Here is a 57,671-nt window from a genome sequence, read left to right as displayed (position 1 = left end):
AAAAACGTATTCAAGGGAATGAATGAAGCAGTGGGCATCGCCCTTTATTTTTCCCTTTACTACGGCGTCCAGTTATCGGCGTTCATCTTCCTGCTCATCCGACCAGACTGGATATCGCTCGGAGCGAGCCTGTTCGTCTTGTTCGCACGGCTAGCCATCGACTTGAAGTCGGGCGGGCGCCATTTTTGGCTCCATCCGTTCAGTCTGGTCGCCTACCTCGTCCTACTCACAAACGCGGTCGTCCGAAAATGGAGACGAAAACCGATCACTTGGAAAGGCCGGATGTATCATTAGAAAATTGTTAGGAGGCGCATTGCAATGAAACAAATCGCTATTATCGGGGCCGGTCTCGGAGGCCTGAGCGCCGCCGTCACACTAGCGGCTCGCGGGTACGATGTGACCGTCATCGAAAAAAATGAGCACGTCGGTGGTAAGCTCATGCCGATCATCACGGACGGTCACCGCTTCGACTTCGGGCCAAACACGATCACGATGCCGGACGTGTTCCGTTCCGTCATCCGGAACAGCGGGGCCAACCCAGAGGATTATTTTGAACTCGTCAAACTCGACTCGCATACGGTCAATCACTTCTCCGACGGGTCGACGTTCACATTCCACTCCGAACGGGAACAAATGGAAGCTGAAGTCCGGCGCTTGACCGGTGACAAAGCCGACAAAAATCAATTGGCGGCGTACTTGGACGAGGCTGAAAAGCTATTTGAGATTGCCAACAATCGTTTCTTCACTCGAATGGACACAAAAATCGACACCGGTCTTTGGGCCGATATGATGAAGGTCCATCCGCTTAAGAGTTTGCACGCGCTCCATAAAAAATATTTTAAAGACCCGCGCATCATCCAAGCACTCGACCGTTACGCGACGTATATCGGCAGCAGCCCTTACGTCACGCCCGGCACGTTCGCCTTGATCTCACATCTTGAGTTGAACGATGGCGTCTATTTCGCCAAAGGCGGGAACTGGACGATCGCCAAAGGTTTCGCCAAACGTGCGAGCGAGCTCGGTGTCGAGTTCCGACTCGGTCATGAAGTCACAAAGATTGAAGTCATGAACGGTAAGGCGCATGCTGTCGTCATCGACCATGAAGAAGTCATGTCTTGCGATGCCGTCCTTTTGAACGGGGAGCTATTGACCCAATATCCCCGGCTCGTCGATGCGGTCCATCGTCCATCGTTCCCGGTACCGACCCGGGATACGGTCGAGCCATCCGTCTCTGCTTTCGTCATGATGGTCGGACTGAACAAACGTCTAAATCTCGCCCATCATAACGTCTACTTCTCGGACGATTACGAGGCTGAGTTCCGTGCCTTGTTCGACGAAGAACGCTACGCCGATGAGCCGACGATCTACATCTCGAACTCGGCCTACACCGACCCGTCCATGGGTGAGGCCGGGGACAATCTGTTCATCCTCGTCAACGCTCCGGCCCACTTGACCGACATCGATGCCGAGACGTACGAACATTTGATCCGTCGACGGCTGCGCACATTCGGCGTCGATTGGGACGATGCTGACGTCTTGTTCCACCGCCGCGTGACCCCGCTTGACTTGACGCGTGATTTTTATGCGTATTATGGCTCGTTATACGGAACGTCAGCAAACTCGAAAAAAGGTGCGTTTTTCCGTCCGGCCTCGCGCTCGGAAGACGTCTCGAACATCTGGTTTGCGGGTGGATCGACCCATCCTGGCGGCGGCAGTCCAATGGTGACGCTTTCAGGACAGTTTGCTGCTCGTTCGATGTTGGAGGACATACCTCTGACAATTTGAACATTTTGTGAACAGAAGATTCGACACTTGTCGACAAGTCACAGACGTGATAACATCATATCGAGTTCAAGCAGTATTGTAACGTTTGTTACACCTGTAGCGATCGAATGGCTTCCCCGAGCCAATCGCGTTTTGAACTTGTCACACCCGAGAAAAAAGTGATGAGCGAGTTTCCCCACTCGTTTCCCGCTGCTGGAATAGCATGCGTCTGATGTTCCCCCTTAGTCCATCAAGCATCCTACTTCAGCGAAGATGCCCCATCGTTTCATTCCCCATGAAACGAGGCACATCTTTAGGGTTCATCACGTCCGATTCGTTCGTTTCCCCGATGAACGGATCACATAACGCTTACGCCACTTTTGGTCCCCCGCCAAAAGTGGTTTTTTGTATCCTAAAAGCCTGCAGACGGTGTCTACAGGCTCGAGTCTGTTCAGCAAAAGACCCGATTGCTCTGATATGCTCCCCAATAGGTAGACAGATGAAATAACAAATCTGTTTATCTATTGGGGAGTGTTTTTTTATGGCGAGAAGTCGGCATTCGATTGAACAAAAACTGAGTGCACTACGTATGCTGGAAGAAGGAACATGCACCTGGAAGGAAATCGAGGAGGCTCATGACGTCTCTATGGATACCCTTCAGTTGTGGAAAGTGAAATTCGATACCGGTGGGATCGATGCGTTGAAGGAGTCGAAGACATGGAAACATTACACCAAGGAACAGAAGATCGCGGCCGTACGTGACTATCTCGATGGGTTCACCAAAATGGAGGTTCTCTCCAAATATCATATTAGTAGTTGGTCGGTTCTATATCGGTGGATCAAGAAGTATACTGGTCATAGCGAGTTAACAGATTCGAGAAAAGGGATGGATCGAGCTATGGCCAAAGGGAGAAAGACAACATTCGAGGAACGCATGGAGATCGTCAGGTATTGCCTGGACAACGGACGGAACTATCAACGGACGGCCGAGATATTCGCCGTGTCGTACCAGCAGGTCTATGGCTGGACGAAAAAATATGACGCCGACGGCGTGCACGGGCTCGAGGACCGGCGCGGACGGACAAAGCAAGAAGAGGAACTGACCAACGAGGAGAAGCTTGAACGTCGCATCCAACAGATCGAGCGGGAGAACGAGCGCCTTCGGGCCGAGAACCTGTTCCTAAAAAAGTTAGAGGAGATCGAGAGGAGAGGTTGATCAGCCAGATCCGGCTACAATTGCGTTACACGGCCATCAAGGAAATGTCGATAAGCGACACGTTCCCGGTCGTGCTCTTATGCGAGATCGCGCAGGTCTCACGGGCCGCCTATTATAAATGGTTAAAACGTACCGTCTCGGTACGCGAGGAAGAGAACTTGAGTCTACTGGAGGACATCCGTCTCCTCTACGACCAGGTGAACGGGACCTACGGGTATCGACGGATCACCATGACGGTCAATCGGAGACGACGCCAGCATGGCCTACCGGCATACAACGAGAAGCGGGTCTATCGTCTCATGCGCATCCACGAGATCCGTTCGGTCATCCGCCAGAAGCGAAAACGGTACAAAAAGTCTTCACCGCAGCATGTGGCCGAGAACCTGATGAACCGAGAATTCAGCGCGTCCCGACCGGACGAGAAATGGTGCACCGACGTCACCGAGTTCAAATATGGCGCCGGGAGGAGGGCGTATCTGAGCGCGATCATCGACCTCTATGACGGCTCGATCGTCGCCTATCGCATCGGGAAATCCAACAACAATGGGCTCGTCTTCCAGACGATGATCCCAGCGATCGCGGGGCTCCGTACAGGAGCGGGTCCGATGATCCATAGCGACCGAGGGTTTCAATATACATCGAGAGGGTTCAAACGCATGGTGGAAGACGCAAAACTGACCCACAGCATGTCTCGCGTCGGACGTTGTCTCGACAACGCCCCGATCGAGGGTTTTTGGGGTACCCTGAAAGTCGAGATGTACTACCTGCGTGAGTTCCAGGCCTATAGCGAACTCACGTCGGCCATCGAGGCCTACATATCGTTCTACAACCATGATCGTCTCCAGAAACGACTAAACGGCTTGAGCCCTGTCGAATACAGGGCTCAAGCCGCCTAGGCTGGTTTTCATTATTTACCCTGTCTACTTGACGGGGAGCAGTTCACTCTCGCAATCGGGTCTTTTTCAAAGTCTCGCTAACAGCTTTCCTTTTTGAAGTGTCGATACGTAAGCGCGCTTCGTAAAGACATCATGGTCGTTACTTCGGGCCGCATCTAATATACCTTCGTAGAGGAGCGCCGCGGCTTGGACCGGCTTTCGACTCGTCGCCGGATACAAGTGATGCGTCTCACGGGCACTGCGGTATAGCATTTCCGCCCGGTTGGCCATCGTCTCCCACACTTCAACGAACTGAGGTGTCACTTTCCGTTCAAACAGATCGGTCTCTGACATCGCGTGCTGCGCTAAGAGCGTACGCGGTACATAAATCCGGTCCCGGTCCAAGTCCTCACCGACGTCGCGAAGGATGTTCGTCAACTGCATAGCGATGCCGAGGTCGATCGCGCCTTGCTTCAGTTGTTGCCGCGCTTCCATGTTCGCGTCCGGGACAAGGATTGGTAACAACATCAAACCGACCGTGCTGGCCGCATAATAGCCGTACTGCTCCGTCTCTTCAAGTGTCGTGTAACGTGTCTTATGTAAATCCCACTTCATGCCTTCCGCTAACTCGAAGAACGGTTCGACGTCCATGTCATAGCGCTGCCAAACGTCGCGTAAAGCAATCCAAAGAGCGCCGTCTGGGTCGTTGCCGGCTAAAAAGCGGTCGAACTCCGCCAGAAATGCGGTCAAACTTTCCTCAGGATACGCTGACTCGTCGACCGCATCGTCTAACGTCCGGCAAAACGTATAGACCGCGGCGACAGCCTGGCGGTCCGGTTTTGAAAGCAGGGAGAAGGCCCGATAAAACGTGAGTGAGCCTTTCTTCATCACTTCTTCACATTGACGATACGCTTCTTGCCTCGTCATGGTACAATGCCCCCATTTCTTCTTCCATTCTTTTCACTAACAACTGTGAGCCGATCATCACGATCGGGACACCACCGCATGGATGTACGGAGGCACCGACGGCATAGAGCCGCTCGATTTGGGCGTATGGACGGGCTTGCGGCTTGAATGCTGCCGACTGTGAAAGTTTCGGGGCAATCCCAAAACTCCCGCCTTCGAACAACCCGAACCGTTCCGCGTCCATCGGTGTCCGGACTTTCATCTCGATGACACGGTCTCTAAATTTAGGGACCATCCCTTCGATCCGGGACACGAGACGTTCAATTGCCCCGCTCTGTTCAAAATCTTGTCGCTCTAACTTGCGCGGTACCGGCACAAGGACATAAAGCACACTCGTCCCAACTGGTGCGAGCGTCGAATCGATGAGCGACGGATTGAACGTATACATCGCAGGATACTTGCTCAGTTTACCATCTTCAAAGATCGTGCGCATCGACCCGGCAAAATCGTTCGGCAAATCGAACTGATGCACCGGGAGTTCGATCTCGCCGTCCACCGTGAAATAGAGGAGCAGCGTGCCGCTCGACGGTTCGTACGCTTTCGGCTTGATTCCATCAATCAGACGTTCCATGAGCGGGAAGTCTCCATTGACGACGACCGCATCATACGGATGAGGGACGCCATCGACGAAGACGGCGTTGGCACGGCCGTCTTGGACGCGGACGCGTTCTACCGGCGTGTTCAGCTTGAACGTGACGCCCCGCTTCTTCAGCTCTTGTTCTAACTTCGTCGCAAGCGAGAAATATCCTCCTCGTACGTACCAGATTCCTTCTTCTTGCTCGCGATATGGGATCAAGCCGTACAGGGACGGCGTCTCATAAGGGTTGCCGCCGATGTAGAGCGTCTGCAGACTATAGGCGACCCGGAGCCGCTCATCTTTAAAGAACCGCTTCATGTTCTCATGAGCCGATTCATACGCTTTCAGGCGCATGAGCAACATGAGCAGTCTCGGCTCGAACAAGTCGGTCTTGCCTTTATAGCCACGGTTTAAAAACGTGTCAAAACCGATTTTGTATTCCTCGCGCTTTTGTCCCATGTAACGACGGAACGATTCACCTTCGCCGAAAAATCGTTCAATCTCTTCGGCTTGACGATCGATGTCGTGATATTTGTGAAACGTCGTCCCATCTTCGTAACGGAGGCGATAGAGCGGATCGACTTCGAGCAGTTCGAGTTCCTGTTCGGGAAACCCAGCTTCTTGCAGTTGGCTCTTCAGCTTGCTCGGCAACAAGACGATTGTCGGTCCTTCATCGATGCGAGCACCGTTCTCGAACTCGACATAGTTGAGCCGCCCACCGACCCGGTCCTCTTTCTCATAAATCGTCACTTGGGTCGATGGATGCTTATGAGTCCATAGCAAGGCGGCGTAAAGCGACCCGATACCGGCACCAACGAAACTGATGTTCATCGTCCGACACCCGCCCGGTCCCGAAGCAAGTTGGCCGTGATTCGTGCCGATTCAAAAATCGTCGGCAGTCCGCTGCCTGGATGCGTCCCACCGCCGACGAGCCAGACATGGTCGAGCTCTTCGAACTGATTGTGCGGACGGAAGTACATCATTTGCGACAAGTTATGTCCAAGGTTGAACGTTGCCCCTTCATAGACCCCAAACGCTTCCCAATCGTTCGGGGTGAGCGCCTGCATCACTTCGATATGGTCGCGGACGTTCCGGTAAGGCGAACGTGTCTCGAGTGCGTCCAAGACGAGTTCGGTCATCTTTTCCTCGAGCGTGTCCCAAGGAAGGTTTGACAGATTGTTCGGCACCGGTACGAGCACGTAGAGCGACGACTTGCCGGCTGGCGCGAGCGTCGGGTCGATCCGTGACGCGTTTTGAACGTAGAACGAGAAATCCTCGCTCAGCTTCAAGTCTTGCGTCATTTCTTTGACGTTGCGCTCATAATCATCCGCAAAGTGAATCGAATGGTGGCCGACCTCATCGTAGACGCGATCAAGTCCGAGGTAGAGCATGAACGTCGAGCAAGAATAGCGCTTCTTCTTCAACTGTTTCGGACTCCAGCGCGTTAGCGTATCGCTCGGTACGAGCGTCGTCATCGCATGGGCAAAATCCGCCCCGACGATGACTTCGTCAAACGCGTAATGGACGTTGTTCGCCACGAGTCCGTTGACACGTTTCCCGTCGAGCAATAGACGGTCGACTGCTTCACCTAACCGGATCGTCCCGCCTTCCTCCTCGATGACACGGGCCATCGCCGAACAGAGTTGGTTCACCCCGCCGATCGGATGATGGACGCCGTAAGCATGTTCCATATACGACAAGATCGAGAACCCACCCGGACAGTCCCAAGCCGACATCCCGAGGTACTTCGCTTGGAACGTGAACGAGTATTTGAGTTCTTCACTCGTAAAGTATTCAGACAGCACGTCGTATAGCGATTTTCCGATCGAGAGGAACGGCAACGCCTTCAAGACGCGTGTCGACACGTAATCCGTCAGCTTATCATGGGCGGTCTGGAGCACCGGCATGAGCTTCGATAGTTTGACCGCCTGGTCTGCCATGAATCGGTCGTATCCTTCGCCGTTGCCGGGGAACATCTCTTCAATCGATTGACGCATCTGGTCGCGGTCGGTCGTCATCGATAGCACGCTTTGTCCGCGATCAAAGTAAAGATCGTACATCGGTTCTAATCGCTTCATATCGACATAATCAGCCAAATCCCGTCCCGTCTCCTCGAACATCTCTTCAAGAATATACGGCATATTCAAAAAAGTCGGGCCACGATCGAACGCGAACTCCCCGACTTGCAGACGTGACGTCCGTCCACCGACAAACGGTTGTTTTTCAAATACAGTTACATCCACACCACGGCTCGACAAGATCATTGCGGCAGCAAGCCCACCTGGCCCGGCACCGATCACTGCGACTCTTTTTTCCGACACGTTGAACAACTCCCTATGTGAAAAGTCTCTTATACTTCTATTCTATTATAGAAATGACTGAACACAAGTTCAAATCTGAATCGGTTCGCTGTACGCTAGACGTTTCAATCTCCACGTTCGGCGATGACGATATACCAAGATCCTTCCGGAATAAACGGGACGAAACGTACTTTCTCGAAGCCGACCTGTTCCAATTGCCGGCGCAACTGACGAGTCGTCGGGAGCGGATGGAGGTTATCGTGGAGCGTCATAAACGCGTTGAACGCCGAAGCGAAGCGGGCGCCTAGCGGTGACTCCGCGAGCGGTGTGACGAGGACGGCGACACCTGCCGTATCAAGATTGCTGAGCATCCGCTCTAACAGTCCAATCCGCTGCTCGGGCGAGAAATAGTAAAGCATATTGTTCATCATGACGACATCGAACCGCTCGTCGTGATCCCATTCCATGAAATCGGCCACTTCGTAACGAATCTCACCCGTCTCATCTTGCTCACGTGCCTCTTCGATCACTTTTTGTTCGAGGTCGATCCCGGTCAACTTCCAATCCGGCTCAAGACCGTGGAGTTTCCGCAAATAGCCCCCGTGGCCGCATCCGATATCAAGCATCGTCTTGACGTCCGCTTGGCGGAGCAGCTGTTGGACGACCGGAAAAGCGACCGTTTCGACGAGCGTCGACGTTTGAGCGACGACTTTCCCGTGTGTCGCACCGTCGAACGTCTTCTGTTTGCCGGACTCTAAAAAGTCTGGGTAGGCGATGAGTGCCGGGATATGAAGTTCCATCATCTCTTGAAGCATGAATCCGATGCTGCGTTCGTCTTTGAGCGAGAGCTGATACCTCAAGCTACGCGTTGGAAAATAGCGCCATCCTTTCTTCTTCAAGTGGCGCACGGCGACCCCGACTTCTAACCAACGCTCGAGTGCGAGTTTCGTGAGCGGCTGCTTCAAGCGCAGCGTCATTTCAGCGAAGCTCGCCCCGCCTTGAAGCGCATCGAACAATCCGTATTTGTAGCCGATGTAGCCGTGCCATAACGGCAAGAACGATTCAGTTTGCTTCATCCATCTACGCGCATGTAATACACGCGACCATTCATTCGTTTGTTGATCCATCGTTTCACCTCATCATCGTTATTCCTGATTTTTTTATTTTCCCCTAATAATTTGCGGACAAACAAAAAAATCCCACTCCGATGTGTGAAGTGGGATGTGACTCAAATAAAGTTGCTGAAGAACGACTGACCGTACGGCAACGCGTAACCGATAAAGATCGTCACGAGTGACAGTGCCACGAAGCCGCCAAACATAGCGCCCGATGGTTTTCTTTTTTTCAAACGAATGAGCGTCATCTCACCGAAGATGAGTGCGAGTAATCCGATTGTGATTTTCACGTGGTAGAACATGCCGCCTCCGTTCAGTTGCAAGTACAAATAAAGTCCTGTACCGAACGCGATGAGCAACATGAGGCGAAACGCCATATGCGCGATCTTGCCGCTCTTATTTCCGTTCTTGTAGCCGATATAGGCGACAGCGAACAAGACGAGTAGTAAAATCCAACTCGTCACGTGCGTGTGTAGAAATGCTGTCAATGGCATTCAAAAATCCCCCTTTTGATTATGTACAACTACTATTGTACACGAACAAGCCACTTTTCGGTCAAGCCCGCATTTACACCACAAAAAAAGACGTGCCGGTCACGATTGAACGGCACGTCTCCTCCTCTTGTTTTGATCAAGCCGTCGTTTGTTCTTCTTCCCGAATAGCGTGTTCGAAGCTCGGAATCACAACGGTGAACGTCGAGCCTTTATGTTGGACGGACTCGACATGGATCTGACCGGCGTGACCGCGCACGATTTCTTGGCAGATCGGGAGACCCAGTCCCGTGCCGCCGATTTCACGACTATCTGAGTTGTCGACCCGATAGAACTTATCGAACAGACGATCGAGGGCGTCGCTCGGAATGCCGATCCCTTGATCCTTCACTTTAATCGAGATCGATTGGTCGTGATGGGCGAGCTCGACCGTGATCTTCCCGCCACGCGGTGAGTACTTCACGGCGTTCGAGAGCAAGTTGCTCATCAGCTGTTTGAACTTCTGACAGTCTGCGAACAGTTCGTACGGTCGGTCGTCGACCGTGACAAGCTCGAACTGGTGTTTCAATGACGACGCTTCGTAGAACGTCATCATGTCATGGATGACCGGCTCGATATCGAGCTGTTCCCGGTCATACATTTGGCTACCTGATTCCATGCGCTGTACGTCGAGGAAGTCGTTGACGAGATGCGTCAACCGCTCCGTCTCAGCGTGGATTGTCTGCAAATATTTCGCCTGTTTCTCGTTCGGCAACTGTTTCTTGACCATGAGCTCGGTGAACCCATAAATCGAAGACAACGGTGTCCGCAACTCATGCGAGATCGTCGAGATGAACTCGCTCTTCAAGCGCTCAGCCTCGGTCTCACTCGTAATATCACGGAAGACGAGCAGCGTCCCTTTCGACAATCCGCCGACGACGATCCGCTCGGCATACATCTGTAAGTTCATCTCCCCTTTACGGATCGAGAAGCTGACACTGTCGTGCGGGAAGTCGTCTGTGAACAGACGGTCTGTATACGTCATGAAGTCATCGTCTTGGTCGACCGTCGTCGCGATCGTCTCCCGCCACTCGTTCCAAGACAGTTCTGCGAGCTGACGCGATGTGATCGCATCGAGCTCTGGGAACATCTCGTAAAGCGGTCGGTTGACGAACACGTCATCGGTCGAATGTTCGACGTAAATGACAGCTTCACGGATTGAATCGAGAATCCGTTCGGTCTTGCCTTTTTCACGGGTCATCTCTTCAAATAGACGCATCCGAAGCAACGACAATGACAGCTGACGTGCGAACGACATGATATCGCCCATTTGCGTCTGCGTGAAGCGGTCTTTGTAACGGACGAGATAGATGAAGGCGATGATTGAATCATCCGTCGGGTCGTGGACCGGTACGGCCGTCTCGTACATGTAGTACGGATACGGCAGCGGATGGTCGCTTGCGACTTGTTTCGACGAATGGACTGTCGTCCGCAACGTCATCGCCCGCGTCAACACGGAGTTCTCGCTATCGAGCAATTTACGCGACAACGTCTCGTTCAGCCCGTGGCTCGTGATAGAGAACGAGCCTGTCGCATCGAGGAAGACGAGCGCCCCGACTTCTGAGTCGGTGATGGCGACAAGTTTCTCGATGATTTCCGGGTAAGCCGTCAACGAATCGCGAGCCGCGAGCGTCTCGGTCAATTCGTTTCGGTACGCCAAGTGCTGTTCGTTCTGTTGCGTCTGTTCCAAGATCTCTTCAAGCTCTTGTTGCTGCGCTTGCAGCTCTTCTTGCTGGGCGATCAATTCTTCTTGTTGTGCCTGCAACTCATGGTTCTTCTCAATCAAGTGACGTTCATTTTCACGGAGCGTCTCCGCCATCTTGTTGAACGAACGGGACATCGTCCCGATCTCGTCTTCGCGCTCCATTTGATCGCTCAAGTCGACGATCTCACCTTTCAGTAAGCGGTCAGATGCGACCGACAGGCGAGAGATCAGACGGGTTTGACGACGCAAGAACGGTTGGACGAATAGTAAAATCAACGCCGCGAACGAGAAGATACTCGCAATCCATAAGAACTGTAAAACATCATTGTTCACTTTCCAGTCGGCGTACACTCTGTTTTTCTCACTGTTCATCAACGCCTTGTAGTCCATGAGTGACGATTCGATCTGTTGGATCGGAGCGAGCGTATCGATACCGCGTTCCGGATCGTACGGTACGACGCCTTGCTCAATCAATCGTTCGGCTGTCGGCAACGTCAATATGGTTTCAGGATCAATCGTGCTCTCGGTGATTTCCCCGGACGCTCGCAGTTGACCATATTCCGCCGTGACCGGCATGATCACATTGAAGTAAAAATCGTGAAAGGCTTGTAAATCGGCTGCGAAAATCTCACCTTGTTTTGATTCGACAGCGGCCTTGAACCAGTTGATTTCTTGTTGGAACTCATTTTCTTTACTTTGGGCTCGCTCGAGCGCTTCCACATCACCAAACAGCAAGTAGCCTCGTGAGTCATACTGCGCGCTCTGCCATTCGTCCCAAAACGTATTCAATCGGTTGATTCGTTCATCGACTTGTTGGAGACGGGCTTCGTTCTCTCTGACCCGGGTTTCCATCTGCACGTACATGATCATCGATCCGACGAGCGCGAGCGCGAGGAACGAATACAGGACGGTCGTGATGTCACGTCCGAGTTTTTGTTTAAACCATTTATTCACTTAACGATGCCTCCTATGATCTTCACAAGTTCAAGCGGACTAAACGGCTTCGAAATGAAATAATCGACCCCAATCTCATTCGCGCAATCACGGTCAGATTGTTGGCTCTTCGCCGTCAACATCATCACTTTCGTATGTTGACGTCCCGGCAACTTCCTCACTTTCTCAATGACTTCAAGACCTGTCATTCCTGGCATCATATGGTCGACAATCACGAGGTCGTACTCGTTCTGTTCGATCAGCCGATAGGCTTCAAGACCGTCTGGCGCTTCATCAATGTCATATCCTTCGTCTTCTAACGTATCTAATACGAGCATGCGCAATACTTCTTCATCTTCTGCTAGTAGAATTTTCACCATGACGTTTCCTCCATTATTATCTCATTTCATTATTTTACCTAATCTATTTTGTAATCACAAAAATAAAAGATGCACGGTTTATAACCGTACACCTTTACAATCATATCGTCTACATTATAGTACAACAGTTTCCTGCAATTCCAAAGAATAAATGACCGTCGTCCCGACTTGGATATTCCAAATCGACTCGATCGCTTCGCGATAGAGCGACAGCTGAACAGTGTAGCGGTCACGAAGCAACTGTCTTGCCTCTTCTCGCGATGCACTCGTGAACAAGACCGAGTCCGATTTATAGTCGAGTAGGACGTACGTCTCACCATCGAAGAACAGGCAATCGATGATCCCTTGAATCAACACGTGCTCGTCCGTGAACGTCGCCGTCGGATTCACTCGCTCCGCGGGCACCGTATACGTGAACGGCAGCTCGCGCCATCCTCGTCCGGCTTGTAGCGCTTCAGACAGCGCCCGACCGATCTCCGAGTTGAAGAACGACTCGATTTCAGGCAGCGCCAGCCGTGCCGTCTCCGCCTCGATCGGACCGAGCATCCCATTATTTTCCCATCGGTCGATTTGTATGTCGAGCGGTTCAGTCGGCTCAAACAATTGGAAAATGAGATGGAGCGTCGTCCCGCGCTCGGCACCTGTCTGCTTCGTCTGCTTCCATTTCGGCTCCCGATACGGGATATCGCTCGGGCGGAACGTGTCTTCGAACGCCGCTTGCTCGAGTTGCATCGCTCGTTTCAATTCCGTCACGGTCTGTTTCGCTGCCGTCTCGGTCGCGGCTTGGGCCGGATAACTGTACGAAAAGGCTCGATTGACGACTTGAATCGTCGCTTCTTCGTCTTTGACCGGAAAATCAATCGCCTCGAACTGTTGCACATGATGAAGCTGGGCCATCATCGCTTGGAGTGTGGCCACTTCCGCCAAATCGTCTTGTCCGATGATGCGATACGTCCAGTTCGTCGCTTCCCGTATCGGCGAAAAGACCGGTAAGCCCATCTCCTCGATGAACGGTACGGCGCCTTCTAGTTTGAGGAGCGCCGGCGCGACCCAGTCCAGATACGTCTTCGCCTCGCGTCGTGCGTCAGCGGATAACGTCTCACCCGTCGCTTCGACCTGCAGCCATTGGTTGATCTGTTTAACCGGTTCTGCGACCGTACCGACTAAGATCAATTTCTCTTTCGCCCGGGTCAGCGCGACGTACAAGACGCGCATCTCTTCGGCTTTCATCGTCGCATCGAGATCCCGACGGATCATCTCTTTCACGAACGTCTCGGTTCTCGTCCGTGTGACGACATCGATCGCATCGAGGGAGATGCCGTATCGTTTATGGAAGATGACACGTTGCATTTGATCACGTTTATTGAACTGTTTGCCGAGTTGGGCGACGATCGTCACCGGAAACTCGAGCCCCTTCGATTTATGGACCGTCATGATGCGGACGACGTTCTCTTCTTCTCCGAGTGAACGTGCTTCCGATAGATCTTCGCCGTTATCTTGGAGACGGTCCATGACCCGCAAGAAGCGATACAACCCACGGTAGCCGCTCCGTTCATAGGAGAGGGCCCGGTCATAGAGCGCCTTCAAGTTCTCTTGACGCCCTTTCCCGCCCGGCAGTCCGCCGGCAAAATCATAAAACCCGGTGTCGTTGAACACTTGCTGAATCAACTCCGACAAGCTGTGGTTGCGGGCGAACGTACGCCATTCCGACAACTGATCGAGCACGTCTCCACATTTCAATCCAAGCTCGTCGTCATCGTCTGCTTTCGCCTTGAGTGCATCGAAAAACGACGCTTCCGACTCTAAGCGAATCTTGGCCAGCTCTTGATCGGTGAAACCAAACATCGGTGACCGGAGCGCCCCGGCGAGCGGGATGTCTTGGAGCGGGTTGTCGATCAACTTCAAGAGCGACAACATCATTCGAATTTCCGTCGCTTGGAAATAGCCGCCGTCCGAATCGGTATAAGCCGGGATATTATACTGTGTCAAAATATCCATCAGCTGCTCGACCCGCTCTTTTTTCGAACGGACCAAGATGACGATGTCCCGGTACTCACAGGAACGAAGCAATCCGGTCGCCTCGTCCGTCACTTTGAACGGCTCATCCCCAGAGACGAGCTCTAATATACGTGTGGCGATGGCACGGCCTTCAAGCTCCTGTTTCGACAAGTCCCGGCTTTCTCCGTTGACGATCAAAAGTTCAGGACTTGCCTCGAGCTCTTCATACGCCCGACCCGGTACGAGACGTGCCGCCTCGTCGTACTCGATCTCACTCACTTCTTCGTCCATCAACTGAATGAATAGGTCATTGATTCCGTGCAGCACTTCGGAGCGACTTCTAAAGTTTTGAGACAAGTCGATCCGTTGCCCCGACCCGGCTTGTTTGAACCGCGTCGCTTTCTCGATGAACAATCTCGGCTCGGCGTGCCGGAACCGGTAGATCGATTGCTTGATGTCCCCGACCATGAACAAGTTGCCGAGCTGTTCACTCTCATTGCTGACGAGGCCGATGATCGTCTCTTGGATCTCGTTCGTATCTTGATACTCATCGACCAACACTTCGGCGAATCGCTGTTTGTAGAGCGACGCGACCGAGGACGGGGCGTCCCCGTCCCGTAGTATGGCGAGCGCGTAATGCTCGAGATCACTGAAGTCGACGAAGGCGCGGTCCCGCTTGGCTTGCTCGTAAGCGGCCCCGAACGTTCGGACGGTGCGTACGAGCGTCTCGACGAGCGGGCGCTGTGACAGCAAGACGTCTAAATGATCAGCTCCGCTGACACTCGCTTGACCGACCGCATCGACAAGCCGTTTTTTCGCTTGGTCATAGGCCGGCTTCAACACCGTGTGATAGATGTGATGCTCGTCTTTTTTCTGGACCGATTTCATCGTCCCGAATTTAACCGCTCGGGACGCCGTCTCGAGTTCGCTCCATTTGAGCGTGTCTTCGTCGATGTTTTGGAACGGGAAAATCGCTTTGGACACATTTTCCGATTGCGCCTCGTAACCGGCAAGCCGGAGTTCGATCGCTACACGCCGGAGTTGACGAAGTGCCTTTTCAATATCGACCCAGAGCAACTGCCCGAACTCGACGAGCAACCGTTCCTCGTCAGGGTCGCCTTCAAACTGATAAAGGGAGACCAGATCATCTAAATACGCTTCCGGATCCGGAAGGGTTCGCGCGTATTGATACAAACCTAGGATCAGCTCTTCGATTTCACTGTCACCACGGTCAGACGTATAGGCATCGACGAGCGCGAAGAAGGCATTGTCTTGTTTGCCATACTCTGCCTCGAGCACGTCTTCGAGCACATCGTCTTGCAAGAGCACCAAGTCCCGCTCCTCGGCGATCTTGAAGGCCGGATCGAGGTCGAGCAAGTAGTAATTCTCACGAATGACTTCTAAACAGAATGAATGAATCGTCGTGATGAGCGCCCGGTTCAGCATTTGCCGTTGTTTTCGTATATAGTCGTTTTCCGGATGTTCCCGCAGCGCCTGATCGAGCGCTTTGGCGATCCGTCGTTTCATCTCGGCCGCTGCGGCGTTCGTGAACGTCACGACGAGCATACGGTCCGCCGTCAACTCGTCCGCTTCATCGAGCAAACGGCTGGCGAGCCGTTCGACGAGCACGGCCGTCTTCCCTGAACCGGCTGCCGCCGAGACGAGTACATGAGACCCCCGTGCGTCGATGGCTGCTTGTTGATCACTCGTCCACTTCATCGGCGTCACCTCCTAATTTAAACAAAACTTCTTCTTTATCTAACTTTTTCAGCTGACGGGGCTCGTTGGCGAGCGCCTCGTCAAAATGACAGACACTTTGATACGGACACGTCTGGCACGGACGCCGCTCTTTATATTCATAAGGCTCGACACCGATTTTCCCATCATACATCGCCTCCACACTCGTCTCGGCAAGGTCGAGCGCATGGTCCATCAACTGCTCGAGCTGAGGAGGTGAGACGACTTTTTTCGTCGTGTTCGCATCGAGCGTCCCGTCTTTCTTATATTTGACCGGAATGACGATCGACTTTTTCTGATCCCCTCTCGCCGTCTTGTCCATCACCTCAAGGATGGCTGGATCGTCGACGAGCAACCCTTGCATCTGATACGACTCGAGCACTTTCCGCTCGGTTTCGGCATCTGTCTCGGCCGGCGTGACGAGCGGTCGGTGGACGTGGAAATAAAGCGCGGCTGCAGGTGCCACGGAACCTTTCGCCCAAGCATCTGCCTGCTCGATCAACACTTTCAAATAGATGAGCATCTGCATCGCCAAACCATAATAAATCTCAGCGAAGTCGATCTCCCGTTTGCTCGACTTGTAATCGACGATGCGGACGTACAGCTGATCATGCACTTGTGCCGTATCGACCCGATCGATCCGGCCGACAAGTTCACACGTCGCCCCGTTGCTGAGCGTGAACGACACCGGCGGGAAGTTGCCGCTCCCGAACGCGAGTTCGAACGCGACGGGATCGAACCCGTCACGTTTCGACTGCTCGATCAATACTTCGGCCGTCTTACTGACGACGTCCGTCAGCTTTTTCTTCAAGTAACCGTAGCGGTTCGAACTCATCAAAATCGCATTTTGAATCTCCGGTGTGACGAGTTCGACAGCCAACTCCGCGAGTGAGGCGCATTGGTCGGGCGACACGTCACGCCATTCTTTCCCGTCCATCTTGACGGTTTGAGACATATGCTCGATCGTCCGATGGTACAAGTTACCGATGTCCGGTGCCTCGAGCCGATAGAGCCGCCGTTCTTTCAGACGCAAGCCGTAGTTCGCAAAATGACGGAACGGGCAGGCTTGGAACGTCTCGAGGCGGGACACACTCGCCCGAATCGAGTTCGTATAAAGGGACTTCGCGACCGAATCCGGTAACGGCTCGGGAACGTTTTGATAAAACAGCGCGCTCGTCAACAGTCGGATTCGCTCGCGTCCTTCCGGGTGCTTCAACAGTTCGTTGTACACCGTGAACCACGTCTCTTGAATCGGGTAGTGACGACTGAGCCGCTGCAACTCGAGCGCCGTCACGGCCGCTGTCTGATTCACGTTCGTGATGAAGGCGAGCTGATCTGTCGGGCGATGCTCTCCCGCTTCTGCGAAGTGGGTCTTGACGGCCTTGCCGTTACCGAGTCTCGCCTTGACGTCAGCGATGAAACTCGCCGGTTGAATCGCTTTCCCGCTCCGGTCGACGAGCGCGTAACTGACGTACAACCGGTCACTTGGCGCCGTCAATGCTTTATACAAGTAGTACGTCTCATCGTCGAACAAGTGCTCGGTCGCTTTCCCCGCCCGGACACCGTTCTCATGCATGAAGTCCATATCGTGGTCCGTCAACAGTTTCGATTGCGTCGCGACGAGTGGGATTTGATCTTCGTTGGCACCGAGTAAAAAGACGATTTTTTTATCAATCAAACGCCCCCGCACGTAATCGGTCACCGTCAATTGATCGAGTGACGGCGGGACGAGTGCATAGCGGAGGCTATCGAGGCCGGTGTCCATCATTTGCAGGAACAGTTCCGTCGAGAGCGTCTCTTCCGGCGCAGCCGCCTCGAGTTGCTCGAGAAGATGGAGGACGGCGTCCCATACTTGTGTATGTTCTCTTGCTTCAATCAGGCGTGATGCCTCAAGCGCTTCTTCGCGCCAATGGGCAAGGCATGACGAGACGTCGATTCGTTCTAGAAAAGCGTAAATAGCGTGCGTGTAAGCCTGCATCGTCTTGGCCGCTTTCAAGTCGGCGAGGAGTGGATCGAACGTTTCGATGACGGTTTGACGATAGGTGTTGAGTGCCGTCTCTATATCGAGTTCTTCCCCCGTCAACTTGGCCTCATCTTCGGCCCGGCGTTTTAATTGCCACTCGTCATGCCAGTGATAATGTTTGATGCCCCGCTCAATCACGAACGCCTCGAGCCGATCGACAGACGTACGCCGATGTTCTCGGTCGAGCAAGATCAGCTCAGTCTTCAACGCGCGGAATAAAGCTTCTTCCCGGTAGCCGCGGAGCGCGACTTCGATCGTCGCCTTCAACAACTCGACGACCGGATGATCAAGCATCGGCTGCCGTTCATCCAGGAAGAACGGCAAGTTCATTTTTTGAAGCGCTTGTGACGCCAAATCTCCATATTCTTCAAGTGACCTTGAGATGAACACGATGTCTCGGAAGCGGTAACCGTCTTCGCGGACGAGTCGTGTGACCTCGCGTACAGCGGCCGCCACTTCCACGGTCCGGTCGACGGCCGCATTCAAGGCGACTTGGTTATCCGGCCGCGTATACGGCGCTGCCGTCACTTGACCGAACGTCGCCTCGAGATAAGCGAGACTCGGATGTTTAAAGCGATGCACCCCATGATACAGTTCATCCGTCGATGAAAGTTGACGTTCTGAGAGCAGCTCTTTAAAGCGCATCAGCGTCCGCTGTGTCGGTCCGAACAACGGGTTCGGGCGATAGAGCGAGTCCGGGTCGACAGTCAACAAGACGTCCAGCGGCGCCTGCTCGGCTAAAGCGACGAGCACCGCGAGCTCTTGTTCCGAAAACTCGTTGAACCCGTCCACATAAAAGTGAGTCCCTGTTAAATCGACTTCCGGTAACAACTGCAACATCACTTTGAAGTAGTCTTCGGCGTGAAGCGTTTTGCCGGCCGTCATCGTCAAAAAGCCCTCATAGAGGATGGACAGGTCTTGTAGTTTCAAGGCCCGATGTTGGTCTTTCTCGCTCAGGCGAAGCAACTGCTCCGGCTCGACGAGGCCGCGTTTCAACATCGTGATCAACTCGTTCAGTTCTTCGTAAAACCCGTACTGGTTCATCGTGCGCCGGAACAGCGTCAGCCGTTCCTCGTTCATCTCGACGACACGCCGTAACAAAAGATGGGTCCCTGTCTGGTCTAAAAACTGCTCGGTCGCGACACCGTGATCGCGCATGATCAAGAATGCGAGACGGCGCATCGACAGCACTTGAATCCGCGTCGATCCGTTTAAACCGTCTGTCATCGCCATCTTCCGTTCCATTTCAAACGACATTTGGTCTGGGACAAGCATATAGATGGTCGGGCCGCTCGGATCGCGCTTCAGCTCTTGAATGACTTGATTGATCATCCGCTCGCTCTTACCGCTACCCGACCGTCCGACATGAAAAGTGACCGTCATTTAGGCGAACACCCCTTCCCTTTTTCTTTTATTATGACGTATCGCTTGCTGTTTGTAGAGGGAAACCTGCCGGCTACCTTGCAAGAAAAAAACACAGCCTTCTCGTATCCCATTCCTTCGAAAATCGATTAGACTGAACGTATGAGGGGGAATACTATGAGTGCATATGAACAATTCGGAGGCGAACGCGGCGTCCAGCAGCTCGTCGACGCTTTTTACGAACTCGTTTACGCTGATCCCGTACTGTTGCCACTGTTTCCAGACGACAAAGACCGGGTAAAACAACATCAGTTCGAATTTCTGACGCAACTGCTCGGGGGACCAAAACTGTATACAGAACGCCACGGCGGCGGCAACCTGGCGATGATCCACCGCGATCACCCGATCTCAGAAACACATGCCGGTCATTGGCTCGGGTGCATGGAACAAGCGCTCAAGACGGTCGAGGCACCGGAAGCGATCAAGCGACAGTTGTTTCAACGTCTGATCATGTCGTCGTCAAACGTCATCCGCGTCTGCTCGCACCATTTTGAGTAGTCATCATTTAAAAAAGCGGGTATGATAGGAAAGTAAGCAAAGGAGGTCGGTTTTCATGACAGAAGAAGAGAAAAAAGAGGCCGTTTCAGCTAAAGAGGAAACGGAAGAAGTAGAACCTACGGCAGTCCTCGCCGAAGTCCTTGAAGAGGATGAGGAAGAAGCTTTACCCGAAGAAAAGAACATGGACCACATCAAAGGTGTGTTCAACTATACACAAAAGAACGGACGGGAATATCGTGTCGTCTTTTATCACGACCGTAAAAACCTCGTGTTCCGTGAACTTGGAAACGGGAAAGTCGAATTTGTCGGGCGTTTCACAGATGATGCCTACGATGAAGAGAACGAAGCAGAGATGCAGAAACTCGGCGAGAAACAGCTCAAGCGGATCCTTGCCGATCGACTCAAATAAAAAAATCGCCCGCGGGCGATTTTTTTATTGTTTCTTGTTTCGTTTTTTCTTGCGAAGCGCGTAAATCACTCCGGCGATTCCTCCGGCGACGGCGATCCCAGCCATCGCAGGCACGAGGATTTTCTTCGTCGGAAGCATCTTTTTGACACGTTCGTACGGTGTCGGAACCGACAATTCGAGTTGAACGGCCGTCTCACCGTGACCGTTCGCCCGTGCTTTGCGGGCCGCGTCCGTCACGACGACACGTCCTGTCGTATAGCGGCGGTTTCCATGTTCATCCGTGTAAGGCCGGCGAACCCGCTTGACGTCTGTTACCGTCTTTCCACGAGCGGCATCCGGCCGGACGACACGTTCGCTCGTCCATGTGCGGGCACCGGTCGCGCTATAGGCCGGACGAATCTTACGACGATTTAACCAAGTGTATGAATCGTTCATCTATATTCCCTCCAATATGCTGAAGTATCTCTTCATATTATACCCATACAACATCTGACGAAAACATCAGTCTTGACGAGACAAACAAACAGGCGCCCGGTCCTAATTTGGACCGGGCGCCGATTCGTTTGCTGATCAATCCGTGAACGGTTTATCCCGATGGCGACGTTTCGCCAAGATCAAGTAATAGGCCGGAACAAGGACGAGTGTCAGTACGGTCGAGAACAGAATTCCCGACACGATACAGATGGCGAGCGGTTTGAAGAGCGGGTCTTCACCGAACGCGACCGGCAGTAACGCGACGACCGCCGTCAACGCCGTCAGGAGAATCGGACGGATCCGAGCACGTCCCGCCTCGTATACCGCCGTCGTGACCGACATTCCACTACGAATCCCTTGCTCGATGAATTCGAACAAGACGACCGCGTTTCGAACGACGATTCCGGCAAGTGAGACCATCCCCATCGATGCCATGAAGCTAAACGGCGTCTGCGTGATGAACAGCCCGACGACCGCACCGGCAATCGCCAAGTAAATCGTGAACAAGACGAGAAGCGGTAATGAAAGTGAATTGAACTGGAATGCGATGATTAAGAAAATCAAGAACAAGACGACGATGAACAACGTCGCGAGTTCAACGAAGAACTCATTTTGCGTATCGCTCGCTCCCGACTGTTCGAACGAGATGCCATCGTTCGTCAAGTCTGATTTTGCGTCATCGAGAATCTGTTCAACGTCTTGTTTGAACGCATCTTCGTCCATCCCTTCAGTCGAATAGATTTGAAGCGTGACGATCCGCTCCCCGTTCTCACGCGGAATCTGTTGGATCTGTTCAGTCGTCGTTTCGGTGACGAACGTACTGAGCGGTGCGACCGGCGGACCGGCTTCCGTGTCGACCGGGATAAGAATCTCGTCAAGGGCGAGCGCCTCGCGGTTTGCGGCCGCATCGACGACGATTTTCACATCGCGTTGTTCGACACCATCGTCGAACGTACCAATCGGGATGCCGTCCGTGACTAACCGGATCTGATCGCTAATTGCTTTCGCGGTCACTCCAGAGGCAGCCATCGCTTCGCGGTTCAATTCGTACGTGAGTGTCTGGAACGGTTCTTTAATGTTATCGAGCACGAGCGCGCCATCGATGTCTTCGAGGTCTGCCTTGACCGTATCGCGTGCCGCGACAAGTTCTTCGATCGTTTCACCGCGCATTGTGAATTCTACCGGGGCAGACGTTGGTGGTCCCTGCTGCTGCGTATCTAAGAAGATTTCAGCGTCCGGATAGTTTTCACGTATTTGCGACGTGTACTCATCAATCAACTGAATCGCATCGATTTGTTCGTTGTCGACTCGGACGACGACTTGTCCTGCATTGTCACCCGACTGATTGAGTCCACCGGTGAACAAGCTTGGAAGCCCACCGCCAGCAAAAATGGCGGTCTCGGTAACACCGTCAATCTGTTGGAATTCGGCTTCGATCTGTTGGAGGCGACGTTCTGTTTCCTCTAAGTCAGTTTGAACCGGGAACGTGACGCTCGTCACGACTTCTGGCCGGTTCGCAGCCGGGAAGAACTCGAACGGTGTCAACAGAATCAGCCCGTATAGTGCCGTCGTGATGACAAATCCGACCAACCCGAACGTCCACGGCCGTTTGGCGACGACCGGGAGCAACCGATCCGCATAAAAATTACTGAGACGGTTGAGCGGTCCGCCGAGCCATCCTGGCTCCCGCTTCGACACTTTCACTTTCTTCCGGTTCAACCAATACTGTGCGATCGGCACGAGCGTCAAACTGATGACCATCGATGCGAGCACCGACAAGGCGAGTACTGTCGGTAACGCTCGGATAAAGTTCCCGTTCGCGCCTGACAAGAGTGTCAGCGGTAAGAACGCGAAGACGACGGCGAGCGTCGACGTGACGATCGATCCCCATACTTCTTTCGTTCCGCGAACGGCACCGACCATGGCTGTATCGCCTTTCCGGTAGCGACGCAAAATGTTGTCGTTGACGACGATCGCGTCATCGACGAGAATACCGAGCGCGATGATCGCCCCGATGATCGAGATTTGGTTCAAATCGACTCCCGTGAAGCGTAGCGGGATGAGTGCGATCAAGAAGGACAACGGAATCGCCAAGCTGACGATGAGTGACCCTGTGAACGTCAACCCAATCGTCGTGACGACGATAACTGCGATCATGGCGATGATGAATTCTTTCGTAAGTGACGAGAAGATCGCATCGACCGCTTTCGCTTGATCGTAATAAGTAACGAGTTCGACTCCGTCTAAGTCTCCCACTTCAGAAGCGACGACTTCATCGACGCGTTGTTGCAGCGTCGGGATGTCTTGACCTGGCTCGATTGTCACCGTGAGCGAGATTGCCGGTTCGCCGTCGAGTGAGACGAGGTCGGTGACTGCTTTTGTCGTCTCTTCGACCGTACCGACATCGGCAAGGCGGACGGGATCGCCGTCGACAGAACCGACGATGACTTGATCCATGTCATTGACGTTCGTCAAGTTATCGATCGCCAATTGATAAATACCGTCGTCCGTCGATTGGCGACCGAGCGGTGTCGTCTTATATTCTTCGTTGATTGCCGTCAAGACGTCTGGGAATGCGAGTTGGCGTTCCCCAAGCGCTTCGGAATCAAGTGAGACGACGAATTCTGTTTCCGGGAGCCCTTTGATCGTGAACCCGGTCACACCATCTGTTCGTAACAAACGGTCTTCTAGCCGTTCGACCTGTTCTCGAACCGCTTCAAGCGACTCGCGGTCGCTCGACGTCAACAAATAGGAAGCGACCGGAAGCTGACCGATCGAATCGTTGACCGTCGGTGCTAAGGCGTTGTCAGGTAACCGAGGCGCCGCGTCTGAGATCGCCTGCCTCACGTTCGCTTGTAGCTCGCCTTGATCAAATCCGTCTTCATACTCGACGGTGATATTCGAGAACTCCGACGCCGACAGCGACGATACGTTCTCCACCCCTTCAAGCCCTCTTAACTCGGTTTCAAGGATGTTCGTGACGTTCCGTTCGACCGTCTCAGCGGTCGCCCCTGGATATGGGGTCTGAATGAGAATGATATTGACGCTAGTCTCTGGGATTTCACGTTTCGGGAGCTGGAAAAACGTGAGTACCCCTACGACGATTGCAACGAGTAAAAATACAATCATCAATTTTCCTCGCTCAATCATTTTCTGAAAAAACATATTGACCCCTCGCTTTCGGATAATGTGCAAATACACATATGAACTATTCTTCTTTATCATAGAGGGGTTTGAATCGGTTTTCAATCCTTAAACGTGATGCAATGTGCTACTATGGAAACGTTTTTGGAACGCATACGATAATTCAATCGACCGCTGCTTCTGCCGTTGGACCGTATGATCGGAGACAGGGACTTGAATCGATTCCCCGGTCAGAAATTGAATCCGGGTCCCGTTGCCAAACTTTTTGATGCCCGTGACATGTTGAAAATTGATCCACGCACAATCAGGACTCTCTTTGGCGATCGTCGGGAAAAAGACGGCATCGGCGTGCCAATCCATGACGACAGGGGTTTTTCGATGAGGACCAAGCACGTGACGGGCCGCTTCGATTCGCCCTTGGATACTCGATCCATAATAGAGACAAGCCGATTCGAGCAAGTGAATCGGCGAACCTTTCAGACGGTGCACGCCATCAGGCTGATAGACGAGTGTCTCGGCCTCACCGTACTCATTAAATACCGGAACCAACGCTCTTGTATCATTCGTCAACTGTGTCATCTGTTCTTCCTCCAAAACGTATGATATGACTTACACGTTATTCATAACAAGTTCCTTAAACGTATGCAAATGGCTCGGCGACATTTCCCACTAAAAAAACCAGCCGTTCGCAGGCTGGTTTTTAAAATCTGTCATCCGTTTTTAATTTTTGTGTGTCTTTCAGGTGGGGGAAGTGGAATTGGACAGCAACTCCGTCGTTTGTATTACCCAAGGTAACGGTCCCGCCATGGAGGGTCACGATGCGTTGGACGATAAACAAGCCGAGACCGAACTTGCCTTGTTTCCCACGGGAGAATTGATGGAACAGGTCAAGGTTTTCATCGACCGACGGGCCATCGTTTTTAATGACGATGTCGATTCCTGCATCCGTTCGTTCGAGTTCGACCTGAATCGTCGACTCAGCGTAACGAATCGCATTGTCGAGCACGTTTTCGAGCGCGACCCGAACCTGTTCCCCGTCACCGAGCATCTCGCCCGCGTGTCCGGTCAACGTCCACTCGAGGTTGCCACGGAGCTTGAAGCGGTCGATGAGCAATTCGACCAACTTATCGAGGTTGATCGGATCAAGCTTCATCTCCTGCCCTTTGAAATACTCCAACTTGGTGACGTATAACAAGTCGACCACTTTTTTCTCGAGACGCGATGCTTCTTCATCAATGACTTCGGCCGACCCTTTCAAGTCTCCAGTCGGATAGATGCCGTCCCCGATTGACTGGGCATAGCCGCGAATGACCATGATCGGCGTCTTCAAATCGTGAGAGATGTTTTGTAAGAGCGCCTGTTGCGCCAAATCTTGCTCTTGCAGTTCTTGGCGCATCGCGTCGATCGACCGCGCCAATTGCCCGAGCTCGTCTTCCCTGGCGAGTGGTAACACCGTCTCCCATTGGCGGTTCGATATTTTCTCAACGGCCCGTTCCATCTCGACGATCGGCTTCGTCAACTCTCTCGACATCCAAAGGGCCGGGATGAGTGATAGGAGGCTGATGACACCAATTAAAATCGAGATACGCCAGAACAATGTCGAGACGAGCTCACGGCGATAAGCGTCCCAGGCGTACGACGCCTGGTAGATGAGGGCACCGTCATATTCGTTTTGACGAATCGTATAGTAGACGTCTTCCCCATCGATCGTCGTCTGATATTTGGCGACCTCACTCGTCTGTTCGAGCGCCTCTTGATACATCCGATTCGTCAGCTCGAGCGGGGCCGAGCCGTAAATGATGCGTCCGTTCGGCAAAAAGATAAGCTGATTGACCGAACGTGATTCTTGTTGACGCCGATCGTACTCGATCGGGTTGCTCGGAATATTTTCGAGCTCGTTCGTATTTCCGAGGTAATAATCGACATCTTGAAGCGTCTCATACACTTGTTCATCGATGAACTGCGTGATCGAGGAGCGGACCGTCAACAAGATCATCAACGCCAAGGTGACGATGATGAGCAAAATCAATACCCAGATTTTCCACATGAGCCGTTTCGGCTTAAGATCGTGAAGTCTCATGGCTTAACGAGTCGATAACCGATCCCATACAGCGTCTCAAGTTCGAGTCGGTGCAACTTCTTCCGTAAGCGTCGGACCAAGTCATCGACGACACGGTCTGAGCCGAAATAGTCGCGACCCCAAACGCCTTCTAATATTTGCTCACGCGACAGCGCCGAGCCCGGATGCTCGAGGAAGAGCAATAACAAATCGAACTCTTTGGACGTCAAATCGATATCATCCGCAGCATGCTTGATCAGTCGTTTGTCCGGATAAATCGTGTATTCCCCGTACTCGATATGTTCGTTCGATTTCGACCCGTACACCCGATCGATCAATTTTTTGACCCGGATGACGAGCTCGCGCGGTAAGAACGGTTTGGCGATGTAGTCATCCGAACCCATCTCCAGTCCGATGATTTTATCGATGTCCTCATCACGGGCCGAAATGAAGATCGTCGGTGTATTGGCGTTCGTCGCCTTGATTTGCTTCAACAACTGAAAGCCATCGAGGTCCGGTAGCATAATATCGAGCACCCATAAGTCAGGTTCGTCTTGAATCGCGGCTTGGGCTGATACACCATCCGTGAACGAACGGACTTGGTAGCCTTCTTGCTCTAAATACGTGACGAGCATTTTGTTTAAATTGACCTCATCATCGACTAAATAGATCGTGTACATTTTAGTCACCTCTGCAACATTTTTCACTATCATATCAAACAATTGTCGACGAATGATGGGAAATCACTCGTTTTGAGCCGTCTAGATGTACCGTCAATCTCTTAAGTTGACGAAAAAAAAGAAGGGTTTCCCCTCCTCACCGTGTCGGCCGTGTCCGCAATTGTTGAGCGAGGAAGGCCGTCCCCCCGCTAAGTAACGCCAACACGCCGCTGATCATGACGAGTTCCATCGTAACCCCACCTTCCCGCTGATACCGATTCTCATTATCATCTATACTATATCATAGTTTTTAGTATGAGAACATCACAAAAAAATCCCGCCTCACAGGCGGGATCCGGTCGTTATGCGTTGACGTCGTAACCTTGTTCTTCGATAGCTTCGATCATCGTTTTGACGGAAATCTTATCGTTATGGATGACATCGACCCGGTGATCTTGCAACGAGACGATGGCTGACTCGACGCCTTCTAATTCGGTCAAAGCCCCTTCAACCGCTGCCTTACAATGGTTACATGTCATACCTTCTACTTTCAAGACTGTCTCATTCATTTTTGATGTCCTCCTTGTTTTTTTAATCGCAGTGCGTTCAATACGACCGAAACCGAACTGAACGCCATCGCCGCCCCGGCAATCCATGGAGCGAGCAAACCGGCCGCGGCAATCGGTATACCGAAGCTATTATAGGCGAGCGCCCAAAATAGGTTTTGACGGATGTTTCGCATCGTGAGCGCACTCATCTCGATCGCCCGATCCACGCCTTCGATGTCCCGACCCATGATCGTCACGTCCGCCGCTTCTAAAGCGACGTCCGTCCCGCTGCCGAAGGCGATACCGACGTCCGCGACGGCGAGCGCAGGCGCATCGTTCATCCCGTCACCGACCATGGCGACGCGGCCACGTTGTTTCAGTGCCTCGATGTGGTCTGCCTTCTCGACGGGCAACACCTCGGCAATGACGTTCGCTTCAGCGATGCCTAGTTCACGCGCCACGTCGAGCGCGACTTCTTTTCGGTCTCCCGTCAAGACATACACTTGTCTCGTCGTCGCAAGTCGTTGCACGACTTCCCGGCTACCTTCTTTCAACCGGTCTTGAAGACCGAACGCCGCCACGACTTCAGATTCACTCGCCACGTAAACCGGCGTCATCGCTTGCATGTCCCAATCAGGCAACGTGAATCCGGCCTCGCGCATCATCCGGACCGAACCGATAAGAAGCTCTTTCCCATCGACGACCGCTTTCAATCCTCGGCCCGATAATTCTTCGACCCGTTCCACGTGCCCGACGCCGACGCCACGACCGATCGCTTCCGCAAGTGGATGCGTCGACTGACGCTCGGCCATGACCGCCCGTTGTAAGAACGACTCGTCCCCGAACGTCGCCACGACTTCAGGCGTCCCGTTCGTGAGCGTCCCCGTCTTATCGAACACGACGACATCGACACCGTTCAATGATTCGAGTTGACCGCCCCCTTTAAAGAGGACGCCTTGTTCAGCCGCACGGCCGGTCCCGACCATGATCGAGGTCGGGGTCGCAAGTCCGAGTGCACACGGGCAAGCGATGACGAGGACGGCGATTGAAGACCGAATCGCCATATCGAGATCATTAAACCCGAACAACCAAACGGCGAACGTGACGGCACTGATGGCGACGACGATCGGTACGAACACGCCAGAGATTCGGTCGGCCTGCCGTTGAATCGGTGCTTTATCCGTTTGTGCCTGTTCGACGACACGGACGATTTGCGCAAGCATCGTCTCGCTGCCGACACGCTCTGCCGCCATCAAGAAGCGGTGTGTTCGATTGATCGTCCCACCGACGACATCAAAACCGACGCCTTTTTCAGACGGGATCGATTCGCCGGTCAGCATCGATTCATCGATGACCGTCTCACCTTCAACGATCTTACCGTCGACCGGCACTTTCTCACCTGGACGGACGACGATCACGTCGCCGACGTTGACAAGGTCGATCGCCACCGACCGCTCTTCCCCGTCGACGAGTAAGATTGCTTCTTTCGCCTGCAGCGACAGAAGCGATTTGAGCGCATCTGTCGTTTTTTCTTTCGCCCGTGCCTCCAACCATTTCCCGAGCAATACGAGCGTGATCAACACAGCGCTCGTCTCGAAGTAAAGGGACGGATTCATCGGATGGATGAGCATTTCGAACACGGAATAGAAGTAGGCGGCGGATGTCCCCGTCGCGACGAGGACGTCCATATTGGCCGCCCCGCTCTTCAGGCTCTTATATGCCCCTTGATAAAACTGGGCCCCGATCCAAAACTGGACCGGTGTCGCGAGCGCGAATTGCCACCACGGGTTCATGAGCCAATCGGCATGGAACATTAACCCAGGGATATGGGTAATCATGACGAGTAAGAGCGGCGCCGAAAGAAGCGCCGAAATGAGCACTTTCCGTTCTAGTGGGCGGAGGTCATGTTTCGGTGTGCGCTCGACTTTTCGTTCCGCCCCGTAGCCGATCTTCTCGATCCGGGCGATCAGCTCCTCTTCGGTGATGCCGTCCTCGACGCGAATTGTCGCCGTCTCGAGCGGCAAGTTGACGGTCGCATCGACCCCGTCCATCTTATTCAATACTTTCTCGATTCGGGCTGAGCATGCGGCGCATGTCATTCCTTGAATCGACAGTTCGACAGTCTTCATACGAGCACCTCCTTACTTTTTAATGCGGCTGACAATTGTCATCAATTCGTCAATGTATGGATCCATATCTTCCGTTTCACTCGCATGGACCAAGCATTTACGCATATGACGCTCAAGCAGCTGCATCTCGACTTGCTTTAACGCGGCTTGAATAGCCGACGTCTGCGTCAAGATATCGACGCAATATCGGTCGCTCTCGACCATCTTTTGAATCCCACGGACTTGGCCTTCGATCCGGCGCAGCCGTTTACTGAGCGCAACTCGCTCGGCGTCTTCGCGCGGGACGAGCGGCTGTTCGTGCAAGAATTCATCCATTGTTATCACCTCACGTCTAATATACCCCTACCCCGTAATGGTGTCAAACGTATGAAATAAAAAAAGAGCGACAATTGTGTGTCGCCCTTGCTTGATTCAGTTGCGTTGAAACGCTTCGCTTTTCAAAACCGTCCGCAAAATTTTACCGGTCGTATTTCGCGGTAACTCATCGATGATCTCGATGTGGCTCGGCTGTTTATATTTGGCAAGTTTCGTCGCCGCGAACGCGCGGATCTCGTCGACCGAAAGCTCATCGCGGGTGACGATGAACGCCTTCACCGCTTCACCTTGCTCGGCATCGGGCACGCCGATGACGGCAGCCTCGACGATGCCCGGGTGTTGGTACAACACTTCTTCGACTTCCCGCGGGTAGACGTTATAACCACCGACGATGACCATATCCTTTTTCCGGTCGACGATGTAAAAATATCCGTCCTCGTCACGTTTCGCCAAGTCGCCCGTATAGAGCCAGCCGTCCCGAAGCGTCATCGACGTCTCCTCAGGCAGTTTGTAATAGCCTTTCATGACGTTCGGACCGCGGACGATGAGTTCCCCGACTTCGCCGACACCGACTTCTTCGCCGAGCTCGTCGACGATTTTGTTCTCGACGTGGACGATCGACGGACCGATCGATCCCGCTTTCCGTTCCCCGTGGAGCGGGTTGAAACAAGTGACCGGCGACGCCTCTGACAGGCCATACCCTTCGAGGATCTTACACTCGAACTTTTGTTCAAACGATTCGAGCAGTTGGACCGGTAAGCTCGCCCCGCCCGAGACGAAGACGCGGACGTGCTTGAGCGCCGACGCGTAAGCCGGTACTTTCAGCGCCGTTTGTAACAAGAAGTTGTACATCGTCGGCACACCGGCAAAAATGCTGACCTGGTGCTTCGGAATGAGATCGAATACGTCTTGCGGCGAGAACTTCGGCAAGATGATGATCGTCGCCCCGCGCAGGAGCGGCGCGTTGACGATGACCGTCAAACAGAAGACGTGGAACATCGGTAGCGCCGCGAGCGCCTTATCGTCCGGTGTGATCTCGAGATATTCTCCGATTGAGTGCGCGTTCGAGAACAAGTTGAGGTGGGTCAACAGCGCTCCCTTAGGTTTACCTGTCGTCCCGCTCGTATATAAGATGACGGCGACGTCTTGTTCATCGACCTCGACTAGCGCCGTCACGCCCGAGGCGAACGCTTTTGAAAACGGCATAAATTCGATATCCCCTGTGCGCTCGATTGCGGGCACATCCGCATACGGTACCGAGATGACGAGTTTCAACTGCGGCAAGTTCGTGAGCGCCGTTTCGGCTTGCGCGACGAGCGGCGACAAGGCGACGATCGCTTTCACGTCTCCATCGAGTAAAATGTAAGCCATCTCGTCCGGCGTATATGTAGGGTTGATCGGAATGACGATTCCCCCTCGCGCGAGGACCGCAAAATAAGAAATCAAGAACGCCGGGCTATTCCCAAGGACGAGCGCGACGTGGTCCCCTCTGTCGATCCCCTTCTGTTCAAGCGTCGATGCCATCGCTTGGACTTGTCCGAAAAACTGTTCGTAGCTGACCGTGTCCTCCCCGAACACGTAGGCCGCCTTATTTGGATGCGCGGCCACAACCCCTTGTAACGCTGTGACTAAGTTTGCCATGGTAATCCCCCTTTGGAAATGAATGACGATTCACTCTTGAGCCGTAAAAAAGAGCACGGCAACCGCGCTCTTTTTCAGTTACCTCTATTGTACATGAAACATCTCAGGAAGAAAACGCTTTCAAATCCATCGTCTGCAAATGATATAGCCCGGCCCGGCTTTGGACGTGAACAAGCGCTTGCAACGCTTCGTCATCCATGAGCAGATCATCGATCAACTTATGGAACGTCTGTTTCTTCTCGTCAGTCGTCGCTGTGATGATAAAGATCAGTTCTGCACAGACCGATTCCCCGGCGATCGTCCGCACGTCGAACGGACGGTTCAAGTGGAGCAGCGTGATGCCATCGCGCTTTGAGACCTGGTTCGGCACGTCGATGACAGCGACCGGGATGGCGACGTCCGTCACTCCGGACGGGATCGTGCGCTCCTGCTCGATGATGACTTGCGCGAACGTATCATCGACAATTCCTTTTCCTTCTAGCTCAAGACCAATCGCGAGCATGGCTCGCTCGAACGTCGGTTGATCGGTCACCCACATCCAGTTCGTGTCCATCCATTCTGTGATGAAACGGCACATCTTCATTCCTCCTATTGGCTCATCTCCGTTAACGAAAGCGCTTGCAATAATTATGATACGCCTTCCCGCAACGACTCGCAACGCTACACACGAGGTTTCACGAAAACGCCAAAAAGGATGGTCTCTGAAACAGACCATCCTCCTGCAAAATCGCCTCAGCTAATGAGATCGACCAATTCTTCTAAGTCGACGTTACCGAAGTAATGCTTGACGTCGAGGTGTGACAATTGTTCCCGAATCGCGACCCGTTCGAACCGCGTCCCGACGAGTGCCTGCTCGACGTCGTGGATATCACCGACGCCGAAGAAGTCGCCGTAGATTTTCGCTTCCGTGATCGTCCCTTTATTGACGTTCAAACGAACGTCAATCGTGCCGATCGGGAAACGACGCTTCGATTCGACGTCGAACTTCGGTGACTTCCCGAAGTTCCAGTCCCAGTTCGCGTAGCGTTCTTTCGAGATGTCTTGAACGATTTCCCAGTCCTCGTCACGGAGCACGTAACGTTCCGGGTCTTGACCATCATAGATCGAGTGGAGGAGCGCCTCGACGAACCGTTCCATCTCCATCTCTTCTTCTAAAAATTCCGTGATGTTGGCGACCCGGCTCCGAACCGACTTGATGCCTTTTGAGCGCATCTTCTCTTCTGAGACGTTGAGCGAGTTGACGACTTCCTCGATGTTCGAGTTGAACATGAGCGTCCCGTGGCTGAACATACGACCGCGCGTCGTGAATTGGGCGTTCCCGCTGATTTTCCGTTCGCCGACTTGAATATCGTTACGACCGGTCAATTCTGCTTCGACACCGAGTTGTTTGAGCGCATCGACGATCGGCTGTGTGAACTTCTTGTAGTTATTGAACGAATTGCCGTCATCTTTCGTGATGAAGCTGAAGTTCAAGTTGCCTTCGTCGTGATAGACGGCACCGCCGCCAGACAAGCGACGGACGACGTCGATCCCGTTCTCTTCGATATACTTCAAGTTGACTTCTTCTGACGTGTTCTGGTTTTTGCCGATGATGATCGACGGGCCGTTAATATAGAACAAGAAGTAGTCCTCATGCTCGACGTTCAAATGCTTGAGGATATACTCCTCGACCGCCAAGTTGAGTTTTGGGTCCCGGATGTCCGGGTTAAAGATAAATTTCACAGTCGGTTTCCTCCTAATCGGATGTTCGTTAGTTGTATTATACGAGACGAATCACCCGCTCTACAACTTGTTTACTTCCACTCACCGCTCATGATGCGCTTCAACGCGTTCGCGACGCCATACTCATCATGACGTTCCGTGACGTGGTGGCTGATGGCAATTAACTCCTCGTGACTGTTGCCCATCGCAATCGCTTTGCCGGCGACTTCAAACATCGGCACGTCGTTCAAGTTGTCACCGATGACGACGACTTCTGACAAATCGACACCGAAGTGCTCGGCGAGCTTCTTGACGCCGTGACCTTTGTCGGCCCCGTTCGCCATCACTTCGATGTTGTCGTTCCCCGATGACGTGACGTATACCCCGTCGACACGCTCATCGATTTCAGTCCATAGTGATGACATCTTCTCAAAATGACTTGAGAACGCGATGAATTTATAGACGCGTCCGGCCTCGTTTTTGATGAAGTCCTCGATGTCCTCGACGAGACGGACGTCTTCGTTGACGTAATAGCGCTTCCGGAAGAACTCATACATCTCGAGCGACCGGTCGTCACCATTTTGCTTCAAGTTTTCCATCGTCGCTTCAATCAAATCGAGGCGACTTGCGACAAGTCCCGCTTCCGAATACATCTCATAAAAGATATCCGAATACTTATGGTCTTGATGAAGCACCGACACGACTTCGAGCGCTTCTTCTACCGTCAAATCGATTTCATGGAGCACCTCTCCCGTTTCAGTCAAGACGCGGCCCCCGTTTGACGAGACGATCGGGCACGTGAGACCGGCTTCATCGAGAATTCCTTTCGCGTTGAAGTAATTGCGTCCCGTCGCAATCGCAAAGCGAATCCCTTGCGCTTCGGCGGCGCGGACGATTTCCGCCGTCTCCGGTGCGATTTTTGTGTGGTTGTGCAGAATCGTGCCATCCATATCGGATACGAACAGTTTATACGTTGTCATCAACATCCACTCCCTCTTTTTCTCTTTCGCTTCTAACTATAACAAAAAGAGAGGCCGACGGAAAAATCCGACACCGCTCTTCACAAATCCTTAACCAAGTTCTGCTAACTGTTTGATCTGCTCGTGGACGCTCTTAATACAGTCCGGCATACCGATCCCGTCGTAGGCGATCCCCGCGAGCAGCACGCCCGGATAAACTCGGCTCATCTCGGCCCGAAGCGCTCGCACCCGGTCGGCGTGGAAGACCGCGTACGGTGGCAATCCGTCCCGCAGCCGGCTGACGACCGCCTGGAGCGGTGCGGCTTTGATGTTCATCAAACCGCCCAAGTCATGCAGCGCTGTCGCCACAATGTCCTCATCCGGCGCATCGACGATCTCGTCAGCACCCGGACGACCGAGGAAGACACGGAGAACGTGATAGCCGTCTGGCACGGCGTGTGGCCATTTTTGATCGATGAACGTACACGCCGTGATCATCACGTCCGCTTCTTGGCTCGTGACGAAGCCCGTACCGACGAACGGGAGCTCGATATCTGTCTCTTTAAAGACGAGTGAGCACGTCGCGGTCGCATGCGGCTTCATATCGGCCAAGAAATCACTGTCGACTTTCGGTAAGAACTGACGAATGAGACGCGGCGGGACCGTCAGCACGAGACGCTCTGAATCCATATCGCCACGATTCGTGAGCAGACGATAGCCTGTCTCCGTCTCCTCGACTTGTTCGACCGAACAGTTCAAGATGACCTCTGTCCGCTCGAGCCGTTCCGCGAGACGGTCCGTCAGCGACTTCAAACCTCGCCGGAGCGAAGCGAACTGTCCGACTTTCTTCGCGCCGACTTCAGCGACACGCTGTTCGGGACGAAGATGGCGCATCCCTTCATATAGACTGCCGTACTTCTTCTCACCTTCGATAAACTGCGGGAACGTCGACAGCGCACTCATCTTGTCGATATCGCCGGCATAAATGCCCGACAATAGCGGCTCGATCAATCGGTCGACAATCGGATCCCCGACCCGTTCTCGAAGATAGAGGCCGAGTGAGACGTCCGTCTCCGGGGGCGTGATGTCCGGGGGCGACAACAGCATGGCCCGCAATGCCGCGTGCTCGTCTTCTGACAAGAGCGACGTCTGCTTGAACACGTCGACGTCGAGTGGGATGCCCATCACCGTCTGTTTCGGAATCGGATGTAACCCGTCATGATGCAAGACGTACGCTTGGCCGACCCCGTTCCGGACGAGCTCGTCCCCGAGACCGACGTCATGGATCAACTCGGTCATCGCCGTCTTCCTGAACACGTAAGAGTCAGGACCGCGCTCGACCGCGAATTCACCGGTCTCGAACGTATCGATTTTTCCGCCTAACCGGTCATTCGCCTCTAACAGCGTGATCGACACGTCTTCCGGCAAATAACGCTCGGCATAAAAAGCGGCGGTGAGACCTGTGATCCCACCACCGACAATCGTCAAATTACGCATGATGCACGATCACGCTTTCCATCCGATCTGCGACGGCTTCGATGAAGCTCCGCTCTGCGTTTGGCATGTTTGGACGTGCGTAGTGAACGCCAAGGCGGTCACAAACGACTTTACATTCCACGTCGTTGTCGAAGAGCACTTCGAGGTGGTCAGCGACAAAACCGACCGGCGTATAGACAAACGCCTCGTAGCCATGTTTTTCGTGAAGTTCAGCCGTCAAATCTTGGACGTCCGGCCCGATCCAAGGATCCGGCGTGTTGCCTTCAGACTGCCAACCGACCTCATAGTTGATGACACCGGCAGCTTGCGCGATCTTGTCTGCCGTCTCTTTCAACTGATCCGGGTACGGATCGCCACCGGCCAAAATCTTCTCTGGCAAGCTATGCGCCGACACGATCAAGCACGCCTTTTCGGCTGGGACCGGCAAGTTCGCGAACGTGTCTTTGATCGCTTCGGCCCACCAATTGATAAATTTCGGCTCATCGTACCACGACTCGACCGAACGGATCTCGATGTCGTATTTCGCCGCTTCTTCATGGGCGCGTCCGTTGTAAGACTTGACGCTATATGACGAATAATGAGGGGCAAGAACGACTGAGACCGCTTCTTTAATGCCGTCGTTCGCCATTTGCGCGACCGCATCCTCGACGAACGGTTCGATGTGCTTGAGACCGATATATAATTTGAAGTCGATTTCACCAGCGTGACGCTCGTTCAAAATGTCTCGAAGCGTCTCCGCTTGGTCAATCGTGATCTTCGCGAGCGGAGATACGCCCCCGATCGCCTCATAACGTTCCGTCAAGTCTTGGAGCGCTTCCGGTGCCGGCTTGCGTCCGTAACGGATGTGCGTATAATATCGTTCAATGTCTTCCGGTTTATATGGTGTTCCATAAGCCATTACGAGTAATCCGACTGTTTTCATGATGATTTGCCTCCCATTTTTTCACGTGAATAGTCATGGATAAATGCCGTCAATTTGACGAGTACGGCCGGGTCGACTTCTGGGAACACCCCATGTCCCAAGTTGAAGACGTAGCCCGGTTGTTTCATCCCTTCATCGAGGATTTCTTTCACTTTCTCCTCGATGACCGGCCATGGTGCCAGCAAGAACGACGGGTCCAAGTTTCCTTGCACCGCTTTCGTAATGCCGCGATCGCGCGCTTCTTGAACCGACAAGCGCCAGTCGAGCCCGACGACGTCGATTGGCTGATCCTGCCATTCTTCTACAAGATGGCTCGCTCCGACACCGTGCATGATAAGCGGGATGTCGAGCGTGCGCAATTCAGTGAAGATGCGCTCAGTCGTCGGTTTAATGTAGCGGACATAATCTTTGCGGCTGAGCGTCCCGACCCATGAATCGAACAATTGGAACGCTTGGATCCCGGCCTCAGCTTGCGCTTTGGCGTACGTGATGACCATGTCTCCAAGTTTGTCCATGAGCGCGTTCCAAACGTCCGGCTCAGCATACATGAGTGCTTTTGTCCGATGATAGCTTTTCGATGGACCGCCTTCAATCATATAGCTCGCAAGCGTGAACGGCGCTCCCGAGAATCCGATGAGCGGCACTTCAAGACGCTCCCGGAGCAAACGGATCGTCTCGAGCACGTACGAGATGTCGTCGATATTCAGCGGTTTCAAGCGCTCGACGTCCTCCATCGTCCGATACGGATTATCGATGACCGGGCCAATCCCGCTCTTAATTTCTACATCGACACCCATCGATGGGAGTGGTGTCATAATATCTTTGTACAGAATGGCCGCGTCGACTCCAAGTTGCTTGACCGGGAGTTCTGTCACGTAGGCGCATAGTTCTGAATCGTGTGTGATTTCGAACAACGTCCTCGTTTTCTTGATCTCACGATATTCTGGTTGGTAGCGTCCGGCTTGGCGCATATACCAGACCGGAACATAGTCTGTCGCCTCTCCTCGAAACGCCTTCAAAATAGTATCGTTCATACGTCGCGTCATTCCCCTCTATAATTCTCCTACACTCTTCTTCTATAGGTATGTGAACTCAAAAACATTATACAGAAATTAATTAGAATAATGCTAATGTGAAGCATTTTCATTGTGTTTTCATTGTGTCATTTCTTTGTCGGGTACGTGCGGAACGCCGAATTGAGCTGACCCCGGATCAAATCGTCACGCTGTCTCGTCGACAGACGTTTCTCGCGCTCTTTAATGTCTTGAATCCGCCATCCGTCCTCAAGCTTCGACGCCACGTCGATCAACCGTTCGACGTCATGGAAAGAATATTTACGTGAGCCTCCCTTTGTCCGTTCCGGGAAGACGAGTCCTTTCGCCTCATAATAGCGCACTTGTCGTTCAGAAAGCCCGGTCAGTTCGGTAATGATGCCCATTCCAATCACTTTCTTCGACTTGTAGTCCATCGTCCGCCATCTCCCTTCTCAAAAAAACTATGTCAGATAATCTGACAAATTGCAATCCAACCCGTTCATTTCGTCTTAAACTGAAACCAACTTTTGAAATCACACTTGCTAAAAGGAGGAATCGCAACATGGAAGAAATTATGTATTATATGGACACGCTGTTCGTACTCATCGCTGCACTGCTCGTCTTGACGATGCAACTTGGTTTCGGCTTACTCGAGACTGGGACGCTCCGGGCTAAAAACGCCGGGCATGTCGCTGTCAAACAAATCATCAGCCTCTCTGTGGCGGCAATCGCCTTTTGGGCCGTCGGGTTCGGCCTCTCATTCGGGGATGGTACCCGCTGGTTCGGGACTGAAGGATTCTTTTTAAACGGATCGTTCACGAGCCTCGACTGGGCCAACGTCTCGCTCGACATTAAATTCTTGTTCCAATTGTCATTCGTCGCCGTTGCGCTCGCAATCGCTTGGGGCGGATTTGCGGAACGGGCTAAACTGTCGGCTTACGTCTTATTCGGTATCTTCTTCGTCGCCATTCTCTATCCGATCGTCGCTCGCTCGGTTTGGGCGGGTGGACTCCTCGGCTCAATGGGGATGCAAGACTTCGCAGGTTCAGCCGTCGTCCACCTCCAAGGTGGGATGGCCGCCCTCATGGCGACGATCATCTTGAAACCACGACGGAAAACAGAATCACTCGCCGGTCATAACCACGTCTTGACGGTCGTCGGCGGACTCGTCCTTTGGCTCTGCTGGTTCGGGTTCAACGCGGGATCGACAATGTCGGTTGCTGACGGATTCTTCGGTTATGTCGCTCTTACGACGATGCTCGCTACGGCTGCCGGTGCGCTCGGCGCGCTCGCCATCGTCATGATCCACAAGAAGACGGCCGACATCCCTTCAGTCGTCAACGGTGTTCTCGGGGCGCTCGTCGCCATCACAGCCGCTTGTGCCTTTGTCGAACCATGGGCCGCTGTCGTCATCGGCGCCCTAGCTTCCATCGCAACATACGGCACGAGTATCCTCATGGCGAAATATATCGATGACCCACTCTGTGCCTTCTCGGTCCACGGTGTCGCTGGCATCATCGGAACACTCGCACTCGGGTTCTTCGCATCACCGCGTCTCGTCGAGATCACCGGCATCGGTTCGGCCGGCCTCTTCTACGGTGGCGGCTTGTCACAACTCGGCGTCCAGGCGCTTGGTGTCTTGATCGCAATGGTCATCGCCGGAGGCGGAAGCTACGTCTTCTTAAAACTACTCGACGTGACGATCGGTCTCCGTGTCACTGAAGAGCAAGAAGACGTCGGACTCGATATCGCCGAGCACGGTGTATCGGCGTACGGTGAAATCGATTCGGAAACTGACACCCCGGCTCGCCTGCCGAAGATTCTCGGCTCGAGCGTGTCGGTCATGTCACCAAAAAAATAATAGCAGTCAAAGGGCCACCCTCCATATGCGGAAGGGTGGCCCTTATTCATTTCAACCGCCCTAAATAGTAACGGATGACGAGATAGCCGAGCACGACTCCCGCGACCGCGTCAACTCTAGCACCGAACACGACCGACCCAACCGTCAGGACGACCAACTGACCAATCAGCAAGCGGTTCATCCACCATTTGTAACCCGCCAGCCGTTCAAGACGCGTGATCGGCAACCATGAAGCGATCGACATCGTATCGAGCCGTTTGAAGAGCGGCACGAGTTGGAGTGCGGTCAAACCGACGAACAGCGGGACGACCAAGCCGACATACCAGCCACCCGACAGCCACATGACGATGAACGCCACGACAGAAAGGCGGAACACGAGGTCGAGCGAGTCTTTCGAACGGATGACGCGTAAGCCATAGACATAACGCGCGGCATCCGCGCGTCTGAGCACCGAACGCTCGAGCGTTCGCACGATGACACTTCTCTCCTTCACTTCTTCCCGCATCGCCGGCAAGTCGACGAACCAACTGATGACACGGTCGAACTGCGCCTTGCTCTTCTGCTCGAGCGTGAGCCAATCAAGGAGCGGGATGCGGTCGTGCCGTCTTAGATGAAGCAAGACAAGCGCGACAAGCGCCGGCACCGGCGTCAATAACGGGACACCGAAAATCATGATGACTCCACTTGCGAGCGCACTGAAGAGCACCACATTTGAGATCAGTTCGAGCTTTGCGAGGCGACCCGCCACCGAAAGCAACACGCTCGCTGCGACGATGGCGCCTACTTCTGCCGGCGTGAGCGCTTGCGTCCGGACGATGAGCGGCAAGACCACGAGCATGACAACGAGCGCCCGAACGCTCGCGAACACGACGTTGAACAGACGAACCCCGTTCATATACGAACGGATATCCCCGAGCTCCGGCAACAAAAACACTTGATCCGCTTCTTGAAGCAACGTCCGCGGCCGATGCCCGAGCGGCAAGAACAAGAACACGAGCGCGACGATCCATTCGCTCGGAAACGCCGGGTCGAGTCCGTTTAAAAATTGATTGTAGACGAACCCCCCGTAAATGAGCGTGAAGTAGAGCGTGAACAAGAGACCCCCGTTCGCCACATAGCGGCTATACTTCACGACTTCTTCCATCCAACTACTAAACCGCGCGTTGAACACCCTCATCGCGCCCGCTCCTCAGCCTCGATCGCCTCGACATAAATGTCATCGAGCGTTGCGTCAGGACGGAGCGCATATTTTTCACGCAACTGCGCTGCCGTACCGGTCGCGATCACGACTCCTTGATGGAGAAACACGAACCGGTCACAGTGACGTTCCGCCGTCTCGAGGATGTGCGTCGACATGAGAATCGCACACTCTTGTTTATACTCATCAAACAGGCGGAGCAGTTGACGGATTGCGAGCGGGTCGAGCCCGACGAACGGTTCGTCGACGATCAAGAGCGGCGTCTTCGTCACGAGCGCGCTCAGGATCATCGCTTTTTGGCGCATCCCTTTCGAGAAGACGGATGGGAACCAGTCCAACTGTTTCTCCATGCGCATGTCGCGGGCCAAGCGTTCCGTCCGCATCTCGAGGTCACGGCTGTCAATCTCGTACGCTTTCCCCATCAACAACAAATGTTCACGTAACGTCAACGTGTCATACAAAATCGGCGTCTCAGGTATATAACTTATTTTCTTGCGATAATTTTTTTCAGACGATTGCAACGTTTCGCCGTCGACTTCGACCGATCCCGAAATCGGTTCAAGCAATCCTAAAATATGTTTAATCGTCGTCGACTTCCCGGCACCGTTTAGCCCTATCAGCCCGACGAGCTCACCTTTTTTTACTTCAAACGAAACATCATGCAGCACTTGTTTACCTATATAACCGCCGTTCAAGTGTTCGACGTGTAACATGAAAACTCCACCCCTTATTTTCAACTTTTTTTTGTGATATATGTTTTAAAAATTGTCACATGGGAATATTCTCTACTGTAAGGCATTTTAAAAACTTATTCATCATTTCCATTGTTCCATAAAATTGTTATTAAGAACAATGGACAAAACAGAGAGGAGAATGTTTGCATGGGTTTTATTCTTTATTTGATCGTCGGAGGTATCATCGGTTGGTTAGCAGGTCTTATTTTAGGTAAAGACGTACCAGGCGGCGTCATCGGTAACATCATCGCCGGTATCATTGGTGCTTGGCTTGGCGGATTGATCTTCCCTGATTTCGGACCAATCATCGCTGACATCGCGATTATTCCAGCACTTCTTGGTGCGATTATCTTGATCTTGATTGTATCGTTCGTTATGAAATCAATGAACAAAAAGCGCTAATCCAGTGCTACAAAAACGGGACCCTCGACACGAGGGTCCCGTTTTTTTCGTTCAACTTAACAATAAATACATCGCCCCGTCGCGTTCGATGAAGCGTTTTTCCGTTTCTAGGCCGAGCAGCGTGAAAATCGATTCAACCAGTGAGCGATCGTAACGCCACTCGATCCCAAGCTCTGTCTCGATTCGTTCATTCGGCTCACCGAGGAGGGCGACCATATCGTCCGTCCGTTTGTCCAAATCGATGTCGATTTGGTTCACTTTCTTTTTGACAAATGTCACATCCATGCCGGCATACCGCCACACGTCTCCGTCCCGTTCAAGCGGTTCACCGAGCTGTCCGACGACCGTTTTCTCCCGCTTGTTCATAACCGACTCAATCGTTTCAAGCGAATGCCCGGTCCTCGCCTCGACTTCAATCTCGATCAGCTCGACCCGCTCGATATCGAACTGACCGGCAATCGTCTCGTTCGCTTCGAGCTGTAGCGCGAAAGCGAGCTGTTCCTCCCGAACGAGCGTCACCGTCTCCGTTCGCGTGACGGTCTCCCCGTTCACGACCGCGACGGCTTTGACGTCGTACCGGCCTGGCATCCGCTCGACCGTCAGGCTGTCGCCCGCCGCATCAATCCGGCCTACTTGTGTCCCATCGACCCATATGTTCGTCAACGGCACGTCTGACGTCGCAACGAACGTTTGCGGTAACAGCTCAATTCGATAATCCGCAAAGCCGAACCGGCCGTCTCCCGTATCAAGCAAGCGGAACAACCCGACTGACTCCATACCTTGACGTTCATCGGCGCGGTCCGCCGCCACCTCAGAGATCGCCTCACCTCGAATCGACTTCTCTTCGTTCAGCCAACGCATGAACCGGAGTGCCTCGGCGCGCGTGAGCGGCTCAGTCTCATATTCAACCGTCTGCTCAAAGAAAGCGACGTCTTCCGTCAACAGAGCCTCTTTAAATCGAACGTGGATTTGCGCGTTCGCCTCCGCCGGCTTATAGCCCCATATATAGATTGCCCCCGTCGCTAAGACGAGCAAAACGGCTAGGACGATGACGAGGCGAATCTTGCGCTGCCTTGTCGTCTTTTTCGATCGTTCATACGCCATTCTCTCCACTCCTATCACTTTCTCTTGTCCTTCTATTGTAGGATGACGTGAGAACGAGGACAATCATTCTTTCGCCTGAACTTCCGTGTTATGATGAAATCGATCAGTCATTTCATGAATGGAGGAAATACGATGCATACCGATGCCAATTGTATCTTTTGTAAAATCGTCAACAACGACATCCCTTCTTACAAGGTGTACGAAGATGATGACGTCGTCGCTTTTCTCGACATTTCCCAAGTGACGAAAGGCCATACCCTCGTCATCCCGAAACATCATGCCAAAAACATTTACGAACTGCCGAGTGACGTCGCAAGTGACGTCTTTAAAGCGGTCCCGGGAATCGCGAGCGCGCTTCAACGCGAGACGGGCGCGATCGGGATGAACGTCCTCTCGAACGCCGAAGAGATCGCCGGTCAGACGGTGTACCATTTCCATATTCACTTGCTTCCACGCTACGGCCAAGAAGACGGCTTCGATGCGAAATGGGAAACCCATAACGATGCGTACACGCCAGAAGAAATGAACACGCTCGCGGCTCAAATCAAACAACGTGTTTGAACAAAATAAGCGGACCAGACTCCTCCGAGAGCCTGGTCCGCTTTCATGTCTTTCATGACGAGTTGATCGAATTGAAGTGCCGCTTCCGCTCTTCTTCAATTTGAGCCCGCTCTATTTGCAATTTGATCGCCTGCTCATACAGTTGCTGACGAGATTTGACAGACTCCGCTTGTTCGAACTCTTTTCTTAATTCATTTAGACGGGTGTCGATTTCAAAAAGTCGCTTTTCAAGCAAAGTTTGTTTACGCGTCTGTTCGTTCTGTTCTGACGCTTCGTATCCCGCCTCGAGTGCTTCCATTATTTTATGTGCCCAAGGGTCATCTCCCAGTTGTTTCGCCGCGTTGTACAAGTCTAGCATGTCATCGAACCAACGCTTTTGCTTGTCCACTGGAGGTCACCTTCCTTTGACCTCATTTTAAAATAAAATGATTTTTCGGTCAAAATTGAATGTTCTGAAAAATTTTATTTGAGATATAGGTTTTTAATCTCTCTTTTTTGGTAAAATAATATGAAAAGAATGTATTCTAGCATTATCGTGCTTGAGGAGGGGAATGTATTGTCGAGTCACAATCGTCGCGAGTGGGTTGCTTTTGGCTTTGTCGTAGCGTTTTTAGGCGTGGCGACAGTGAAAAAGATTGCTCGTGGAACGGCCAACGATGCCGCATCGAATCAGCATCGGGCGTCTACAATCACTACGTTGAAAGAACAATTCCAAAAAGTTGCCAAAGATGCTTCACAAGTGGTGGCGGCTGGTAAGTTGCAAGGCAAAGAATTGACGGATCAAGTGAAAGCCGAGGTCGAACGCTATCAACAAGACATTCAGCCTTCAATCGAGCAGATCCAAGGAAACCTAAACGAGCTTTCAAACGTACAGTCAGATATGACCGAAGCGAAAGCGAAGAAGACCGACTGACCGGTCTTTAGGCATCGTCCGTCGTTTTAGTCACTTTGTATCCGGAAAGGATGAATTGAGATGGAACATGAAAAAGAATTCTCTGGCCCTGAGGCCATGCTCTATAGCCATAAAATCATTCAGCTCAGTAAAGCATTGTGGAAGACGGTCGAAAAAGACTGGCAGAACTGGATCAAGCCTTTCGATTTGAACATAAACGAGCATCATATTTTATGGATTGCCCACGCGCTCGGTGGCGCCTCAATCTCTGAGATTGCGAAATATGGCGTGATGCACGTATCGACCGCGTTCAACTTTTCGAAAAAATTAGAAGATCGTGGTCTCCTCACGTTCTCTAAAAAAGAAACGGACAAACGTAATACTTATGTACAGTTGACGCCTGAAGGTGAAGCGCTCTTGCTCAAAACAATCCATGCGTTCGACCCTGAAGAGAACGGTGTGTTCCGTGCCTCGCTCCCGTTGCAGGAGTTATATGGGAAGTTCCCGGACTTGACGGACATCACGGCCATCGTCCGCCGCCTGTACGGCGACAACTTTATGGACATCTTCGCCGAAACATCAAAAATGATTTCTGAAGAGGCAGGCCGTCGTCCCGAAGATGACGAGCTGACTAAAGAAGCTTGACGTGCGCGTAAAGGGGCTCTGTGATTTCGAGAGCGATCCCTTGTTTGACGCACGCCGCCAAGATGACCCCAGGGTCTAACGACGGATGCAACATCCCGACGAAACTGACGAGCAAAGGCTCTACGGACGACAAGCCGTAACGCCTTTGCTCATTTTGTTGATTGTTGATTTCGTCGAGTAGTTTATAGAAGTCCGCAACTTCTTCCTTCGTCAAGTTTGCTTTGATGACTTCATATTCAAACGGCCGACTCGACCAATCGACTAGTCCGAGCAACAGCTCCATCTGAAAAGACAACTGATTAACTTTCTCTTCTAACGACACGTTTCCCACCCCATCATTTCACATTCTCTTTCATCATTATACGACACGTTTCTGTGCTATGATACTACACAGGTAATCGAACAGCTGTCAGCATTAACAAAATGTGGTATAGTCGAACATAGAAACTTATAGATTTTTAGGGGTGGAATATATGTCAAACGGAATGACGAATGAACCAAACAAACAAAACAAAAAGTTTTCAACTGGTGCCCTTGTCGGCGCATCGGCAATCGCGCTTCTCATCGGTGTAGGCGGTACGTACGCTGCAACGAGCGGCGGATCTTCTGACAACTCAGCTGTTGTCTCTTTCGAAGGTGGCGAAATCACGCGCGGTGAAATCGCGGACATGAGCTACGACCGTATGGTCCCACAACTCGCTTTCCAAGAAACGATGAACGCACTTCTTGAAAAAGAGTATGGCGACAAAGTCGAGCAAGAGAAAGTCGACGAAGAGTTCAGCAAGACGGAAGAGCAGTTCAACTCGAAAGAAGAGTTCGAACAAGCGATCCAACAGGCTGGTATGGCTGACACAGACGAATTCAAAGAAGCGCTCCGTGGGCAGATGCTCGTCGATGCTGCCAAGTCTGAACTCGTCGACGTGACGGATGAAGAAATCGAAGCACAATTCGCCAAAGAGAACGTCGAAGTCCAGGCGAGCCACATCCTCGTCGAGACGGAAGAAGAAGCGCAAGCGATCATCAAAGAGTTGAACGATGGCGCTGATTTCGCAGACGTTGCGAAAGAAAAATCAACAGACACTGGTTCAGGCGAAAAAGGCGGCGACCTCGGTTACTTCTCAGCCGGTGCCATGGTTCCTGAATTCGAAGCATACGCGTTCCAAGAAGATGTCGTCGGTAAAGTCTCAGAGCCGGTCCAATCACAATTCGGATTCCACGTCATCAAAGTCGTAGACCGTAAAGAAAAAGACCTCAAGCTCGAGGACGAGAAAGACCGCATCCGTGAAGAATTGGCGACTGAAAAAGCAGCTTCAGTCGACGCCAACAAAATCTACGCTGAGTTGATCGAAAAATACAACGTTGACGTGAAAGACGCGAAAGCCTCAACACAATTCGACGCAGTAAAAGACGCTCTCAAAGCGGAAGAAGAAGCACCGGCTGAAGAGTCGACAGAACAATAAGCAACAGGCAGGCATCCCGCGGGATGCCTGCCTTTTTTTATAGCTTCGGTTTGTAGAACGCCCGGTTATCAAGCGCCATGACCCGTTCTGTGAACGTTCCTGGCTCGACACCTTCGAACGCTTTATCGAACATGTTCATCCGCGCGTCGATGTTATCGATGAAGAACAGCATCTCGGCCTCCGGAAGTTGCGGCGCATTCGCCGAGCCCCACTCCGGCTTCCCATGGTGACTCAAGACGAGATGTTGTAACAGCGTCGTGACTTCACGATCGGTCCCGAGCTCGCGGGCTGTGACTTCGATCTCGGACGCCATGAGCGACAAATGACCGAGCAGTTTGCCTTCGAGCGTATACTCCGGAGTGATCGCGTCCGACAGCTCGATGACTTTCGCCAAATCGTGCAAGACGACACCTGAGACGAGCAAGTCCCGGTTCAACTGTGGATACAAGTCACACATCGTTCCGGCCAGTTTGAGCATTGACATAACGTGGAACGCGAGCCCTGAATAGACCGCATGATGATGACGTACCGCCGCCGGATACGTGAAATATGCCTCTTCGTTTCGGTCGACAATCGTCGTCACGAGTTCCCGCATGCCCTCGTGACTGATCGCGTCGATATACGCCCGGATCGTCGTCTCGAGCTCCGACTTCGGGATCGGCGCAGAGCGGACGTACGGTGCGATGTCCGTCTCCCCTTCGATAATCGAGATCTGCTTCAGTTTGAGCTGCGTCCGGCCCCGATAGTCCATGACTTCTCCTGAGGCGTGGACGATCTTTTTCGTCCCGTACTTCTCGGTATCAGCGCTATCCCACACCTTCGTCTCGATTTCGCCGCTCTCATCGCATAAAACGAGCGTCAGATAAGGCTTCCCGTTCCCGGCGAGCCCTCGATATGATTGTTTGATCATTACATATTGGTTTAACGTGTCGCCCACTTTGAGCTGACCGATTTTAGTCGTCAATGAAAGCACCTCTCTTCTTGTCAGTACTTCCATCTTAACGAAAGTTCGCCCCAGATGCCAACTTTCTCGGTAAACCGGGAATACTTGAGGAGAGAAGAACATTGGGGGAATGAAGGATGAATTGGACTTGGTACACGCGACCTGAGGAAATCGTACACGTTGACGACCACTATGCGGAGGCGTACACGTATTGGCTCGAACAACTGACGACGGCCAAAGTGACGAAAATCATCGTCGAGCAGGACTATATGTATGGTTCGCTCACGCTCGACTATGAGCAGCTCGAACGCGAACCGCAGAAAATCGGTCACTATTTCGTGACGCGCGACTTTTTATGGACGATCGGGTTTGACGATTTGTACTGCGAGATCGTCGCAGCGAAACAATATGCCACACCGATTGAAGCGTTCTATGACCTGCTCGCCGAAAAGATGGACTATTACTTCCATGGGATTGATGAATATGAGGAACGCCTGATGATGTCACAGCGTGAAATGAGCGGTCAAGTTCCGCCTGAATTCATGAACGAGATATTTGGGCTGCGGAGTGAGATTGAACGTTGGTCAGATACGGTCGTCCCGTACCGCGAGCTACTGATGGCGGGACGAGAGGCGTTCCTCGACATAGAGTTGAATGAGCTGAAGTCTTATCGCCTTGCTGAGTACCGTGTCGACCGGCTGTTAACGTTAATTGAACACTACCAGGAAGATGTCATCGCGATGACCGATCTCGCCTCGACGCTGTCAAACTTTCGCGGCAACGAGATCATGAAGGCGTTGACCGTCTTCACGGCACTGACGACGCCGGTCGTCGCCTTCGGTGCCGTTTGGGGCATGAACTTTAAACAAATGCCTGAACTCGAGTGGCCGCTCGGCTATTTGTTCGCTTGGTTCATGATTATCCTGTTCACGCTGTTGATTCAAATTTGGTTAAAGCGAAAAAATTGGATCGGCTCATTGCTCCAATTCCCAAGTCAGCCTCGAACTCAACAACGTCTCGATAAACAAAGAAGTAAAAAAACGAACAAAAGTTCGGTATAATGAAAGGAGTCGATTGAAACAGAAAGGAGATGCCGATGGAACGTTTAATCATACATGTCGATATGGATGCGTTCTATGCATCCGTCGAACAACGAGACCGTCCTCATTTGCGAAATAAGCCCGTCATCGTCGGTGGCGCCCCTCACAGTCGTGGAGTGGTCGCCACCTGTTCGTATGAGGCGAGGAAATACGGCGTGCATAGCGCCATGTCGTCACGCCGTGCGTTCGCCCTGTGCCCGCAAGCGACGTTCGTCAAGCCGCGCTTTCAGGCGTATCGGCAAGTGAGCCAAGACGTGATGAAGATCTTCAAGTCTGTGACGCCATTCGTCGAGCCGCTATCGCTCGATGAAGCGTACCTCGACGTCACCGAGAACTCGCTCATGAGCACGTCGGCTCCTTACGTGGCGCGCTACATTCTCGGCGAGATCAAACGCCGGACCGGACTGACCGCTTCCGCCGGCGTCGCCCCGTCCAAGTTCGTCGCCAAAATCGCCTCCGGGTTCGACAAACCGAACGGCCTCACTATCGTCGCCGCGGACGAAGTCGAGTCGTTCCTCGCCCCGCTGTCGATCACGACGATGCACGGTGTCGGAAAAGTGACCGCCCAGACTTTGTTCAAGCACGGGTTTGAAACGATTGCCGACATCCAGCAGGCGCGACCTGAACAGTTGAAGGCCATCCTCGGCCATGACCGTGGTGTCCAGTTATACGAACTCGCCCACGGACGTGACAGCCGTCCCGTCGTCCCGACCCGTGAACGCAAGTCGATCGGCTCGGAGACGACGTTCGCCTTTGACCTCGACGACCCGGAGGAAGTGTATGAGCGCGTCATCCCTGAAATCGAAGACGTATTGCAACAGCTCGACCGCCGTGAATTGAGTTGTCAAACCGTGACGATCAAAATCAAGACGAGCGAGTTCCAAGCACGCAGCCACCAAATCAAGCTGAACCATCCGACCCATGACCATGACGAAATCAAACGGCTCGCCCGACGCTTGTTCGATGAGATGTCAATCAACGAGCCGGTCCGTCTGATCGGCATGACCGTCTCCGATTTGATCCCCCGAACGGAGACAGCCCGTCAGCTCACGTTCGACGAACTGACGAAACCACCGCTTGAAGAATGAATGGTGATTCAGTACAATGAAAAAAAGGGGGGGATCCGTTTGAACATGTACACAGTCACCGCGTTCGAGAATGACGGCACGATTTTACTTAATGATTCATTCGAGGCAGCGAACGACGAAGAAGGAAAAGCGAAAGGGCTAGCGATGCTCCAGGAGGCCGGTCACGACCATAAAGGGGCGCGCATCGTCCGCCAAGGACAACTCATCTATTTCGAGCGGTGCAAACTTCCCGGAAAACTGAAAAGCACAGCCTCATAACAGAAGCGCCTCGGGAACCCCGAGGCGCTTGTTTATTCGCTATATTTAGTCTCCCATTGTTCGCGCCACGTCCAATAATCGGGATGTAGCTCTTCCGCCGTCTTCCCATCCAGTGAATAAGGTGCCCCCATCAGCGGTTCCTTTGAATCAGGGAATGAGGTCCCGCCGATGATGTCCCCGTCATCAATTAGGACCAAGACGTTCGTCTGTCCGAGCTCGTACTGATCATCGAGCAGATGGTTACGGACGACGAAATGCTCTCGCTTAATGTCACGCCCGATATAGTCGTCCGGTGGCGTCGTCTGGACGCTCCAAGTATCTCGCACAGGTGAATCGAGAAGGTCTTTCTTCTCGAAACGTGACGTGTCCCCTCCCTTGTAAGAGACGATCTCATAACCTTTCTCCTCCAAATACCTTTTGGCCAGCAACGCGTCCTCTCCGAGCGTCGGTTCTTCACTGGCGTTCGAGCAAGCTGCCAGGAAGAAGACGCACAGGAGGATACCGATTCGTTTCCACATCATCTCTTCACCTCATTAGTTCATTGTTTTCAACTTATTCGTCTTATTCGTCAACTAACAAAAATTTCCTCTTTCAGAATGGAAAGAGGAATAAAATCGAAAACATCGCGACGACCGCGACAATCATTTGTAGCGGCAAACCGACTTTAACGAAATCGAAAAAGCGATAGCCGCCGATACTGAACACCATCGCGTTCGTCGGTGAGCCGAACGGCGTCATAAACGCGAGTGATGCCGCGACGGCGACCGCGACGACGAGCGGCACCGGACTGACTTCGAGTGACGCGGCGAGCGATAAGGCGAGCGGTGCGAACAAGACGGCCGTTGCCGTATTGGAGATGATTTGACTGAGCACCATCGTTGCGACGAAGATGGCGACAAGCACCCAGACCGGACCAGCGCGCCCGAACGACTCACTGATCCATGTGACAAGCCAGGCCATGACACCCGCGTTTTCGAGTGCGGTCCCGACTGGAATCATGGCGGCAATCAACAGTAGCGACGACCATTGGACCGACTCGTAGGCAACGTCCATATGCCGGACCGCTCCCGTCAGCACCATCGCGATGGCCGCAAGCCAAACGGCAACGGTCGGGTCGACCCATTCGAAGACGAGGAGCACGACCATGACGAGCATGATGAGACCGGCTGCGAGTTGATGGCGCTCGGACACAGCTCGGTTGGCGACATCGGTCACGCGCTCGTTCGCGAGCAACAAGTGTGTCTCGTCACCCGCTTTTTCTAAATCGCTCCACTCGCCTTGGGCCACGAGCATATCACCTCGCTCTAACGGGACGTCTTTCAGCCGTGTCATCGCAATTTCTTCGTTCGGGCGGATGACTTGAAGCACGTTCAAGCGGTAGTCATTTCGCAGACGACTTTCCGAGAGACAGTGACCGATGAGCGGGCTATCAGATGGGACGGTGAAAATGGCGACGCCTGACCCTTTCCCGTAGACGTCTTTCAGCTCCATCGGTTCAACGATCAACCCTTCTTGACGGGCGACGCGTCGAACATCCGGTTCTGCCCCGCTGACGAGGACACGTCCCTCATAGAGCACCGTATCGGCTCGAGCCGTGACGAGTCGATGCGCGAGCCCTTTTCGCTTTTCGCCGAGGACGATCAAACCGTCACGTGACCACTTCACGTCTCGGAGTGCTTTCCCGACAAGCGGATGACCTTTCGTGAGCGTGAGCGCGTAGATGTTCAAGTCAGGCATCGGCAGACGAGCGACGACGACCGAACGAACCTCGCCCGCATCGAGCAGCCGGTTCCCGATGACATAAAAGTAGAGCAGCCCGACGACGGCGGCGGCGAACCCGATCGGTAGTAGCGAGAAGAAACCGAGCGTTCCGACTGAGGCACCACGGAGCGCCTCAGCGGCGACAAGGTTCGGTGGGGTGCCGATGAGTGTCATCGTCCCGCCGATGCTTGAAAAGAACGCGAGCGGCATTAACAGTTTTGCCGGATTCGTACCGGTTTGTCTCGACATGGCGAGAACGACCGGGATCAAGAGCGCGACCGTCCCCGTGTTCGACATGAGACTAGATAGAAACGTCACGGTGACCATCAGAACGAGAAATAGACGCACCTCACTCCCTTTCGCATAAGGAATGAGCCCAGCGCCAAGCCGTTCGGCGAGTCCTGTATGAAACAGGCCCGCTCCGACGATGAATAATCCGGCGATCATCAAGACGACCGGATTCGAGAAACCTGCCATCGCCTCGACAGGCGACAGTTGCTGCGTCAATACGAGCGCGACGAGCCCGACGAGTGCGACGAGATCGGCCCGCAACCAGCCCCCGATGAAAAAGATGATCATGACCGCTAATATGAACAAGGTGACCATGACGCCCACCCTCTCTTGTGAATTGATGTACAAGGCTATTATACCCCACATTATGTAAACGCTATCATTAGGAATATGACAAGTCGGTCAACAAAAAACGGATGGCTCGAAAGCCATCCGCACAGGTGTTATTGAACTTCGTTTTCATTAACCATCGGAGCGTATAGCTCTTCAAGTGGCTTCATGATAATTTTTGTCACTTCTGTGACCAGTTGATGCATGCGTTGCTCTTCTTGCATGAGCTCCATGATCAATTCGTTCTGTTGCACGCTCATCATTTTCGTTTGAGCATCCATCATCTCTTGTTCTGAGATTTCTTCGCCTTGCATTTGCTTTTGCTGAAGCTTCATTTGGATATCACGGAAGTCAGCGAACAACTGGTTCGCTTCTGCATCCGCATTGACACGATCGTATAATGAAGAGAGATTTGTGAACTCCTCAGATTCGCGAAGTGCTTTTTCCAATTGGTTAGCATGATCGTACAAGTTTGTTTGTGACATGTGACGTCCTCCTAAATACTATTAGGGCCGTGGCCGATCAAACGATGGCAATCAACCCTTGAATCAACCCAATCATACCACCTAACAGCGCCCCAAGCCATGTTATTGCCCGGAACTCCCGTTTCGAGATCGACAAAACAATCTCCTCGAGGTACGACGTATCGAGCGACTGGACTTGCTCTTGCACGATTTGATCGATTTTCAGACGGTCCATCACCGTCTCCATTTGATCGGTGAACCGTTCGATGACGAGCCGAACCCCGTTCGGGACGAGATCGTCGACGATGCGCGTCTCGACGTCTCGTGTATACGAATAGACGGTCCGGTCGAGCAATTCGCCGATCGGAAGACGGGTGATGACTTCTGTCGTCACCCCATCGATCAATCGGTTTTCTAACCGCTCATCTAAGAGTGTGTCGACCGTACGCTCACTGAACCGTTCGAACTCGCGCGTGATCATCGTCGCCATTCCGGACCGAGTCGATCCGCCACGTAAAATGTTGACAATCTCCGGGCGGATCATCTCGACGAAGTTCATATTTTGAATGAACCCGGCGATAAAACCGAGCCGGCGTTGGACGAACGAGTCGACCATATACCGCAATTGAGCCTCTCCTTCCGCCGAATAGAAATACTCTTCTGATTTGACGAGCATCGCGTCGACGATTTCCGGGATCACGTCACGGACACGGTCCATCCCGTCCTCACCGAGCAGTTCGTACAGCTTGCGTGACTTGACGTCAGCAAGCACGAGCCGGAGCTCTTGACGGAGTTTCGTGTCCGCTTCCGTCAACACACGCGACTCGGCGTCCGGGTAAAGCGGTTCGACTAGTGTACGAATCGTCTTGTCCGAACGGAGCATCGTCCGGACTTCCTCTTGGACGAAATAGGTGATGTGGCCGTTCACTTGTTCGTCGAGCAGGCGCTTCCGCATCCCTTCAGGCGTCAACAAGTGTTTCACGACCGTCTTGCCGAGACTCGTCGCCAGCTCATCGCGGCGCTTCGGAATCAACCCCGGTGTGAACGGTACTCGGACTTTTCCGATATACTTTGGCTCGTGGGGCCGAAATAACATTTTGATGGCGAGGAAGTTCGTTACTCCCCCGATTGTCGCCCCGATGGCGATCATGATGAATATTTTTAGTAGACTATCCAAACTGCCTGCCCCCGTTCTGAAATATGATACATTGTTGAAGAGGTGATTGTGTTGACTACGTTTGATCGTATTAAATCGATTTTCCCGACCGTTGTCCATCGGTCGGAAGACGCATCCGGAGACTATGCTTGGTATCAAGCACATGACGGGACAGTGTTCGGCTTGCCAAAAACCGAGTTGAACGAGCGTGAACGGCAACTGCTCGAATGGTCGGCGACACCGTTTTTGACGACCGCCGACCCCCGTCAAGAAAAATGGCAAAACCGCCTGCTCACCGATTCGTATCGGATCGCGCAACCGTTCCGTCTGTTGTCGCTATCGCTCCACTATCAAGAGAGGGAATCGCTCGAGCAATTTTTAGAGATCTTACACGACTTCATGCCAGAAGCGGAGATTGTCGTCATGACGCGACATCACGTTGAAATCATTGAGATGAACCAACTCGTCGACTTGTCTGATTTCGAGGACGTATTGCGTGCCGGCGCGAGCGACTGCTACGTCGAAGCGCACGTCATCTTTAGTGAACGGCCGCTCGGTGTGTTGGGGACGCTTTACCATCAACACATGACGTTGCGCCCGTTCGCGAAACTCCCTACTAAAACTTACCCTGCTAGTCAATTATTATACCATTACTTGCTACAAGACCATGAGACTTTTGCCACACGTCTCCAATTGACCGAGGCGGCGTATTCGATACTCGATAAGACGAGTGTAGAATTGTTAGAGGCGCTGTTCGCCAACTCGCTGAACGTGTCTCATACGGCGAAGGCGCTGTTCATGCATCGGAACACGCTCAATTATCGGCTCGATCGGCTCTATGAACTGACAGGATATGACGCTCGTCAGTTTTATGATGCGAGTTTACTCCAACTGATTGTCACGTTGCACAAATCTGAGTAGCTGTTTTTGTGCAACGTGTACATAGCTAGTGCAAGCGGTTTCATCTTATAATCAATCTTGTAAGCGCTATTATACAAGAACACATTCTCAGGAGGCTAACGACAATGGCAGAAATTCAATTGAATCACATTGATAAAATATACGACGGTGGTGACGGGAAAGCCGTCAGCGACTTCAACTTGCACATTAAAGACCGGGAGTTCATCGTTTTCGTCGGACCGTCTGGTTGCGGTAAATCGACAACACTTCGCATGATCGCAGGACTCGAAGAAATCTCGAGCGGCGACTTCATCATCGACGGCAAACGCATGAACGACGTGGCGCCGAAAGACCGCGACATCGCGATGGTCTTCCAAAACTATGCCCTCTACCCGCACATGAGCGTCTATGACAACATGGCATTCGGTTTGAAGCTTCGGAAGTTCCCGAAAGAAGAGATCGACCGTCGCGTCCAAGATGCGGCTCGCATCCTCGGACTTGAAGAATACCTCCAACGTAAACCGAAGGCACTCTCAGGTGGTCAGCGCCAACGTGTCGCCATCGGTCGCGCTATCGTTCGTGACGCGAAAGTGTTCTTGATGGATGAGCCGCTCTCAAACTTGGATGCAAAACTTCGCGTACAAATGCGTAAAGAGATCATCCAGTTGCACAACCGTCTCGATACGACGACGATCTACGTTACCCATGACCAAACGGAAGCGATGACACTCGCGACTCGTATCGTCATCATGAAAGACGGGATCATCCAACAAGTCGGTTCGCCGAAAGAAGTATACGACAACCCAGATAACATCTTCGTTGCCGGCTTCATCGGTTCACCTTCGATGAACTTCTTCCGCGGAACACTCGCAGACGGCAAGTTCGTCGTGAACGGCGAAGAAATCAACGTGCCTGAAGGCAAGATGAAAGGTCTTCGCGACCGCGGCTACATCGGTAAAGAGCTCATCCTCGGGATTCGTCCAGAATCGATCCACGATGAGCCGATCTACATCGACTCTCCGACAACACACACGTTCCAAACACACATCGACGTATCTGAACTCATGGGTGCCGAGTCGTACCTTTACGCCGAGCTCGGCGGACACCAGTTCACGGCCCGCATCGACGGCCGCTCGAACATCCGCATGGGTGACGACGTAGAACTCGCGCTCGACATGACGAAAGCACACTTCTTCGACACTGAGACAGAGCTCGTCATCCGTTAATACAAAATCCCCTCGATTCTTGGAATCGAGGGGATTTTTCGTTTAGCGGGTCGCATAACGACGTTCGAGCCGATGCTGCCCTGCTTGAATGAGTGTCGACAAGATCCAATAGATCGAGGCCGAGAACAAGAGGAGCGGCATGACCAAGTAGGTCGTCGCTGCAATCTGGTCTGAGACGTACGTCAACTCCTGCACGGCGATGACCGACCCGAGCGACGTCGACTTGATGATATCAATCACCGAGTTCGACACCGGGGGTATGGCCCGTGATAACGCTTGTGGGAAGATAATGTCTTTAAAACGTTTTGCCCGCGGGATCCCGAGGGCGACACTCGCCTCGACTTGTCCGCGATCGACCGAATTGATGGCTGCCCGGAACGCCTCCGAGATATAAGCCGCAAAGTGCAGACCCAATCCGAAAATGAGCGCCTGCATCCCACTCAGTTGGACGAACCCGGTCAATCCGACGTACAAGATGAGGAGTTGTAAGAGCAGCGGCGTACCCCGGAAGAACGAGGTGTACGTCCGAGTGAACAACCGCAACACTTTGATTGGACTGCTGTGAAGTAACGCGATGATCAGACCGAGCACCAAGGCGAGGATAATCGACAGGATACTGGCGATCAACGTCAATTGTACGGCTTCGATATAGGCCGAACGGTTCTCGATGACGGTCGTGATCAGTTCATTCATTGACTGATGTCCTCACCAAAGTACTTCTCACCGATTTCAGCCATCGTTCCGTCTTCTTTCATTTCAGCAAGCGCCTCGTTCAACTGGTCGAGCACGTCGCTGTCTTGACGCGTCATATAACCCGCCTCGCTCTTGTTGAAGACGTCACCGACCGCTTTCACGTCATAACCTGTCTTCTCGAGCTCTGAAAAGATGAAGAGACGATCGTTGAGCGCTGCGTCAAGACGTTCGACTTGAAGGTCTTGCAGCACTTGGTTCGCGCCTTTGTAGAACTTCACTTCAGCACCAGCTTCTTCAGCCATCTGGGCATAGACCGATCCTTGCGTCGAACCGACGACTTTGCCGTCAAGGTCGTCGATGCCTTGGATGTCTTCATTATCTGAAGCGACGATGACTTGTGCACCTGAGACCGCGTACGTATCCGAGAACGCATACTTCTCTTCACGCTCCGGTGTGATGCTCATCTGGTTCGCGATCATATCGATGCGTTCCGCATCGAGTGCCGGGACGAGTCCTTTGAAGTCCATCGGCTCATATTCGACCGTATAGCCGGCACGTTCTGCCGCTTCGTTCAACACGTCGATGTCATACCCTGTGATTTCACCTTTATCTTTGTACGTGAATGGCGGGTATGTCGCTTCCGTCCCGACTGTGATGACTGTTTCTTCAGATCCACTGTCCGTCTCTGTACCGCAAGCTGCGAGCACCCCGAACGATGCGCCGATTGCGAGAACTGCCGTTAATGATTTTTTCATGTTATTTCCGCCTTCCTGATAATCCTTATATGATTACATGGTTTTGAGCAATATACTCATCATACTGACGAGGTTAAAAGAAGTCAAACAAAAACCACCGCTCCCAGTTGGAGGGCACTGAAAAACCTCCGCTCTATCCGAGCGTGAACAGAAAAAAGGGCGATTGGACCGACTCAAGTCGGGACAATCGCTCTTTTTCCTTGCCCTTATCCTGTTTTTTCTTTTGAGAGGGTGATGATCCGCTTCAGGTTTACCGCGATGATCGCCATCACGCTCTGTAACGTCATGCCTTTCAGGTCTGACGTTTTGTTTCGCGCCA

At 52.8% G+C, this 57,671-nt stretch carries 53 protein-coding genes (1 of these 53 running past the window's edge); 16 read left to right on the top strand and 37 right to left on the bottom strand.

Annotated elements, in window-relative coordinates:
* The 3 genes from EVJ26_RS12215 to EVJ26_RS12205 all read left to right on the top strand — a co-directional run.
* Nucleotides 1-294: the end of a glycosyltransferase family 2 protein gene (locus EVJ26_RS12215; RefSeq protein WP_131459105.1), read on the top strand. Its footprint begins 774 nt before the window's first position; 294 of the gene's 1,068 nt are visible here — the last part of the coding sequence; its start codon lies off the left edge, out of view; its stop codon occupies nucleotides 292-294.
* A gap of 24 nt (nucleotides 295-318) precedes the next feature.
* Complete coding sequence (locus tag EVJ26_RS12210; protein ID WP_131459106.1) at nucleotides 319-1,785, top strand: phytoene desaturase family protein; 1,467 nt, start codon at nucleotides 319-321, stop codon at nucleotides 1,783-1,785.
* A gap of 520 nt (nucleotides 1,786-2,305) precedes the next feature.
* Nucleotides 2,306-3,876, top strand: a protein-coding gene (locus tag EVJ26_RS12205) for an IS3 family transposase (protein ID WP_131466594.1) whose coding sequence is annotated in 2 segments (ribosomal slippage) — nucleotides 2,306-2,945 and nucleotides 2,945-3,876 — 1,572 coding nt in all. Because the reading frame shifts where the segments join, the coding sequence is not laid out codon by codon here.
* Nucleotides 3,877-3,942: 66 nt separating this feature from the next.
* Here the strand turns inward: EVJ26_RS12205 and EVJ26_RS12200 are convergent.
* The 9 genes from EVJ26_RS12200 to addB all read right to left on the bottom strand — a co-directional run bounded on the left by EVJ26_RS12200 (nucleotide 3,943) and on the right by addB (nucleotide 19,502).
* On the bottom strand, nucleotides 3,943-4,782 hold the full coding sequence (locus tag EVJ26_RS12200; protein WP_131458097.1) for a phytoene/squalene synthase family protein: 840 nt from the start codon (nucleotides 4,780-4,782) through the stop codon (nucleotides 3,943-3,945).
* Nucleotides 4,751-6,229 (bottom strand): phytoene desaturase family protein, encoded by a 1,479-nt coding sequence (locus EVJ26_RS12195; RefSeq protein WP_131470595.1) that lies wholly within the window; start codon nucleotides 6,227-6,229, stop codon nucleotides 4,751-4,753. Before EVJ26_RS12195 ends, EVJ26_RS12200 begins: the two co-directional genes overlap by 32 nt.
* The gene (locus EVJ26_RS12190) at nucleotides 6,226-7,719 is read right to left on the bottom strand and encodes a phytoene desaturase family protein (RefSeq protein WP_131458099.1); all 1,494 of its coding nucleotides are present in this window, start codon (nucleotides 7,717-7,719) and stop codon (nucleotides 6,226-6,228) included. Before EVJ26_RS12190 ends, EVJ26_RS12195 begins: the two co-directional genes overlap by 4 nt.
* 104 nt (nucleotides 7,720-7,823) lie before the next feature.
* Nucleotides 7,824-8,825: a class I SAM-dependent methyltransferase gene (locus tag EVJ26_RS12185; RefSeq protein ID WP_131458100.1), complete on the bottom strand. Its 1,002-nt coding sequence runs from the start codon at nucleotides 8,823-8,825 to the stop codon at nucleotides 7,824-7,826.
* Between the two features lie 101 nt (nucleotides 8,826-8,926).
* Nucleotides 8,927-9,307, bottom strand: coding sequence for a YisL family protein (locus tag EVJ26_RS12180; RefSeq protein WP_131458101.1), 381 nt, complete (start codon nucleotides 9,305-9,307; stop codon nucleotides 8,927-8,929).
* Between the two features lie 136 nt (nucleotides 9,308-9,443).
* Nucleotides 9,444-12,002, bottom strand: coding sequence for a sensor histidine kinase (locus EVJ26_RS12175; RefSeq protein ID WP_131458102.1), 2,559 nt, complete (start codon nucleotides 12,000-12,002; stop codon nucleotides 9,444-9,446).
* Nucleotides 11,999-12,361, bottom strand: coding sequence for a response regulator (locus EVJ26_RS12170; RefSeq protein ID WP_070327845.1), 363 nt, complete (start codon nucleotides 12,359-12,361; stop codon nucleotides 11,999-12,001). The genes EVJ26_RS12175 and EVJ26_RS12170 overlap by 4 nt, the downstream gene beginning before the upstream one ends.
* 114 nt (nucleotides 12,362-12,475) lie before the next feature.
* On the bottom strand, nucleotides 12,476-16,078 hold the full coding sequence (gene addA, locus EVJ26_RS12165) for a helicase-exonuclease AddAB subunit AddA (protein ID WP_131468806.1): 3,603 nt from the start codon (nucleotides 16,076-16,078) through the stop codon (nucleotides 12,476-12,478).
* Nucleotides 16,062-19,502, bottom strand: coding sequence for a helicase-exonuclease AddAB subunit AddB (gene addB, locus EVJ26_RS12160; RefSeq protein ID WP_131470593.1), 3,441 nt, complete (start codon nucleotides 19,500-19,502; stop codon nucleotides 16,062-16,064). Before addB ends, addA begins: the two co-directional genes overlap by 17 nt.
* 156 nt (nucleotides 19,503-19,658) lie before the next feature.
* On the opposite strand from addB, the gene EVJ26_RS12155 reads away from it, so the two are divergent.
* Both EVJ26_RS12155 and EVJ26_RS12150 read left to right on the top strand, forming a co-directional pair.
* The gene (locus EVJ26_RS12155) at nucleotides 19,659-20,039 is read left to right on the top strand and encodes a truncated hemoglobin (protein ID WP_131458105.1); all 381 of its coding nucleotides are present in this window, start codon (nucleotides 19,659-19,661) and stop codon (nucleotides 20,037-20,039) included.
* A 55-nt stretch (nucleotides 20,040-20,094) separates the two neighbouring features.
* A complete protein-coding gene (locus EVJ26_RS12150; protein ID WP_070327849.1) occupies nucleotides 20,095-20,448 on the top strand; it encodes a hypothetical protein in 354 nt (117 codons plus the stop codon).
* A gap of 24 nt (nucleotides 20,449-20,472) precedes the next feature.
* Here the strand turns inward: EVJ26_RS12150 and EVJ26_RS12145 are convergent, their stop codons facing one another.
* The 16 genes from EVJ26_RS12145 to EVJ26_RS12070 form a co-directional block, all read right to left on the bottom strand.
* Entirely contained in the window at nucleotides 20,473-20,883 is a 411-nt protein-coding gene (locus tag EVJ26_RS12145) for a hypothetical protein (RefSeq protein WP_131458106.1), read from the bottom strand.
* Between the two features lie 135 nt (nucleotides 20,884-21,018).
* Nucleotides 21,019-24,072, bottom strand: coding sequence for an efflux RND transporter permease subunit (locus EVJ26_RS12140; protein ID WP_370454201.1), 3,054 nt, complete (start codon nucleotides 24,070-24,072; stop codon nucleotides 21,019-21,021).
* Nucleotides 24,073-24,174: 102 nt separating this feature from the next.
* The gene (locus tag EVJ26_RS12135) at nucleotides 24,175-24,645 is read right to left on the bottom strand and encodes a competence protein ComK (RefSeq protein ID WP_070327851.1); all 471 of its coding nucleotides are present in this window, start codon (nucleotides 24,643-24,645) and stop codon (nucleotides 24,175-24,177) included.
* A gap of 121 nt (nucleotides 24,646-24,766) precedes the next feature.
* Nucleotides 24,767-26,113, bottom strand: coding sequence for a sensor histidine kinase (locus EVJ26_RS12130; RefSeq protein ID WP_233589622.1), 1,347 nt, complete (start codon nucleotides 26,111-26,113; stop codon nucleotides 24,767-24,769).
* A 29-nt stretch (nucleotides 26,114-26,142) separates the two neighbouring features.
* Nucleotides 26,143-26,805 carry a response regulator transcription factor gene (locus EVJ26_RS12125; RefSeq protein ID WP_070327853.1) on the bottom strand — a complete coding sequence of 221 codons (663 nt, stop codon included), beginning with the start codon at nucleotides 26,803-26,805 and terminating at the stop codon, nucleotides 26,143-26,145.
* A 341-nt stretch (nucleotides 26,806-27,146) separates the two neighbouring features.
* A complete protein-coding gene (locus tag EVJ26_RS12120; RefSeq protein ID WP_131458109.1) occupies nucleotides 27,147-27,353 on the bottom strand; it encodes a cation transporter in 207 nt (68 codons plus the stop codon).
* Nucleotides 27,350-29,461 (bottom strand): heavy metal translocating P-type ATPase, encoded by a 2,112-nt coding sequence (locus EVJ26_RS12115; protein WP_131470591.1) that lies wholly within the window; start codon nucleotides 29,459-29,461, stop codon nucleotides 27,350-27,352. The genes EVJ26_RS12120 and EVJ26_RS12115 overlap by 4 nt, the downstream gene beginning before the upstream one ends.
* A gap of 12 nt (nucleotides 29,462-29,473) precedes the next feature.
* Nucleotides 29,474-29,776: a metal-sensitive transcriptional regulator gene (locus EVJ26_RS12110; RefSeq protein ID WP_070327854.1), complete on the bottom strand. Its 303-nt coding sequence runs from the start codon at nucleotides 29,774-29,776 to the stop codon at nucleotides 29,474-29,476.
* A 96-nt stretch (nucleotides 29,777-29,872) separates the two neighbouring features.
* Nucleotides 29,873-31,417 carry a long-chain-fatty-acid--CoA ligase gene (locus EVJ26_RS12105; protein WP_131458111.1) on the bottom strand — a complete coding sequence of 515 codons (1,545 nt, stop codon included), beginning with the start codon at nucleotides 31,415-31,417 and terminating at the stop codon, nucleotides 29,873-29,875.
* A 103-nt stretch (nucleotides 31,418-31,520) separates the two neighbouring features.
* Nucleotides 31,521-31,994 carry a PTS sugar transporter subunit IIA gene (locus EVJ26_RS12100; protein WP_236634118.1) on the bottom strand — a complete coding sequence of 158 codons (474 nt, stop codon included), beginning with the start codon at nucleotides 31,992-31,994 and terminating at the stop codon, nucleotides 31,521-31,523.
* A 155-nt stretch (nucleotides 31,995-32,149) separates the two neighbouring features.
* Complete coding sequence (gene lplA / locus EVJ26_RS12095; protein WP_131458113.1) at nucleotides 32,150-33,139, bottom strand: lipoate--protein ligase; 990 nt, start codon at nucleotides 33,137-33,139, stop codon at nucleotides 32,150-32,152.
* 71 nt (nucleotides 33,140-33,210) lie between these two features.
* Nucleotides 33,211-34,104, bottom strand: coding sequence for a Cof-type HAD-IIB family hydrolase (locus tag EVJ26_RS12090; RefSeq protein WP_131458114.1), 894 nt, complete (start codon nucleotides 34,102-34,104; stop codon nucleotides 33,211-33,213).
* Between the two features lie 84 nt (nucleotides 34,105-34,188).
* Nucleotides 34,189-35,574, bottom strand: a complete 1,386-nt coding sequence (gene hemG, locus EVJ26_RS12085; protein ID WP_131470589.1) for a protoporphyrinogen oxidase — start codon at nucleotides 35,572-35,574, stop codon at nucleotides 34,189-34,191.
* Nucleotides 35,567-36,496, bottom strand: coding sequence for a ferrochelatase (gene hemH / locus EVJ26_RS12080; protein ID WP_131458116.1), 930 nt, complete (start codon nucleotides 36,494-36,496; stop codon nucleotides 35,567-35,569). Before hemH ends, hemG begins: the two co-directional genes overlap by 8 nt.
* Nucleotides 36,493-37,542: a uroporphyrinogen decarboxylase gene (hemE, locus tag EVJ26_RS12075; protein ID WP_131458117.1), complete on the bottom strand. Its 1,050-nt coding sequence runs from the start codon at nucleotides 37,540-37,542 to the stop codon at nucleotides 36,493-36,495. Before hemE ends, hemH begins: the two co-directional genes overlap by 4 nt.
* Nucleotides 37,543-37,658: 116 nt before the next feature.
* Nucleotides 37,659-37,964: a MerR family transcriptional regulator gene (locus EVJ26_RS12070; protein WP_131458118.1), complete on the bottom strand. Its 306-nt coding sequence runs from the start codon at nucleotides 37,962-37,964 to the stop codon at nucleotides 37,659-37,661.
* Nucleotides 37,965-38,092: 128 nt separating this feature from the next.
* On the opposite strand from EVJ26_RS12070, the gene EVJ26_RS12065 reads away from it, so the two are divergent.
* Nucleotides 38,093-39,391 carry an ammonium transporter gene (locus tag EVJ26_RS12065; protein ID WP_131468816.1) on the top strand — a complete coding sequence of 433 codons (1,299 nt, stop codon included), beginning with the start codon at nucleotides 38,093-38,095 and terminating at the stop codon, nucleotides 39,389-39,391.
* A gap of 46 nt (nucleotides 39,392-39,437) precedes the next feature.
* Here EVJ26_RS12065 and EVJ26_RS12060 read toward each other — a convergent pair whose 3' ends face one another.
* On the bottom strand, nucleotides 39,438-40,568 hold the full coding sequence (locus EVJ26_RS12060) for an ABC transporter permease (protein ID WP_131458120.1): 1,131 nt from the start codon (nucleotides 40,566-40,568) through the stop codon (nucleotides 39,438-39,440).
* The gene (locus tag EVJ26_RS12055) at nucleotides 40,565-41,302 is read right to left on the bottom strand and encodes an ABC transporter ATP-binding protein (RefSeq protein WP_131470587.1); all 738 of its coding nucleotides are present in this window, start codon (nucleotides 41,300-41,302) and stop codon (nucleotides 40,565-40,567) included. The genes EVJ26_RS12060 and EVJ26_RS12055 overlap by 4 nt, the downstream gene beginning before the upstream one ends.
* Before the next feature lie 168 nt (nucleotides 41,303-41,470).
* Between EVJ26_RS12055 and EVJ26_RS12050 the strand changes: the two genes are divergently transcribed.
* Nucleotides 41,471-41,725, top strand: coding sequence for a GlsB/YeaQ/YmgE family stress response membrane protein (locus EVJ26_RS12050; RefSeq protein WP_070327866.1), 255 nt, complete (start codon nucleotides 41,471-41,473; stop codon nucleotides 41,723-41,725).
* A 51-nt stretch (nucleotides 41,726-41,776) separates the two neighbouring features.
* Here the strand turns inward: EVJ26_RS12050 and EVJ26_RS12045 are convergent, their stop codons facing one another.
* A complete protein-coding gene (locus EVJ26_RS12045) occupies nucleotides 41,777-42,829 on the bottom strand; it encodes a hypothetical protein (protein WP_131470585.1) in 1,053 nt (350 codons plus the stop codon).
* A 132-nt stretch (nucleotides 42,830-42,961) separates the two neighbouring features.
* Here EVJ26_RS12045 and EVJ26_RS12040 point away from each other — a divergent pair, with 132 nt between their 5' ends.
* Nucleotides 42,962-43,390 carry an HIT family protein gene (locus EVJ26_RS12040; RefSeq protein ID WP_131458122.1) on the top strand — a complete coding sequence of 143 codons (429 nt, stop codon included), beginning with the start codon at nucleotides 42,962-42,964 and terminating at the stop codon, nucleotides 43,388-43,390.
* Between the two features lie 52 nt (nucleotides 43,391-43,442).
* On the opposite strand, the gene EVJ26_RS12035 is transcribed toward EVJ26_RS12040, so the two are convergent.
* Entirely contained in the window at nucleotides 43,443-43,778 is a 336-nt protein-coding gene (locus EVJ26_RS12035; protein WP_131458123.1) for a hypothetical protein, read from the bottom strand.
* Between the two features lie 168 nt (nucleotides 43,779-43,946).
* Here EVJ26_RS12035 and EVJ26_RS12030 point away from each other — a divergent pair, with 168 nt between their 5' ends.
* A complete protein-coding gene (locus EVJ26_RS12030; protein WP_233589624.1) occupies nucleotides 43,947-44,303 on the top strand; it encodes a hypothetical protein in 357 nt (118 codons plus the stop codon).
* A gap of 60 nt (nucleotides 44,304-44,363) precedes the next feature.
* Complete coding sequence (locus tag EVJ26_RS12025; RefSeq protein WP_131458124.1) at nucleotides 44,364-44,927, top strand: HTH-type transcriptional regulator Hpr; 564 nt, start codon at nucleotides 44,364-44,366, stop codon at nucleotides 44,925-44,927.
* Here EVJ26_RS12025 and EVJ26_RS12020 read toward each other — a convergent pair.
* On the bottom strand, nucleotides 44,914-45,249 hold the full coding sequence (locus EVJ26_RS12020; RefSeq protein ID WP_236635571.1) for a DUF1878 family protein: 336 nt from the start codon (nucleotides 45,247-45,249) through the stop codon (nucleotides 44,914-44,916). The genes EVJ26_RS12025 and EVJ26_RS12020 overlap by 14 nt on opposite strands.
* A gap of 151 nt (nucleotides 45,250-45,400) precedes the next feature.
* Between EVJ26_RS12020 and EVJ26_RS12015 the strand changes: the two genes are divergently transcribed.
* Nucleotides 45,401-46,387 carry a peptidylprolyl isomerase gene (locus EVJ26_RS12015; RefSeq protein ID WP_131458125.1) on the top strand — a complete coding sequence of 329 codons (987 nt, stop codon included), beginning with the start codon at nucleotides 45,401-45,403 and terminating at the stop codon, nucleotides 46,385-46,387.
* A 37-nt stretch (nucleotides 46,388-46,424) separates the two neighbouring features.
* On the opposite strand, the gene EVJ26_RS12010 is transcribed toward EVJ26_RS12015, so the two are convergent.
* The gene (locus EVJ26_RS12010; protein WP_201738374.1) at nucleotides 46,425-47,384 is read right to left on the bottom strand and encodes an HD domain-containing protein; all 960 of its coding nucleotides are present in this window, start codon (nucleotides 47,382-47,384) and stop codon (nucleotides 46,425-46,427) included.
* 83 nt (nucleotides 47,385-47,467) lie between these two features.
* Here EVJ26_RS12010 and EVJ26_RS12005 point away from each other — a divergent pair, with 83 nt between their 5' ends.
* The 3 genes from EVJ26_RS12005 to EVJ26_RS11995 are packed head-to-tail and all read left to right on the top strand — an operon-like array spanning nucleotide 47,468 to nucleotide 49,776.
* Nucleotides 47,468-48,391, top strand: coding sequence for a CorA family divalent cation transporter (locus EVJ26_RS12005; RefSeq protein ID WP_131458126.1), 924 nt, complete (start codon nucleotides 47,468-47,470; stop codon nucleotides 48,389-48,391).
* 35 nt (nucleotides 48,392-48,426) lie between these two features.
* Nucleotides 48,427-49,518: a DNA polymerase IV gene (dinB, locus tag EVJ26_RS12000; RefSeq protein WP_236634120.1), complete on the top strand. Its 1,092-nt coding sequence runs from the start codon at nucleotides 48,427-48,429 to the stop codon at nucleotides 49,516-49,518.
* 45 nt (nucleotides 49,519-49,563) lie between these two features.
* The gene (locus EVJ26_RS11995; protein ID WP_236634125.1) at nucleotides 49,564-49,776 is read left to right on the top strand and encodes a YhzD family protein; all 213 of its coding nucleotides are present in this window, start codon (nucleotides 49,564-49,566) and stop codon (nucleotides 49,774-49,776) included.
* A gap of 32 nt (nucleotides 49,777-49,808) precedes the next feature.
* On the opposite strand, the gene EVJ26_RS11990 is transcribed toward EVJ26_RS11995, so the two are convergent.
* From EVJ26_RS11990 to EVJ26_RS11975, 4 genes are all read right to left on the bottom strand, one after another.
* Nucleotides 49,809-50,297: a hypothetical protein gene (locus tag EVJ26_RS11990; protein ID WP_131468822.1), complete on the bottom strand. Its 489-nt coding sequence runs from the start codon at nucleotides 50,295-50,297 to the stop codon at nucleotides 49,809-49,811.
* Nucleotides 50,298-50,367: 70 nt separating this feature from the next.
* Complete coding sequence (locus tag EVJ26_RS11985; RefSeq protein ID WP_236635570.1) at nucleotides 50,368-52,143, bottom strand: SLC13 family permease; 1,776 nt, start codon at nucleotides 52,141-52,143, stop codon at nucleotides 50,368-50,370.
* Between the two features lie 128 nt (nucleotides 52,144-52,271).
* A complete protein-coding gene (locus EVJ26_RS11980; RefSeq protein ID WP_131458132.1) occupies nucleotides 52,272-52,643 on the bottom strand; it encodes a YlbF family regulator in 372 nt (123 codons plus the stop codon).
* Nucleotides 52,644-52,680: 37 nt separating this feature from the next.
* Complete coding sequence (locus EVJ26_RS11975) at nucleotides 52,681-53,799, bottom strand: DUF445 domain-containing protein (protein WP_236634122.1); 1,119 nt, start codon at nucleotides 53,797-53,799, stop codon at nucleotides 52,681-52,683.
* Nucleotides 53,800-53,847: 48 nt separating this feature from the next.
* Between EVJ26_RS11975 and EVJ26_RS11970 the strand changes: the two genes are divergently transcribed.
* On the top strand, nucleotides 53,848-54,699 hold the full coding sequence (locus EVJ26_RS11970; RefSeq protein ID WP_131458133.1) for a PucR family transcriptional regulator: 852 nt from the start codon (nucleotides 53,848-53,850) through the stop codon (nucleotides 54,697-54,699).
* Between the two features lie 104 nt (nucleotides 54,700-54,803).
* Complete coding sequence (locus EVJ26_RS11965) at nucleotides 54,804-55,904, top strand: ABC transporter ATP-binding protein (protein WP_131458135.1); 1,101 nt, start codon at nucleotides 54,804-54,806, stop codon at nucleotides 55,902-55,904.
* Nucleotides 55,905-55,946: 42 nt separating this feature from the next.
* Here the strand turns inward: EVJ26_RS11965 and EVJ26_RS11960 are convergent, their stop codons facing one another.
* Both EVJ26_RS11960 and EVJ26_RS11955 read right to left on the bottom strand, forming a co-directional pair.
* Nucleotides 55,947-56,597, bottom strand: coding sequence for an amino acid ABC transporter permease (locus EVJ26_RS11960; protein WP_131458137.1), 651 nt, complete (start codon nucleotides 56,595-56,597; stop codon nucleotides 55,947-55,949).
* Nucleotides 56,594-57,352 carry a transporter substrate-binding domain-containing protein gene (locus tag EVJ26_RS11955; RefSeq protein ID WP_131468826.1) on the bottom strand — a complete coding sequence of 253 codons (759 nt, stop codon included), beginning with the start codon at nucleotides 57,350-57,352 and terminating at the stop codon, nucleotides 56,594-56,596. The genes EVJ26_RS11960 and EVJ26_RS11955 overlap by 4 nt, the downstream gene beginning before the upstream one ends.
* Between the last annotated feature and the right edge of the window lie 319 nt (nucleotides 57,353-57,671).

It is taken from the genome of Exiguobacterium sp. SH3S1, from assembly GCF_004337105.1.
Taxonomy (GTDB): Bacteria; Bacillota; Bacilli; order Exiguobacteriales; family Exiguobacteriaceae; genus Exiguobacterium; species Exiguobacterium aurantiacum_A.
The sequence above is the reverse complement of the archived record's forward strand: the minus strand, read 5'-3'. Positions and strand labels throughout refer to the sequence as shown.

Bases quoted from the DNA above. Each gene is read 5' to 3' on its own strand.
- EVJ26_RS12210 (WP_131459106.1), top strand. From the start codon at position 319: ATGAAACAAATCGCTATTATCGGGGCCGGTCTCGGAGGCCTGAGCGCC.
- EVJ26_RS12200 (WP_131458097.1), bottom strand. From the start codon at position 4,782: ATGACGAGGCAAGAAGCGTATCGTCAATGTGAAGAAGTGATGAAGAAA.
- EVJ26_RS12195 (WP_131470595.1), bottom strand. From the start codon at position 6,229: ATGAACATCAGTTTCGTTGGTGCCGGTATCGGGTCGCTTTACGCCGCC.
- EVJ26_RS12185 (WP_131458100.1), bottom strand. From the start codon at position 8,825: ATGGATCAACAAACGAATGAATGGTCGCGTGTATTACATGCGCGTAGA.
- EVJ26_RS12180 (WP_131458101.1), bottom strand. From the start codon at position 9,307: ATGCCATTGACAGCATTTCTACACACGCACGTGACGAGTTGGATTTTA.
- EVJ26_RS12170 (WP_070327845.1), bottom strand. From the start codon at position 12,361: ATGGTGAAAATTCTACTAGCAGAAGATGAAGAAGTATTGCGCATGCTC.
- addA (WP_131468806.1), bottom strand. From the start codon at position 16,078: ATGAAGTGGACGAGTGATCAACAAGCAGCCATCGACGCACGGGGGTCT.
- addB (WP_131470593.1), bottom strand. From the start codon at position 19,502: ATGACGGTCACTTTTCATGTCGGACGGTCGGGTAGCGGTAAGAGCGAG.
- EVJ26_RS12155 (WP_131458105.1), top strand. From the start codon at position 19,659: ATGAGTGCATATGAACAATTCGGAGGCGAACGCGGCGTCCAGCAGCTC.
- EVJ26_RS12150 (WP_070327849.1), top strand. From the start codon at position 20,095: ATGACAGAAGAAGAGAAAAAAGAGGCCGTTTCAGCTAAAGAGGAAACG.
- EVJ26_RS12145 (WP_131458106.1), bottom strand. From the start codon at position 20,883: ATGAACGATTCATACACTTGGTTAAATCGTCGTAAGATTCGTCCGGCC.
- EVJ26_RS12140 (WP_370454201.1), bottom strand. From the start codon at position 24,072: ATGATTGAGCGAGGAAAATTGATGATTGTATTTTTACTCGTTGCAATC.
- EVJ26_RS12135 (WP_070327851.1), bottom strand. From the start codon at position 24,645: ATGACACAGTTGACGAATGATACAAGAGCGTTGGTTCCGGTATTTAAT.
- EVJ26_RS12130 (WP_233589622.1), bottom strand. From the start codon at position 26,113: ATGTGGAAAATCTGGGTATTGATTTTGCTCATCATCGTCACCTTGGCG.
- EVJ26_RS12125 (WP_070327853.1), bottom strand. From the start codon at position 26,805: ATGTACACGATCTATTTAGTCGATGATGAGGTCAATTTAAACAAAATG.
- EVJ26_RS12120 (WP_131458109.1), bottom strand. From the start codon at position 27,353: ATGAATGAGACAGTCTTGAAAGTAGAAGGTATGACATGTAACCATTGT.
- EVJ26_RS12115 (WP_131470591.1), bottom strand. From the start codon at position 29,461: ATGAAGACTGTCGAACTGTCGATTCAAGGAATGACATGCGCCGCATGC.
- EVJ26_RS12110 (WP_070327854.1), bottom strand. From the start codon at position 29,776: ATGGATGAATTCTTGCACGAACAGCCGCTCGTCCCGCGCGAAGACGCC.
- EVJ26_RS12105 (WP_131458111.1), bottom strand. From the start codon at position 31,417: ATGGCAAACTTAGTCACAGCGTTACAAGGGGTTGTGGCCGCGCATCCA.
- EVJ26_RS12100 (WP_236634118.1), bottom strand. From the start codon at position 31,994: ATGTGCCGTTTCATCACAGAATGGATGGACACGAACTGGATGTGGGTG.
- EVJ26_RS12090 (WP_131458114.1), bottom strand. From the start codon at position 34,104: ATGTTGATGACAACGTATAAACTGTTCGTATCCGATATGGATGGCACG.
- hemG (WP_131470589.1), bottom strand. From the start codon at position 35,574: ATGCGTAATTTGACGATTGTCGGTGGTGGGATCACAGGTCTCACCGCC.
- hemH (WP_131458116.1), bottom strand. From the start codon at position 36,496: ATGAAAACAGTCGGATTACTCGTAATGGCTTATGGAACACCATATAAA.
- hemE (WP_131458117.1), bottom strand. From the start codon at position 37,542: ATGACGCGACGTATGAACGATACTATTTTGAAGGCGTTTCGAGGAGAG.
- EVJ26_RS12070 (WP_131458118.1), bottom strand. From the start codon at position 37,964: ATGGACTACAAGTCGAAGAAAGTGATTGGAATGGGCATCATTACCGAA.
- EVJ26_RS12065 (WP_131468816.1), top strand. From the start codon at position 38,093: ATGGAAGAAATTATGTATTATATGGACACGCTGTTCGTACTCATCGCT.
- EVJ26_RS12060 (WP_131458120.1), bottom strand. From the start codon at position 40,568: ATGAGGGTGTTCAACGCGCGGTTTAGTAGTTGGATGGAAGAAGTCGTG.
- EVJ26_RS12055 (WP_131470587.1), bottom strand. From the start codon at position 41,302: ATGTTACACGTCGAACACTTGAACGGCGGTTATATAGGTAAACAAGTG.
- EVJ26_RS12050 (WP_070327866.1), top strand. From the start codon at position 41,471: ATGGGTTTTATTCTTTATTTGATCGTCGGAGGTATCATCGGTTGGTTA.
- EVJ26_RS12045 (WP_131470585.1), bottom strand. From the start codon at position 42,829: ATGGCGTATGAACGATCGAAAAAGACGACAAGGCAGCGCAAGATTCGC.
- EVJ26_RS12040 (WP_131458122.1), top strand. From the start codon at position 42,962: ATGCATACCGATGCCAATTGTATCTTTTGTAAAATCGTCAACAACGAC.
- EVJ26_RS12025 (WP_131458124.1), top strand. From the start codon at position 44,364: ATGGAACATGAAAAAGAATTCTCTGGCCCTGAGGCCATGCTCTATAGC.
- EVJ26_RS12015 (WP_131458125.1), top strand. From the start codon at position 45,401: ATGTCAAACGGAATGACGAATGAACCAAACAAACAAAACAAAAAGTTT.
- EVJ26_RS12010 (WP_201738374.1), bottom strand. From the start codon at position 47,384: ATGGAAGTACTGACAAGAAGAGAGGTGCTTTCATTGACGACTAAAATC.
- EVJ26_RS12005 (WP_131458126.1), top strand. From the start codon at position 47,468: ATGAATTGGACTTGGTACACGCGACCTGAGGAAATCGTACACGTTGAC.
- dinB (WP_236634120.1), top strand. From the start codon at position 48,427: ATGGAACGTTTAATCATACATGTCGATATGGATGCGTTCTATGCATCC.
- EVJ26_RS11995 (WP_236634125.1), top strand. From the start codon at position 49,564: ATGTACACAGTCACCGCGTTCGAGAATGACGGCACGATTTTACTTAAT.
- EVJ26_RS11990 (WP_131468822.1), bottom strand. From the start codon at position 50,297: ATGATGTGGAAACGAATCGGTATCCTCCTGTGCGTCTTCTTCCTGGCA.
- EVJ26_RS11985 (WP_236635570.1), bottom strand. From the start codon at position 52,143: ATGGTCACCTTGTTCATATTAGCGGTCATGATCATCTTTTTCATCGGG.
- EVJ26_RS11980 (WP_131458132.1), bottom strand. From the start codon at position 52,643: ATGTCACAAACAAACTTGTACGATCATGCTAACCAATTGGAAAAAGCA.
- EVJ26_RS11965 (WP_131458135.1), top strand. From the start codon at position 54,804: ATGGCAGAAATTCAATTGAATCACATTGATAAAATATACGACGGTGGT.
- EVJ26_RS11960 (WP_131458137.1), bottom strand. From the start codon at position 56,597: ATGAATGAACTGATCACGACCGTCATCGAGAACCGTTCGGCCTATATC.
- EVJ26_RS11955 (WP_131468826.1), bottom strand. From the start codon at position 57,352: ATGAAAAAATCATTAACGGCAGTTCTCGCAATCGGCGCATCGTTCGGG.